General features: G+C 41.9%; 60 protein-coding genes and 2 pseudogenes. 9 read left to right on the forward strand and 53 right to left on the reverse strand.

The window, feature by feature from the left end:
• Nucleotides 1-207 precede the first annotated feature (207 nt).
• The 32 genes from AB5Y61_RS03330 to tgt form a co-directional block, all read right to left on the reverse strand.
• The gene (locus AB5Y61_RS03330; RefSeq protein WP_368403189.1) at nt 208-1,482 is read right to left on the reverse strand and encodes a glutamate-cysteine ligase family protein; all 1,275 of its coding nucleotides are present in this window, start codon (nt 1,480-1,482) and stop codon (nt 208-210) included.
• Between the two features lie 256 nt (nt 1,483-1,738).
• The gene (rplQ, locus tag AB5Y61_RS03335) at nt 1,739-2,125 is read right to left on the reverse strand and encodes a 50S ribosomal protein L17 (protein ID WP_003002399.1); all 387 of its coding nucleotides are present in this window, start codon (nt 2,123-2,125) and stop codon (nt 1,739-1,741) included.
• 11 nt (nt 2,126-2,136) lie between these two features.
• A complete protein-coding gene (locus AB5Y61_RS03340) occupies nt 2,137-3,075 on the reverse strand; it encodes a DNA-directed RNA polymerase subunit alpha (protein WP_003009635.1) in 939 nt (312 codons plus the stop codon).
• A 45-nt stretch (nt 3,076-3,120) separates the two neighbouring features.
• Nucleotides 3,121-3,504 (reverse strand): 30S ribosomal protein S11, encoded by a 384-nt coding sequence (gene rpsK / locus AB5Y61_RS03345; RefSeq protein ID WP_001118385.1) that lies wholly within the window; start codon nt 3,502-3,504, stop codon nt 3,121-3,123.
• An 18-nt stretch (nt 3,505-3,522) separates the two neighbouring features.
• Nucleotides 3,523-3,888 carry a 30S ribosomal protein S13 gene (gene rpsM, locus AB5Y61_RS03350; RefSeq protein ID WP_205011994.1) on the reverse strand — a complete coding sequence of 122 codons (366 nt, stop codon included), beginning with the start codon at nt 3,886-3,888 and terminating at the stop codon, nt 3,523-3,525.
• A 17-nt stretch (nt 3,889-3,905) separates the two neighbouring features.
• A complete protein-coding gene (rpmJ, locus tag AB5Y61_RS03355) occupies nt 3,906-4,022 on the reverse strand; it encodes a 50S ribosomal protein L36 (protein ID WP_001808836.1) in 117 nt (38 codons plus the stop codon).
• Nucleotides 4,023-4,045: 23 nt separating this feature from the next.
• Entirely contained in the window at nt 4,046-4,264 is a 219-nt protein-coding gene (infA, locus tag AB5Y61_RS03360) for a translation initiation factor IF-1 (protein ID WP_001029883.1), read from the reverse strand.
• A 116-nt stretch (nt 4,265-4,380) separates the two neighbouring features.
• Nucleotides 4,381-5,019, reverse strand: a complete 639-nt coding sequence (locus tag AB5Y61_RS03365) for an adenylate kinase (RefSeq protein ID WP_368403190.1) — start codon at nt 5,017-5,019, stop codon at nt 4,381-4,383.
• Nucleotides 5,020-5,115: 96 nt separating this feature from the next.
• Nucleotides 5,116-6,426 (reverse strand): preprotein translocase subunit SecY, encoded by a 1,311-nt coding sequence (gene secY / locus AB5Y61_RS03370; RefSeq protein ID WP_023920186.1) that lies wholly within the window; start codon nt 6,424-6,426, stop codon nt 5,116-5,118.
• 12 nt (nt 6,427-6,438) lie between these two features.
• Nucleotides 6,439-6,879, reverse strand: coding sequence for a 50S ribosomal protein L15 (gene rplO, locus AB5Y61_RS03375; protein ID WP_049483103.1), 441 nt, complete (start codon nt 6,877-6,879; stop codon nt 6,439-6,441).
• Between the two features lie 145 nt (nt 6,880-7,024).
• Nucleotides 7,025-7,207, reverse strand: a complete 183-nt coding sequence (gene rpmD, locus AB5Y61_RS03380; protein WP_002894509.1) for a 50S ribosomal protein L30 — start codon at nt 7,205-7,207, stop codon at nt 7,025-7,027.
• A gap of 14 nt (nt 7,208-7,221) precedes the next feature.
• Entirely contained in the window at nt 7,222-7,716 is a 495-nt protein-coding gene (gene rpsE, locus AB5Y61_RS03385) for a 30S ribosomal protein S5 (RefSeq protein WP_006595182.1), read from the reverse strand.
• A gap of 17 nt (nt 7,717-7,733) precedes the next feature.
• Nucleotides 7,734-8,090 carry a 50S ribosomal protein L18 gene (gene rplR, locus AB5Y61_RS03390; RefSeq protein ID WP_003010871.1) on the reverse strand — a complete coding sequence of 119 codons (357 nt, stop codon included), beginning with the start codon at nt 8,088-8,090 and terminating at the stop codon, nt 7,734-7,736.
• Between the two features lie 83 nt (nt 8,091-8,173).
• Nucleotides 8,174-8,710 carry a 50S ribosomal protein L6 gene (rplF, locus tag AB5Y61_RS03395; RefSeq protein WP_000086640.1) on the reverse strand — a complete coding sequence of 179 codons (537 nt, stop codon included), beginning with the start codon at nt 8,708-8,710 and terminating at the stop codon, nt 8,174-8,176.
• 193 nt (nt 8,711-8,903) lie between these two features.
• A complete protein-coding gene (gene rpsH / locus AB5Y61_RS03400; RefSeq protein ID WP_003010897.1) occupies nt 8,904-9,302 on the reverse strand; it encodes a 30S ribosomal protein S8 in 399 nt (132 codons plus the stop codon).
• A 283-nt stretch (nt 9,303-9,585) separates the two neighbouring features.
• On the reverse strand, nt 9,586-9,771 hold the full coding sequence (locus tag AB5Y61_RS03405; RefSeq protein WP_001085699.1) for a type Z 30S ribosomal protein S14: 186 nt from the start codon (nt 9,769-9,771) through the stop codon (nt 9,586-9,588).
• A gap of 17 nt (nt 9,772-9,788) precedes the next feature.
• Nucleotides 9,789-10,331: a 50S ribosomal protein L5 gene (gene rplE, locus AB5Y61_RS03410; RefSeq protein WP_003009606.1), complete on the reverse strand. Its 543-nt coding sequence runs from the start codon at nt 10,329-10,331 to the stop codon at nt 9,789-9,791.
• Nucleotides 10,332-10,354: 23 nt separating this feature from the next.
• The gene (gene rplX / locus AB5Y61_RS03415) at nt 10,355-10,660 is read right to left on the reverse strand and encodes a 50S ribosomal protein L24 (protein ID WP_003002315.1); all 306 of its coding nucleotides are present in this window, start codon (nt 10,658-10,660) and stop codon (nt 10,355-10,357) included.
• A 74-nt stretch (nt 10,661-10,734) separates the two neighbouring features.
• A complete protein-coding gene (rplN, locus tag AB5Y61_RS03420) occupies nt 10,735-11,103 on the reverse strand; it encodes a 50S ribosomal protein L14 (protein ID WP_003002384.1) in 369 nt (122 codons plus the stop codon).
• Nucleotides 11,104-11,128: 25 nt separating this feature from the next.
• Entirely contained in the window at nt 11,129-11,389 is a 261-nt protein-coding gene (gene rpsQ / locus AB5Y61_RS03425) for a 30S ribosomal protein S17 (RefSeq protein WP_003009600.1), read from the reverse strand.
• 23 nt (nt 11,390-11,412) lie between these two features.
• Complete coding sequence (gene rpmC, locus AB5Y61_RS03430) at nt 11,413-11,619, reverse strand: 50S ribosomal protein L29 (RefSeq protein ID WP_003002350.1); 207 nt, start codon at nt 11,617-11,619, stop codon at nt 11,413-11,415.
• A gap of 9 nt (nt 11,620-11,628) precedes the next feature.
• Nucleotides 11,629-12,042: a 50S ribosomal protein L16 gene (gene rplP / locus AB5Y61_RS03435; protein ID WP_000960947.1), complete on the reverse strand. Its 414-nt coding sequence runs from the start codon at nt 12,040-12,042 to the stop codon at nt 11,629-11,631.
• 3 nt (nt 12,043-12,045) lie between these two features.
• Nucleotides 12,046-12,699 carry a 30S ribosomal protein S3 gene (gene rpsC, locus AB5Y61_RS03440; RefSeq protein WP_003002336.1) on the reverse strand — a complete coding sequence of 218 codons (654 nt, stop codon included), beginning with the start codon at nt 12,697-12,699 and terminating at the stop codon, nt 12,046-12,048.
• Between the two features lie 12 nt (nt 12,700-12,711).
• On the reverse strand, nt 12,712-13,056 hold the full coding sequence (gene rplV, locus AB5Y61_RS03445) for a 50S ribosomal protein L22 (RefSeq protein ID WP_000818139.1): 345 nt from the start codon (nt 13,054-13,056) through the stop codon (nt 12,712-12,714).
• 11 nt (nt 13,057-13,067) lie between these two features.
• Nucleotides 13,068-13,349, reverse strand: a complete 282-nt coding sequence (gene rpsS, locus AB5Y61_RS03450) for a 30S ribosomal protein S19 (RefSeq protein WP_000533766.1) — start codon at nt 13,347-13,349, stop codon at nt 13,068-13,070.
• Nucleotides 13,350-13,445: 96 nt separating this feature from the next.
• On the reverse strand, nt 13,446-14,279 hold the full coding sequence (rplB, locus tag AB5Y61_RS03455) for a 50S ribosomal protein L2 (RefSeq protein WP_000512900.1): 834 nt from the start codon (nt 14,277-14,279) through the stop codon (nt 13,446-13,448).
• Between the two features lie 17 nt (nt 14,280-14,296).
• Nucleotides 14,297-14,593 (reverse strand): 50S ribosomal protein L23, encoded by a 297-nt coding sequence (locus AB5Y61_RS03460; protein ID WP_003009593.1) that lies wholly within the window; start codon nt 14,591-14,593, stop codon nt 14,297-14,299.
• Complete coding sequence (rplD, locus tag AB5Y61_RS03465; RefSeq protein WP_003009591.1) at nt 14,593-15,216, reverse strand: 50S ribosomal protein L4; 624 nt, start codon at nt 15,214-15,216, stop codon at nt 14,593-14,595. Before rplD ends, AB5Y61_RS03460 begins: the two co-directional genes overlap by 1 nt.
• 24 nt (nt 15,217-15,240) lie before the next feature.
• Nucleotides 15,241-15,867 carry a 50S ribosomal protein L3 gene (gene rplC / locus AB5Y61_RS03470; RefSeq protein ID WP_003010846.1) on the reverse strand — a complete coding sequence of 209 codons (627 nt, stop codon included), beginning with the start codon at nt 15,865-15,867 and terminating at the stop codon, nt 15,241-15,243.
• Between the two features lie 82 nt (nt 15,868-15,949).
• Nucleotides 15,950-16,258, reverse strand: a complete 309-nt coding sequence (rpsJ, locus tag AB5Y61_RS03475; RefSeq protein WP_003009585.1) for a 30S ribosomal protein S10 — start codon at nt 16,256-16,258, stop codon at nt 15,950-15,952.
• Between the two features lie 277 nt (nt 16,259-16,535).
• Nucleotides 16,536-17,156 carry a uridine kinase gene (locus AB5Y61_RS03480; protein ID WP_368403191.1) on the reverse strand — a complete coding sequence of 207 codons (621 nt, stop codon included), beginning with the start codon at nt 17,154-17,156 and terminating at the stop codon, nt 16,536-16,538.
• A gap of 1 nt (nt 17,157) precedes the next feature.
• On the reverse strand, nt 17,158-18,300 hold the full coding sequence (tgt, locus tag AB5Y61_RS03485) for a tRNA guanosine(34) transglycosylase Tgt (protein ID WP_003010858.1): 1,143 nt from the start codon (nt 18,298-18,300) through the stop codon (nt 17,158-17,160).
• 150 nt (nt 18,301-18,450) lie between these two features.
• Here tgt and AB5Y61_RS03490 point away from each other — a divergent pair, with 150 nt between their 5' ends.
• On the forward strand, nt 18,451-19,320 hold the full coding sequence (locus tag AB5Y61_RS03490) for a DUF975 family protein (protein ID WP_368403192.1): 870 nt from the start codon (nt 18,451-18,453) through the stop codon (nt 19,318-19,320).
• Between the two features lie 69 nt (nt 19,321-19,389).
• On the opposite strand, the gene AB5Y61_RS03495 is transcribed toward AB5Y61_RS03490, so the two are convergent.
• From AB5Y61_RS03495 to hisS, 16 genes and pseudogenes are all read right to left on the reverse strand, one after another.
• Nucleotides 19,390-19,842, reverse strand: a complete 453-nt coding sequence (locus AB5Y61_RS03495; protein ID WP_368403193.1) for a CoA-binding protein — start codon at nt 19,840-19,842, stop codon at nt 19,390-19,392.
• A 134-nt stretch (nt 19,843-19,976) separates the two neighbouring features.
• Entirely contained in the window at nt 19,977-22,622 is a 2,646-nt protein-coding gene (gene polA / locus AB5Y61_RS03500) for a DNA polymerase I (protein ID WP_368403194.1), read from the reverse strand.
• A 258-nt stretch (nt 22,623-22,880) separates the two neighbouring features.
• On the reverse strand, nt 22,881-24,344 hold the full coding sequence (locus tag AB5Y61_RS03505; protein ID WP_368403195.1) for an alpha-L-fucosidase: 1,464 nt from the start codon (nt 24,342-24,344) through the stop codon (nt 22,881-22,883).
• Between the two features lie 141 nt (nt 24,345-24,485).
• The gene (trpA, locus tag AB5Y61_RS03510) at nt 24,486-25,262 is read right to left on the reverse strand and encodes a tryptophan synthase subunit alpha (protein WP_368403196.1); all 777 of its coding nucleotides are present in this window, start codon (nt 25,260-25,262) and stop codon (nt 24,486-24,488) included.
• Between the two features lies 1 nt (nt 25,263).
• Nucleotides 25,264-26,469, reverse strand: a complete 1,206-nt coding sequence (gene trpB, locus AB5Y61_RS03515) for a tryptophan synthase subunit beta (RefSeq protein WP_195327415.1) — start codon at nt 26,467-26,469, stop codon at nt 25,264-25,266.
• Nucleotides 26,459-27,046 carry a phosphoribosylanthranilate isomerase gene (locus tag AB5Y61_RS03520; RefSeq protein WP_368403197.1) on the reverse strand — a complete coding sequence of 196 codons (588 nt, stop codon included), beginning with the start codon at nt 27,044-27,046 and terminating at the stop codon, nt 26,459-26,461. The genes trpB and AB5Y61_RS03520 overlap by 11 nt, the downstream gene beginning before the upstream one ends.
• Nucleotides 27,033-27,800: an indole-3-glycerol phosphate synthase TrpC gene (gene trpC, locus AB5Y61_RS03525; RefSeq protein ID WP_368403198.1), complete on the reverse strand. Its 768-nt coding sequence runs from the start codon at nt 27,798-27,800 to the stop codon at nt 27,033-27,035. The genes AB5Y61_RS03520 and trpC overlap by 14 nt, the downstream gene beginning before the upstream one ends.
• Nucleotides 27,797-28,801, reverse strand: a complete 1,005-nt coding sequence (trpD, locus tag AB5Y61_RS03530) for an anthranilate phosphoribosyltransferase (RefSeq protein WP_368403248.1) — start codon at nt 28,799-28,801, stop codon at nt 27,797-27,799. Before trpD ends, trpC begins: the two co-directional genes overlap by 4 nt.
• A 9-nt stretch (nt 28,802-28,810) precedes the next feature.
• A pseudogene (locus AB5Y61_RS03535) lies at nt 28,811-29,371 on the reverse strand (aminodeoxychorismate/anthranilate synthase component II); the annotation flags it as partial.
• A complete protein-coding gene (trpE, locus tag AB5Y61_RS03540; protein WP_368403199.1) occupies nt 29,368-30,726 on the reverse strand; it encodes an anthranilate synthase component I in 1,359 nt (452 codons plus the stop codon). The pseudogene AB5Y61_RS03535 and the gene trpE, both read right to left, overlap by 4 nt.
• Nucleotides 30,727-31,298: 572 nt before the next feature.
• Nucleotides 31,299-31,661, reverse strand: coding sequence for a DUF1304 domain-containing protein (locus AB5Y61_RS03545; RefSeq protein ID WP_368403200.1), 363 nt, complete (start codon nt 31,659-31,661; stop codon nt 31,299-31,301).
• 15 nt (nt 31,662-31,676) lie between these two features.
• Nucleotides 31,677-32,105, reverse strand: a complete 429-nt coding sequence (locus tag AB5Y61_RS03550; protein ID WP_368403201.1) for a MarR family winged helix-turn-helix transcriptional regulator — start codon at nt 32,103-32,105, stop codon at nt 31,677-31,679.
• A gap of 267 nt (nt 32,106-32,372) precedes the next feature.
• Nucleotides 32,373-33,002 (reverse strand): HAD-IA family hydrolase, encoded by a 630-nt coding sequence (locus AB5Y61_RS03555; protein ID WP_368403202.1) that lies wholly within the window; start codon nt 33,000-33,002, stop codon nt 32,373-32,375.
• The gene (locus AB5Y61_RS03560; RefSeq protein WP_368403203.1) at nt 32,999-34,276 is read right to left on the reverse strand and encodes an MATE family efflux transporter; all 1,278 of its coding nucleotides are present in this window, start codon (nt 34,274-34,276) and stop codon (nt 32,999-33,001) included. Before AB5Y61_RS03560 ends, AB5Y61_RS03555 begins: the two co-directional genes overlap by 4 nt.
• A gap of 50 nt (nt 34,277-34,326) precedes the next feature.
• A complete protein-coding gene (gene thrC / locus AB5Y61_RS03565; RefSeq protein WP_368403204.1) occupies nt 34,327-35,811 on the reverse strand; it encodes a threonine synthase in 1,485 nt (494 codons plus the stop codon).
• A gap of 180 nt (nt 35,812-35,991) precedes the next feature.
• Entirely contained in the window at nt 35,992-37,275 is a 1,284-nt protein-coding gene (gene hisS / locus AB5Y61_RS03570) for a histidine--tRNA ligase (RefSeq protein WP_368403205.1), read from the reverse strand.
• Between the two features lie 170 nt (nt 37,276-37,445).
• Between hisS and AB5Y61_RS03575 the strand changes: the two genes are divergently transcribed.
• Nucleotides 37,446-37,787, forward strand: coding sequence for a metal-sulfur cluster assembly factor (locus AB5Y61_RS03575; RefSeq protein ID WP_223363937.1), 342 nt, complete (start codon nt 37,446-37,448; stop codon nt 37,785-37,787).
• A 66-nt stretch (nt 37,788-37,853) separates the two neighbouring features.
• Here AB5Y61_RS03575 and AB5Y61_RS03580 read toward each other — a convergent pair.
• Both AB5Y61_RS03580 and ilvD read right to left on the reverse strand, forming a co-directional pair.
• Nucleotides 37,854-38,221 (reverse strand): annotated as a pseudogene (locus AB5Y61_RS03580) (glyoxalase).
• 106 nt (nt 38,222-38,327) lie between these two features.
• Nucleotides 38,328-40,031 (reverse strand): dihydroxy-acid dehydratase, encoded by a 1,704-nt coding sequence (gene ilvD, locus AB5Y61_RS03585; RefSeq protein ID WP_368403206.1) that lies wholly within the window; start codon nt 40,029-40,031, stop codon nt 38,328-38,330.
• A gap of 187 nt (nt 40,032-40,218) precedes the next feature.
• On the opposite strand from ilvD, the gene AB5Y61_RS03590 reads away from it, so the two are divergent.
• The 4 genes from AB5Y61_RS03590 to rpmG all read left to right on the forward strand — a co-directional run bounded on the left by AB5Y61_RS03590 (nt 40,219) and on the right by rpmG (nt 41,942).
• Nucleotides 40,219-41,241 (forward strand): SPFH domain-containing protein, encoded by a 1,023-nt coding sequence (locus AB5Y61_RS03590; protein WP_368403207.1) that lies wholly within the window; start codon nt 40,219-40,221, stop codon nt 41,239-41,241.
• 2 nt (nt 41,242-41,243) lie between these two features.
• Nucleotides 41,244-41,444, forward strand: a complete 201-nt coding sequence (locus AB5Y61_RS03595) for a PTS ascorbate transporter subunit IIC (RefSeq protein ID WP_003011522.1) — start codon at nt 41,244-41,246, stop codon at nt 41,442-41,444.
• Between the two features lie 150 nt (nt 41,445-41,594).
• Nucleotides 41,595-41,777: a 50S ribosomal protein L32 gene (rpmF, locus tag AB5Y61_RS03600; protein WP_003009516.1), complete on the forward strand. Its 183-nt coding sequence runs from the start codon at nt 41,595-41,597 to the stop codon at nt 41,775-41,777.
• Between the two features lie 15 nt (nt 41,778-41,792).
• Complete coding sequence (gene rpmG, locus AB5Y61_RS03605; RefSeq protein WP_001265622.1) at nt 41,793-41,942, forward strand: 50S ribosomal protein L33; 150 nt, start codon at nt 41,793-41,795, stop codon at nt 41,940-41,942.
• 353 nt (nt 41,943-42,295) lie between these two features.
• Here rpmG and AB5Y61_RS03610 read toward each other — a convergent pair whose 3' ends face one another.
• A complete protein-coding gene (locus tag AB5Y61_RS03610) occupies nt 42,296-43,246 on the reverse strand; it encodes a helix-turn-helix transcriptional regulator (protein ID WP_049504175.1) in 951 nt (316 codons plus the stop codon).
• Nucleotides 43,247-43,439: 193 nt separating this feature from the next.
• On the opposite strand from AB5Y61_RS03610, the gene AB5Y61_RS03615 reads away from it, so the two are divergent.
• The 3 genes from AB5Y61_RS03615 (at nt 43,440) to AB5Y61_RS03625 (ending at nt 45,661) form a co-directional block, all read left to right on the forward strand.
• Complete coding sequence (locus AB5Y61_RS03615; RefSeq protein WP_023920119.1) at nt 43,440-44,060, forward strand: 3'-5' exonuclease; 621 nt, start codon at nt 43,440-43,442, stop codon at nt 44,058-44,060.
• 108 nt (nt 44,061-44,168) lie between these two features.
• The gene (locus AB5Y61_RS03620; RefSeq protein ID WP_023920118.1) at nt 44,169-44,858 is read left to right on the forward strand and encodes a hypothetical protein; all 690 of its coding nucleotides are present in this window, start codon (nt 44,169-44,171) and stop codon (nt 44,856-44,858) included.
• Nucleotides 44,855-45,661 (forward strand): hypothetical protein, encoded by an 807-nt coding sequence (locus AB5Y61_RS03625; protein ID WP_368403208.1) that lies wholly within the window; start codon nt 44,855-44,857, stop codon nt 45,659-45,661. The genes AB5Y61_RS03620 and AB5Y61_RS03625 overlap by 4 nt, the downstream gene beginning before the upstream one ends.
• A gap of 167 nt (nt 45,662-45,828) precedes the next feature.
• Here the strand turns inward: AB5Y61_RS03625 and AB5Y61_RS03630 are convergent, their stop codons facing one another.
• Nucleotides 45,829-46,464 (reverse strand): SdpI family protein, encoded by a 636-nt coding sequence (locus tag AB5Y61_RS03630; RefSeq protein ID WP_368403209.1) that lies wholly within the window; start codon nt 46,462-46,464, stop codon nt 45,829-45,831.
• Nucleotides 46,451-46,732, reverse strand: coding sequence for an autorepressor SdpR family transcription factor (locus tag AB5Y61_RS03635; RefSeq protein WP_003009465.1), 282 nt, complete (start codon nt 46,730-46,732; stop codon nt 46,451-46,453). Before AB5Y61_RS03635 ends, AB5Y61_RS03630 begins: the two co-directional genes overlap by 14 nt.
• Nucleotides 46,733-47,386: the final 654 nt, after the last annotated feature.

Consider the following 47,386-nt stretch of genomic DNA (forward strand, 5'->3'; position numbering starts at 1 on the left):
TTTATTGTTCAGTTACTATAACTTTCGTTATAGCGCCCTGCACATTGGTTCGTCTTGTTCAGTTTTCAAAGGTCTTTTTCGCTCTCTCGCGACAACTATATTAGTATATCATGACCTGATCTTGCTGTCAATACTTTTTTTAATTTTTTTTATTTTTTTAAAAGTTTTTTTGGGAATTCAATAGAAAAGCCCTTGATATAGGCTTTTCTATAAGTCTAATTCTTTGTTAATGACTAGGAATTTTTCTTCCCCGAAGTTTCTTTTAATTAATCCTTTTCTTGCTATATCTATAAGATCTCTTGAAATTGATTGGATGATTTCTTTTTCTTCATTACTAAGGACTTTCTTTGAGTATTTTTTTCTAAGTTCTCGATAGTCTGGTTTTTCTTTTTCAAAAAAAGTACAACTCTTTAAATAGTTTTCTAGTTTTTCTAACTGAACAAATAATCCTAGCTCAAATGCTATCGGTGCAAAGGTTGTTTCTAACGATTGGGTACAAACACTTCTTAATTCTACCGTTCCACGGGCAGTTAGATCTTGAAATTGGTAACTTCGATGTTGTTTTAAATCCTCTTTCATAGGTTTAATATTTTTTTCATTCCCATCAGCTGAATAGGCCTTAATTTCTTTTTGTTCGAGATAATCCTTCACTCGAATTGGTTTGAAATAATAGGATTTACCCTCTCTAGTTGCTGTAAATATAGCCGTTTTAACAAGATTATTAAAAAATTCTTCTTCACTTTTGTATTCCTTTGGATAGATACCTACATTTTCCTTAAAATAACCATGTAAAGATTTTTCCCAAAAAATATCTCTGGAAACTTTTGTATCCCATGCAGCTCCTGAGAATTCGGAATTTGAAAATAAATAAGCTTTGACTGCTTCGATTTTATTAAATGCATTGATAATTCGGATATAATTATCACGCTTTACGTCCAACTGAACTTGGTTTCCACATATAAAAGCACCATAAGTAGGAAATGAGTGTGTTTGCATTCCTGTATCTTTCATTGCAAGAAAAGCCATTAACATCTTGTATCTCTCATTTTTTACTGGGCGATTATCATTATGTTTCCACTGGGGATGGATACCGTGGCCTTGAATTTCATGACCTTGCTCTTGTAAAATTGGTTGAATTACCTTTAAATATTCTTCAAACCGTTCAGAAACCTCATTTATAGAATGAGCCCTTTCAAACGCAAATTCGATTGTATTATAACTTAATTCAAATAGAATACGATCTTTCGTATTTCGCTGTATTAATTGGATAGGATTATTGTCATCATCTATTTTTTCAACTTCAAAATCCGATCGCTTTGCTAAGGTCCGAAAAAGATCTTTTGTTACCTCTGTATTTGTTTTATTCCCGTATATTTCAACAATCGGATACTCTAGCTCAATTCCGACAAAGAGCTCAGAATCCTGTTTCATGTTGCTTAAATACTTCTCTTTAAGTAATTGAATTGCTTGTTGTTTTGTCATTGAATCCTTTTTTCTTCTATTGGAGATATGGGTTCTATTATATCATTTTTTGCCATACTCGACTAGCCAAGATAAGTAAAGACAAAACGCCTGCTTACGAAATTGTTTTAAGTTAAAGCAATTTCGTAAACAAGCGTCTACCATTCATCCAATATGATGAGTGTTCCCGCTGGGGATAATCCCCAGCGGTAGACCAGAGCTAGACTAAGAATAACAATGTATTCCATCATCATAACACTCAACAAAATTGATGATATTATACCAATTCGATGATAGCCATTGGCGCAGCATCACCACGACGTGGTTCAGTTTTAAGGATACGAGTATATCCACCATTGCGCTCAGCATAACGAGGTGCCAATTCAGAGAACAATTTTTGAAGTGCTGTTGTTTCTGAGTATTTACCTGTTTCTTCATCAAAGTTTTGTGATGCAACTTCGTTACGTACGAATGCAGCAGCTTGACGACGTGCATGCAAATCACCACGTTTACCCAAAGTAATCATTTTTTCAACTGATTTACGGATTTCTTTCGCACGTGCTTCAGTTGTAACAATTGCTTCATTGATGATAAGATCTGTAGTCAAATCGCGAAGCATTGCTTTACGTTGTGAGCTAGTGCGTCCTAGTTTACGGTAAGCCATGTATTCCTCCTCTATTTATCGTTTTTTAACCCAAGGCCTAAGTCGGCAAGCTTGATTTTAACTTCTTCAAGACTCTTACGTCCTAAGTTACGAACTTTCATCATTTCTGCTTCTGATTTTTCAGTCAAATCATAAACAGTATTAATGCCAGCGCGTTTCAAACAGTTATATGAACGAACTGAAAGATCTAATTCTTCGATCGTACGTTCTAAAATGCGATCATCAGAAGTTGTATCTACTTCCTTCATAACATCTGTCGCAATTGCAATTTCAGTTAAGTTTGTGAATAGATTTAGGTGTTCTGTCAAAATTCGAGCAGATAAACCTAAGGCATCTTCTGGAATAATTGTCCCATTTGTTAAAATTTCAAGGGTTAGCTTGTCAAATCCATCGTTGCTACCAACGCGTGCTGGTTCAACTTGGTAATTGACTTTTGTCACTGGCGTATAGATTGAATCTACAGCAAGTGTTCCCACTGGTGCATCATCTTTTTTGTTTTGATCAGCTGGAACATAGCCACGTCCACTGTTTACAGTAAGCGTTGCTTTCAAAGATGCTCCTTCTCCGATTGTAAATAGATAATGATCAGGGTTTACAATTTCGATGTCACTATCCGTAAGAATGTCTCCAGCAGTTACTTCTGCAGGTCCTTCTACATCAAGTTCAATAATCTTTTCGTCTTGGACGTAAGATTTAACGGCGATTCCTTTAACGTTAAGAATAATTTGCATAACGTCTTCGCGGACTCCTGGAACAGTATCAAATTCGTGGAGTACACCTTCAATGTTGATTGAAGTGACAGCTGCACCTGGAAGTGAAGCTAGAAGTACACGACGAAGTGAGTTTCCAAGCGTTGTACCATAGCCACGTTCAAGTGGTTCTACGACAAATACGCCATAATCTTTGTTTTCATCAATTTTTGTTATATTTGGTTTTTCAAACTCAATCATTTGCTATACTCCCTCTTAAACGAAAAGCTGTGTAATTGTTGATGATTATACACGGCGACGTTTTGGAGGACGAGCACCATTGTGTGGTACAGGAGTTACATCGCGGATTGCAGTTACTTCAAGACCAGCAGCAGCAAGTGCACGAATAGCAGACTCACGACCTGAACCAGGACCTTTAACAGTTACTTCAACAGATTTAAGTCCATGTTCTTGAGCAGATTTAGCAGCAGCTTCTGATGCCATTTGAGCAGCAAATGGTGTAGATTTACGAGAACCTTTGAAACCAAGAGCACCTGCAGATGACCAAGCGATTGCGTTACCATGCACATCAGTAATCATAACAATTGTGTTGTTAAAAGTAGCGTGAATATGAGCAATACCAGATTCGATATTCTTTTTCACACGACGTTTACGTGTTGGTTTAGCCAAGATTTTTACCTCCTTATTTTATTTTTTCTTACCTGCAATCGCAACCGCTTTACCTTTACGAGTGCGAGCATTGTTTTTAGTGTTTTGTCCACGAACTGGAAGTCCACGACGGTGACGGATACCACGGTATGAACCGATTTCCATCAAGCGTTTGATGTTTAAGTTTACTTCACGACGAAGGTCACCTTCAACTTTGATTGCGTCAACTTCACGACGGATAGCATCTTCTTGATCTGGTGTAAGATCACGAACACGAATATCTTCAGAAATTCCTGCAGCAGCAAGGATTTTCTTAGATGTTGGAAGTCCGATACCATACACATAAGTCAATGAAATTACTACACGTTTGTCATTTGGAATGTCAACTCCAGCAATACGAGCCATGTTTTCTCCTTTCTATCTTATCCTTGACGTTGTTTGTGTTTTGGATTTGCTGGGCAAATTACCATAACACGACCATTACGACGAATTACTTTACAGTATTCGCAAATTGGTTTGACCGATGGTCTTACTTTCATTTTTATCCCTCCAAGTTTTTCGACTATTTAAAGCGGTATGTGATACGTCCACGTGTCAAATCGTACGGACTCATCTCCACTGTAACACGATCTCCCGCTAAAATACGAATATAGTTTTTACGAATTTTACCAGAAACTGTTGCTAAAATCTGATGTCCATTTTCAAGTTCAACCGTAAACATAGCATTCGGCATCGTATCGACTACTTTGCCTTCTACTTCAATCACATCGTCTTTTGCCACGCAAAAGTACCTCCATAAATTTCGATTCATTCCTCTGAGCACAGAGGTAACAATTATAAGTCAGACTAACTAATTGTATCACTTGTTGTCAAATATTGCAAGTGACTAAAACGTTTTTATTTTAAATTCTCTAAGACTTTTTGGATATCTTTAAAGACGTCGTTGATATCTTGATTTCCTTCAATATCATGGACCAATCCTTTTGCACGATAATGAGCAAGAATCGGCTCACCTTGAGCAATATTCACATCCAAGCGACGTTTAACCGTTTCTGGTTTATCGTCCTCACGTTGGTAATAGTCTTCTTCTTTGTAATCAGCTGGTGGATTGAATACTTTATGGTAGGTTTCACCTGTTTCACGGTGAATGATACGTCCACTCAAGCGTTCAAGTAGGCAAGATGGATCTACTTCGATGTTGATCACTCCCTCAAGTTCAAGACCAAGGTCGACCAAGATTTGATCCAAAGCATGTGCTTGTTCAATCGTACGAGGGAAACCATCTAAGAGGAATCCTTTTTCCTTAATGTCGTCTTGAGCCAAACGTTCTTTTACAATCCCGTTTGTCACATCATCTGGCACCAATTCACCTTTGTCGATGAATGATTTTGCCAATACACCCATTTCAGTTTGGTTAGCCATTGCTGCGCGGAACATATCTCCAGTTGAGATGTGCGCCACGTGAAACTCTTCAACGATTTTAGCTGCTTGAGTTCCTTTACCTGCTCCAGGCAACCCCATAATTAAAAGATTCATGATGAATCCTCCTTATTTTGTTTTTAAATGGAAGCAGGAGCGAATTCCTATTTCCATTTAAAAACAAAATAGAAGGCTGACAAAGTCAACCTTATTCTATTCTGTTGTTGTGTCCATAAATCCGACATACTTACGTTTTAATAAGTAGCCTTCTAATTGTTTCATTCCTTCAATACCTGTTGAAATAATGATTAACAAACTAGTTCCTCCAAGAGCAACTGCATCTGTCAAACCAAATAAATCTCGGGCTAAGATTGGAATGATGGTAATAAAGCCAAGGAATACTGATCCGACGCTTGCTAAACGACGTAGCAAACGAGACATAAACTCTTCTGTTCCCTTACCAGGGCGAACACCTGGGATATAGGCACCACTCTTTTGAAGGTTTTCTGCTGTTTTTTCAGGATTGATCTGAACAAACGTGTAGAAGAACGTGAAGAGAATGATCAGCAAGGCATACATAGCGACACCAGTTGGTGTGTTTGTAGCCAACATGGCTTGGGCTGTTTTCACCCATCCTGCATTGTAACCCATAGCGCTAATTACTTGGAAAATGGCAGCAGGGGCTGCTGTAATCGAACTAGCGAAGATGACAGGAATAACTCCTGCTGGGTTCACTTTTAAAGGAAGGTAAGAACTTGATGGAGCTCCTTGAGCAATCTTAGTATATTGGATTGGAATCTTGTATTGTGCTTGCTCTACAAAGGTTGTAAAGTAAACAATAACCAAGACAGCAAGGATTAATACCCCAACAAAAATAAGGGAATTAGTCATTTGACCAGAACGTACGTTCACAAATGCATTTTCATAGATTTCTTTAATCATCTCTGGAATTGATGACACAATTCCCGCAAAGATAATCATTGAAACACCATTTCCGTATCCTTTATCTGTGATTTGTTCTCCAAGCCAAGTCACAATCATGGAACCGGTCGTCAGAATTGCACCGATTAACAGATAGGTCTTGGTATTAGGAGTTGCAACTAATTTTGCCTGAGACAAGGTGTGGAAAGTCGCTGTAATCCCAATGGATTGAACAAAAGCTAGAACCAAAGAAATATAGCGTGTTGCTTGGTTGAGCTTTCTTCGACCGACCTCTCCTTGTTTGCCCCATTCAACAAACTTAGGTAACAGATCCATTTGCAAAAGTTGCACGACGATCGAAGCTGTGATGTATGGGCTAACCCCTAATGCGAAAACTGAGAAGTTCCTCATAGCATTCCCAGATACTAAACTGAGCATGTTCAAGAAGGACACATCTTGAAGGTTGTTCAGAATTTTCGCATTTACACCAGGTACTGTAATCGTGGTTCCAATGCGGAAAACAAGAATGATAAAGATGGTAAATAAAATCTTCGATCGAACTTGTTTTACCTTAAATGCATCTTTTAATAATTTAAAAAACATAGGTCACCTCACTTAGATGACTTCAACTGAACCACCTTTAGCAGTGATAGCTTCTTCAGCTGATTTAGAGAACTTAGCTGCTTTGACAGTCAACTTCTTAGTCAATTCTCCATTACCAAGAATTTTGATTCCTGATTTTTCAGATTTTACAATTCCTGATTCAACAAGTACTACTGGAGTTACTTCGGCACCATCATCAAAGGCGTTCAATTGATCAAGATTTACAATAGCATATTCTTTAGCGTTGATGTTTGTAAATCCACGTTTTGGAAGACGACGGAACAATGGAGTTTGTCCCCCTTCAAAACCAAGACGTACACCGCCACCGCTACGAGCTTTTTGACCTTTTTGACCACGGCCAGAAGTTTTACCATTACCAGATGAAGTACCGCGACCAACACGGTTGCGGACTTTACGTGAACCTGTAGCAGGTTGTAATTCATGAAGTTTCATTATTATTTTCTCCTCTTTTGTAAATTGCTAACGCATGTAATCGGGAAAAGGTGTCCCGACTACAAACTCGCCTATACTTATATTTAGTTTTAGGGGATGAGAAACTTCTCATACCCCTGAAAACCTTGTTCTATTTCAAAATAGATTATTTTACTTCTTCAACTGTTACCAAGTGAGATACTGCAGTGATCATACCACGTACTGCTGGGTTATCTTCTTTAATAACAGAGCTGTTTAATTTGCCAAGTCCAAGTGCTACAACAGTTTTACGTTGTGACGGGATGCGTCCGATTGGAGACTTAGTCAAAGTGATTTTAATTTGAGCCATTTGAATCTCCTTTCTTAAGCCAAGTCAGAAACTGAAATACCACGAAGGGCAGCAACTTCTTCAGCGCGTTTCAATTGAGCTAAACCTTCCACTGTTGCACGAACAATGTTGATTGGAGTGTTTGATCCAAGTGATTTAGATGTTACATCTGCAATACCTGCCAATTCGACAACGGCACGAACTGCACCACCTGCAGCAACCCCAGCCCCTTCGATAGCTGGTTTCAACAATACACGAGCTCCACCAAATACTGATGTTACTTCGTGAGGAATTGTTGTTCCAACCATAGGAACTTCAATCAAGTTTTTCTTAGCATCTTCTACTGCTTTACGGATTGCTTCTGGTACTTCTTGAGCTTTACCTGTACCAAAACCAACACGTCCGTTACGGTCACCAACAACTACAAGAGCTGCAAAGCGAAGACGACGTCCACCTTTAACAACTTTTGTAACACGGTTGATGGCAACTACACGTTCTTCAAGTTCAACTGCATTGTCTTTAAATGCCATTTTCTAGTGTCCTCCTATTAGAATTTCAATCCGTTTTCACGAGCTGCATCAGCCAAAGCTTTAACACGTCCGTGATATAGATATCCACCGCGGTCGAACACCACTTCAGAAATACCTTTAGCAACTGCACGTTCAGCAACAAGTTTGCCGACAACAACGGCTTGTTCAGTTTTAGTTCCTTTTGAAACTTCTTTGTCAAGAGTTGAAGCGCTTGCGAGCGTTACACCCGCTACGTCATCAATTACTTGAGCGTAGATGCCTGTATTAGAACGGAATACGTTCAAACGTGGGCGATCAGCAGTTCCAGAGAGTTTTCCGCGAACGCGACGGTGGCGTTTTTGACGGATTTTATTTTTATCTGGTTTCGAAATCACAATTTTCACCTCTTAATTTTAAAATCATGTGCTAAGCACTGAGTTGGTAAGATGAAGATTGGTTGAAAAACAACCAAACCACATTATTTACCTGTTTTACCTTCTTTACGGCGAACGAATTCACCAACGTAACGGATCCCTTTACCTTTGTAAGGTTCTGGTGAACGAAGGCTACGTACGTAAGCAGCTGTTTGACCAACTACTTCTTTTGAAATTCCGCTAACAACAATTGTTGTTGGGTTTGGAAGCTCAAAAGTAATTCCTTCTGGAGCTTCAACTTCGTCTGGATGAGATTTACCAACAGCCAAAACAAGTTTTGATCCTTGAAGTTGTGCACGGTAACCAACCCCGCGCATTTCAAGTTCTTTCTTGAATCCTTCTGATACACCAACAACCATGTTGTTCAAAAGGGCACGAGTAGTTCCGTGGATAGTTTTCATTTCTTTTGAATCGTTTGGACGGTGAAGAGTAACTTCAGTTCCTTCCACACGGATTTCAATATCTTTTGAGAACTCACGAGTAAGTTCTCCTTTAGGTCCTTTTACAGTTACGACGTTGTCATTGTTAGTGAGTTCAACACCAGCAGGCAACACGATAACTTTATTACCAATACGTGACATGTTTTCTATTCTCCTGTTAAATTGTCAGGCCATAAAGGCCAGTTTTCACGGGGTTTAAGATACTTATTTAGTTCAAGAGCTGAACTGAACACGCTCTAAGAACTGTGCAAAATAGATAAGTTGGCTTGTTTGTCAACAAACTGCTCCAACTTCCTTATTTTGCTTTGTTCTTTACGAGCTTTGTATCTTGATTTTACCAAACGTAAGCGATAACTTCCCCACCAACATTCTTTTGGCGTGCTTCTTTATCAGTAAGCAAACCTTCAGAAGTTGAAAGGATAGCAATTCCAAGTCCGTTAAGAACTTTTGGAAGATCTTCACGTTTTTTGTAAACACGCAAACCTGGTTTAGATACACGTTTCAAGTTTGTGATAACTTTTTCACCGTTTTGTCCGTATTTCAAGAATACACGGATGATGCCTTGTTTGTCATCTTCGATGAATTCAACGTTTTTTACAAAACCTTCGCGTTTAAGGATTTCAGCAATCCCTTTTTTGATGTTTGATGCAGGTACTTCAAGTACTTCGTGTTTTGCTTGGTTAGCGTTACGAATACGTGTAAGGAAGTCTGCGATTGGGTCAGTCATAACCATTATAATTTCTCCTCTTACTAGTAGTTTGCAAGTTGCACTTGCTAGTTAATACATGATACAGTGAGCGTAACAGCGAGAGCAAAAATAGGCAATTTGATGCAGGAGCGATGCTCCAAAGAAAATTGGTCTTTTTTGCCAAAGCTGTAGCTCGTGTTCAAATTGGCAAGCCCAACTGAACCCGGGCTAAACTCTGTGTGAAAAAGATAAACTTTCCTAGAAACTAAAGTTTCTTCGTCAAGTTTCCTATTTTCACTTGGAGTTTTAACGCCCTTGATATCTTAAATTACCAAGATGCTTTTGTGACACCTGGGATTTGACCTTTGTATGCCAATTCACGGAAGCAAACACGGCAAAGTTTAAACTTGCGGTAAACTGAGTGTGGACGTCCACAACGTTCACAGCGAGTGTATGCTTGAGTAGAGAACTTCGCTGGGCGTTTGTTCTTAGCAATCATAGATTTTTTAGCCATTAGTTTTACCTCCTATATTATTTTGCAAACGGCATACCGAGGCCAGTAAGCAATGCACGTGATTCTTCGTCTGTGTTCGCTGTAGTTACGATTACGATATCCAAACCACGAGTTTTATCAACATCATCAAAGTTGATTTCTGGGAAGATCAATTGTTCTTTCACACCAAGTGTGTAGTTTCCGCGTCCATCAAATGATTTTGTTGGAACACCATGGAAGTCACGTACACGTGGAAGTGAAACTGTTACCAATTTATCTAAGAATTCGTACATACGTTCACCACGAAGGGTAACTTTTGCACCGATCGCAACACCTTCACGAAGACGGAAGCCGGCGATTGATTTTTTAGCCTTAGTGATCAATGGTTTTTGACCTGAGATCAAAGCAAGCTCTTCAGCAGCTTTTTCAAGGTTTTTAGCATTTGATACTGCATCACCAACACCCATGTTCAAAACGATTTTATCAACTTTTGGCACAGCCATAACTGATGAATAGTTGAACTGTTCAGTCAATGATGGTACTACTTCATTAAGGTATTTTTCTTTTAAACGATTAGCCATTATACTTCTCCTTTCCTTCGTGATTAGTCAAGCACTTCGCCTGATTTTTTGTTGTAGCGAACTTTTTTGCCGTCTACAAATTTGTAGCCAACACGTCCAGCAACACCGTTTTTGTCCAAAACTTGAACGTTAGAAGCATGGATTGGAGCTTCTTTTTCAACGATTGCACCTTGAGGGTTTTCGTTATTTGGACGTTGGTGTTTCTTGATGATGTTTACACCTTCTACAACAACTTTATTTACTTTTGGAAGAGCAGTAAGAACAACAGCTTCTACGCCTTTGTCTTTACCAGCGATAACGCGAACTTTGTCGCCTTTTTTTACAAACATTTTATTCTCCTTTTATTCTTACGCCCGACGGGCACCCTGGCTGAGCCAGGGGACTGTGTTTGTTTTTTTATTGATTAAAGTACTTCTGGAGCAAGTGATACGATCTTCATGAAACCACCGTCACGCAATTCACGTGCAACTGGGCCAAAGATACGAGTTCCGCGAGGAGTTTTGTCATCACGGATGATCACTGCTGCATTTTCGTCGAACTTGATGTATGAACCATCTTTACGACGAGCACCTGATTTAGTACGAACGATAACAGCTTTTACAACGTCACCTTTCTTAACCGCACCACCAGGAGTAGCTTGTTTTACAGATGCAACGATTACATCACCGATGCTCGCGAATTTACGTTTTGAACCACCAAGAACTTTGATTGTCAAGATTTCGCGTGCGCCACTGTTGTCAGCGACTTTCAAACGAGTTTCTGTTTGAATCATTTACGTTTTCTCCTTTCAGGTATGATTAGATGATGACCGCTTTTTCAACGACTTCTACAAGACGGAAGCGTTTTGTAGCTGAAAGCGGACGAGTTTCCATGATACGAACGATATCGCCTTCTTTAGCAACATTGTTTTCATCATGAGCTTTGTATTTTTTAGAATAGTTGATACGTTTACCATAGACTGGGTGGTTACGTTTAGTTTCAACTACAACTGTGATTGTTTTGTCCATTTTGTCAGACACAACGCGTCCAACAAGAACTTTACGATTATTGCGTTCCATTGAAATTCTCCTTCCCTAGTCTATTATTTAGCTTCTGATTGAACAGTTTTGATACGAGCGATTTGTTTTTTCACTTCTTTCAAACGTCCAGTTTGTTCCAATTGACCAGCAGCTGCTTGGAAACGAAGTTCAAACAATTCTTTCTTCAATTCATTTTCACGCTTCGCGAGTTCTTCTTGAGAAAGACCACGAAGTTCTTTAACAAATTCTTTTACTTCTGTAAGTTTCATGACCTCTCCTTATTCTGCTTCACGTTTCACAAATTTAGTTTTAACTGGCAATTTGTGGCTAGCAAGACGAAGTGCTTCGCGTGCGATCTCTTCAGATACACCAGCGATTTCGAACATCACTTTACCACGTTTAACTGGTGCTACCCAACCTTCAGGAGCCCCTTTACCAGATCCCATACGTACCCCGATAGCTTTAGCGGTGTATGATTTGTGTGGGAAAATCTTAATCCAAACTTTACCACCACGTTTCATGTAACGAGTCATGGCGATACGAGCAGCTTCGATTTGACGGTTTGTGATCCAGTGGCTAGTTGTAGCTTGAAGACCGTATTCACCGAATGCTACTTCTTTTCCACCTTTTGCTTCACCGCGCATTTTACCACGGAATTCGCGACGGTGTTTTACACGTTTAGGTACTAACATTGGTTATTTACCTCCTTTAGCGTCTTTACGAGCTGGAAGAACTTCACCACGGTAGATCCATACTTTAACACCAAGTTTACCGTAAGTAGTGTCTGCTTCTTCCCAAGCGTAATCGATATCAGCGCGAAGTGTGTGAAGTGGAACAGTTCCTTCAGAGTATCCTTCTGCACGGGCAATATCTGCACCGTTCAAACGACCTGATACTTGAGTTTTGATTCCTTTAGCTCCAGCACGCATAGCACGTTGGATCGCTTGTTTTTGTGCACGACGGAAAGCAACACGTTGTTCCAATTGACGAGCGATTCCTTCACCAACAAGGTGAGCATCCAAGTCAGGACGTTTGATCTCAATGATGTTGATGTGTACTTGTTTACCAGTCAATTTGTTAAGAGCTGCACGAAGTGCATCAACGTTTGCTCCACCTTTACCGATAACCATACCTGGTTTAGCAGTGTGAAGAGAAACGTTAACTTTGTTTACTGCGCGTTCGATTTCAATAGTTGAAACGGCTGCGTCAGCCAATTCTTTTTGAATGAATTTACGGATTGCAAGATCTTCATGAAGGTAATCCGCGTATTCTTTTTCAGCATACCATTTGGCATCCCAATCACGGATGATACCAACACGCATACCAATTGGATGTACTTTTTGACCCACGAGTTTACCTCCTTATTTTTCTGCAACAGCTACTGTGATGTGAGCTGTACGTTTGTTGATTGGTGAAGCTGAACCTTTCGCACGTGGACGGAAACGTTTCATTGTTGGTCCTTCGTTTGCGAATGCTTCAGATACTACCAAGTTAGCTTTTTCCAAACCAAAGTTGTTTTCAGCGTTTGCTACTGCTGAGTTCAACACTTTAAGGATGATCCCTGCAGCTTTGTTTGGTGTGAATGTCAAAATAGCGATGGCATCGGCTACGCTTTTACCACGGATGTTGTCAAGAACAAGACGTGATTTACGAGGTGAAACACGCACTGTACGAGCCATTGCTTTAGCTGAAGTAATTTCTGCCATTTATGTTCTCCTTATTTTCTACGTGTCTTCTTGTCGTCTGCCGCGTGACCTTTGTAAGTACGAGTTGGTGCAAATTCACCAAGCTTGTGACCTACCATGTCTTCTTGGATGTAAACAGGTACATGTTTACGCCCATCATAAACTGCGATAGTGTATCCGATGAAACTTGGGAAGATCGTTGAACGACGTGACCAAGTTTTAATTACTTTTTTCTTTTCGTCGTTTGCTTGAGCTTCAACTTTTTTCATCAAATGCTCATCGACGAAAGGTCCTTTTTTAAGACTACGTCCCATTTTGTAATTTTCTCCTTTAAAATTTAGTACCACAGCGGCTTGCGCTGCTATGCAGCGCTACCGAGCTGGCGGAAAGTGTAAGCTAGTTGCTTATGATTATTTTTGGTTGCGACGACGAACGATAAGTTTGTCAGATTTCGCTTTCTTGTTACGAGTTTTAAGACCAAGCGCAGGTTTACCCCAAGGAGTAGATGGCGCTTTACGTCCAACTGGTGCTTTACCTTCACCACCACCGTGTGGGTGATCATTCGGGTTCATTACAGAACCACGAACTGTAGGGCGAACACCTTTCCAGCGGTTACGTCCCGCTTTACCAAGATTAACAAGTCCATGTTGTTCGTTTCCGACAACACCAACTGTAGCACGGCAAGTTCCAAGAATCATACGAACTTCGCCTGATTGAAGACGAACAAGTACATATTTACCTTCAGAACCCAATACTTGAGCAGAAGCTCCAGCAGCACGTACCAATTCTCCACCTTTACCAGGTTTCAATTCGATGTTGTGGATCAAAGTACCAACTGGGATGTTAGCAAGTGGAAGAGCATTTCCAACTTTGATATCTGCTTCTGGTCCTGATACGATGCGTTGACCTACTTCAAGACCTTTAGGGGCAATGATGTAAGCTTTCACACCGTCAGTGTAGTGTACAAGCGCGATGTTAGCTGAGCGGTTTGGATCGTATTCGATCGTTTTAACGACTGCTTCAACTCCATCTTTGTTACGTTTGAAATCGATCAAACGGTAATGACGTTTGTGTCCACCACCTTGGTGACGAACAGTGATACGACCGTTGTTGTTACGACCTGCTTTGTTTTTAAGAGAAACAAGCAAAGTTTTCTCAGGTGTGTTTGTTGTGATTTCAGCGAAATCCAAAGAAGTCATATTACGGCGACCGTTTGTTGTTGGTTTATAAACACGAATTCCCACGATATTTCCTCCTTAGATTATTCAGCTTCAGTAGCAAACAACTCGATTGCTTTAGAATCAGCTGCAAGCGTGATGATAGCTTTTTTAGTTTTTGAAGTAAAACCAGTGTAACGTCCAACGCGTTTTGCTTTAGGTTTTACGTTTACAGTGTTCACATTCGCAACTTTTACACCTTCAAACGCAGCTTCAACAGCTTGTTTGATCAAAAGTTTGTGAGCGCGAGTGTCAACTTCGAATACATATTTGCCTGCTTCAAGTTGAGCCATTGACTTTTCAGTGATAACAGGTTTTTTGATAACATCATACAAATTCATTATGCAAGAACCTCCTCGATTTTAGAGATAGCTGCTTGAGTAACAAGAAGTTTGTCACTATTTGCGATGTCAAGAACACTTGCAGTTGTAGCAGTCGCAACTTTCACGTTTGGAAGGTTACGAGCTGAAAGAGCTGCGAATTCGTTTCCTTCTTCAAGAATAACAAGGACTTTAGAATCGATGCTCAAAGCTGCAAGAACTTTTGCAAATTCAGCAGTTTTTGGAGCTGTAAATTCAAGAGAATCAACGGCTACAAATTTGTTTTCAGCAACTTTTTCTGAGTAAACAGATTTAAGTGCAAGGCGACGAACTTTTTGAGGAAGTTTGTACGCATAGCTACGTGGAGTTGGTCCGAAGACGATTCCACCACCACGCCATTGTGGAGAGCGGATAGAACCTTGACGAGCACGTCCAGTTCCTTTTTGACGCCATGGTTTGCGTCCGCCACCTGAAACGGCTGAGCGGTTTTTAACTGCGTGAGTTCCTTGACGAAGGCTAGCACGTTGGCTGATGATCACATCAAATACAACTGCTTGGTTTGGTTCGATACCAAAGATCGCATCGTTAAGAACAACTTCGCCCGCTTGTTTACCAGTTTGGTCGAATAATGTTACATTTGCCATTTTGACTGTATTCCCCTTTCCTTATTATTTACCAGCTTTAACTGCTGACTTGATAGTGATAAGAGATTTCTTAGCACCTGGTACGTTACCTTTGATAAGGATAACGTTCTTTTCTGGAACAACTTGTACAACTTCAAGGTTTTGAATCGTTACGCGATCGCCACCCATGCGTCCTGCAAGGTTTTTACCTTTGAATACGCGGTTAGGCGCAACAGGTCCCATAGAACCTGGACGACGGTGGTAACGAGAACCGTGAGCCATAGGTCCACGTGATTGTCCGTGGCGTTTGATAACACCTTGGAAACCTTTACCTTTAGAAGTACCAGTTACATCAACAATGTCTCCAGCTTCGAAAGTGTCAACTGTGATTTCAGCACCAACTTCCAAGCCTTCAACGTTTTTGAATTCACGAATGAAGCGCTTAGGAGCCGTGTTAGCTTTTGCTACATGTCCTTTAGCAGGTTTGTTGCTCAATACTTCGCGTTTGTCATCGAAACCAACTTGGATAGCGTTGTAACCATCTGTTTCAACAGTTTTAACTTGAAGAACAACGTTTGGAGTTGCTTCGATAACTGTTACAGGGATCAATTCGCCAGCTTCAGTGAAGATTTGAGTCATTCCCACTTTTTTCCCTAAGATTCCTTTTGTCATGAGAAAATAGTTCCTTTTCTATAGTTTTTTTATTCAAAAAGTTTTTAACGAGCGTTTTTCATGCTCTTGATCAAGCTTTAGATTAAAGTTTGATTTCTACGTTTACACCACTTGGAAGATCCAATTTCATCAAAGCGTCAACTGTTTTTTGAGTTGGGTTGATGATGTCGATCAAACGTTTGTGTGTACGCATTTCGAATTGTTCGCGAGAATCTTTATATTTGTGAGTCGCACGAATGATTGTGTAGAGGCTACGCTCAGTTGGAAGTGGGATTGGACCCGCAACTTGTGCACCTGTACGAGTAGCTGATTCTACGATTTTTGCAGCCGCTGTGTCAAGTGTACGGTGTTCGTACGCTTTCAAACGGATGCGGATTTTTTTGTTTGCCATCTTTTTCTCCTTTTCGTCTATTTAAGATAATAGGCTAGCTCCACAAGAAAACCGACGCGCGTTGCGTGGCAATGCAACCGAGCGTGTCGCAACCTCTTGCATCAAAGCTAATAGCTGTTTTTCACAGCACCATAGTAGTTTAACACAAACAAAGGCCCAATGCAAGGGATTTGAGAAGATTTTTTTCGTTTTTTTAATGAAAGTGTTTTCGAAAAATATTGAATGCTAAAAATGTTACCATTATATAGAAAAAAGTTCTACTTTTCTGTAGAACTTTTTATTCTTTTTCAATACAAAATTGATCTTGTGATGTATTGACCAGGATATCTGCCTCATCTTCCATCGGTTGATAATACTGATGGTATTGTTCTCGTCTGATTTTGTGAATTCGATAGATGAAGTCCATTTCTCGATTTCGTTGGGCGACGTCTCTGCTTAATCGTCTTTCTAGCTCCGTATGATCATCTGTGTAAAAACAAATGGTTTGATCAAACAAAGACTTGGGTAAAAAAGCCACTGACATCCCTTCTACGATGAGAATAGACTTGTTCCCAGATAATATGTGGCTTAGAGACCATGGCTGATCAATCGTTCGTATATCCATTCCCGCTTGAAGGGCTTGAATATCTCGTTCTAGACTAGCCAATTCGTGAGCACTCGACAGACATGCGGTCACTTTTTGACCTGGGGAGTCTTTTGGTACAACCAATCCTCTTGGACTTCCAATAACATAGGGATCCGTCTCTAAAAGATTAACTTTCATGAGGTCCAATCGCTCACAGAGTGCTTTTGCAAAGGTTGTTTTTCCTGAACCACCATGACCATAGATCCCAATGGTCTGCCATTCTTTTGTCTGGATCTTTTTTACCAAGGAGTCTAATAGTCTTTCGCGATCCATCCTAGAAATTCCGTCCTGATTTGTTATAGCCATATTTTTCGACGAAATGCTCACGGAATTCTAAAAGATTGTCATCCATGATGGCTTGACGGACCTGCTTCATGAGGTTAATCAAGAAATAGAGGTTGTGGTAGCTGGTCAAGCGAATACCGAAGGTCTCATCTGCCTTGAGGAGGTGGCGGAGATAAGCTCGGGTATAGTTTTTACAAGTGTAGCAATCACATTCAGGATCCAGCGGTGTAAAATCTTCTGCAAATTGCGCATTTTTCACCACCAGACGTCCCTGACTGGTCATGCAGGTACCGTTTCGAGCGATCCGCGTCGGCAAGACACAGTCAAACATATCCACTCCACGAATCACCCCATCGATCAGACTGTCTGGAGCTCCTACTCCCATAAGATAGCGAGGCTTGTTCTCTGGTAAGAGCGGAGTTGTGAAATCAAGTACTGCATTCATCTCTTCATGGCTTTCCCCAACAGCTAACCCACCAATAGAATAACCTGGAAAGTCCATGCTGACCAGATCCTGGGCGGACTGACGGCGCAAGTCTTCAAATCCAGCCCCTTGGACAATCCCGAACAGTCCTTGATCATGAGGACGACGGTGAGCTTTTAGCCCACGTTCTGCCCAACGACTGGTCCGTTCGATTGATTTTTTCACATAATCATAAGGCTGATAGAACTGAGGACATTCATCAAAGGACATCATGATGTCACTCCCTAGATTGTTTTGGATCGAGATGGCCTTTTCTGGAGAAAGGAACATCTTCGAGCCGTTGAGGTGGTTTTTAAAGGTTACCCCTTCTTCGGTGATATTTCGGGTATCCGCTAGTGAATAGACCTGGAAGCCTCCACTATCTGTCAAAATTGGCTGGTCCCAGTTCATGAACTGGTGCAGTCCTCCTGCTTTTGCGACCAAGTCATCCCCTGGACGAAGCCAGAGATGGTAAGTATTGGCCAAGATAATGCCCGAGCCCATCTCTTTAAGTTCTTCTGGCGATTGGGTCTTAACAGTTGCCTGAGTCCCTACAGGCATAAACATTGGGGTTGGGAAGGTCCCGTGAGGGGTGATAATTTCTCCCAGACGAGCACCTGTATGCTTTTCTTTTTTGATTAATCGATATTGAATCGGTGAATCTGTCATGGTTACCTCCGTACTGGGAAAGACAGTCCCAGCCTTCTTATTCCTGTCACAGTTTTCCTGTGAGCACCTGTACGATTGTACCAAATTTTACCGGCTCTGTCACGGACTTATGTTATAATAAAAAGTACTACTATGAAGAGAGTGTCACCTATGAACCTTAAATTGATTCGCCTCCGGGCACGTACCATGCAAGTCCAGCAACCGGGCTTAGCTATCCTTTTTGCCTTGCCGGTCCTGTTGACCATTCTTGCTAACTTTCTCTTAAGTGGGCAAGATCTGATCGATCTACTACCGGATATGACCTTGCAGCAAGCAAGTGTCTACATGATCCAGCGGCAGCTCTTTCCTTCTGTTGTCTCCTTTGTCATCTCCATTTTAGTGGTCGGTGCAACTTTTAGCTATTTAGATACGATCAATCCCAAAATGGAACACCGAACACGCGTGTTAGATATCTTTAAACAAGATCGCTTTACCTCTGTATTTGCCACCTTGATCTTGAAGCAAGCTGTCCTCTTTTTATGGGGACTTATCCTCTATGTGGGGAGTCTCATCAGCACCTACGCCAGCATTCGATTTTTGGCGATCTACGACAAGGTAAGCAACCCTAGTACTTTGAGTGCTTCCAGTCCTGAATTTCAATCTCTCATGCAACAAATGCCTCTGATGACGGCCGGTATCGTACTGGGCCTACTCGGCCTCTTCTTTTACCTGCCACAATACTACAGTCTCAGTCTGGTCGAATTGATCCTCTACGAACAACTACGAGACGGCGACTACAAGGGAGCCTTTGGAGTGCTTCGCCAAAGTCGTGAAACCATGAAAGGGTTCCGCAGCAATCGCTTGGTGCTCGATCTAACCTTGATTGGTTGGTACTTCTTGAATTACTTCACGCGCGATGTCATCGGCTTTTATACCATGCCATACTTTATCAACTGCCAAATTGCATTTTACGATCAAATCAAGCAGATCAAACAAGGGCCACGCCATTTCACAGGCCATCCAAACCATGAAACTGAATAAGAGTAAGAAGAAAACCCCAGTTTCCTGCTGGGGTTTTCTTCTATAATTTTACTGTCAATTTCTTATCATTTATAAACCGTATAGTGATTCCCCGAGGATTAGTCGGGTGTGTTCCCGTTTGATACAGCGGTTCATGACAATATCTTCTCGTCCAGCTCCACGAAGGATTTCTTCTGCTTCTTGATTTTCCAGCTCCAATTGTGCCCAGAAAATTTTCGCATCTGTCTCAATAAAATCACGCGCCACATCTGGCAAAAATTCACTGCGACGGTATACATCGACGATATCTACTGGGAAAGGGATCTCCTGTAGGCTAGCGTACACTGTCTCCCCAAGGATTTGCCCTCCAGCTGCGCGGGGGTTGACAGGAATAATCCGATAGCCCCGCTCTTGCATCTCCTTGCTGACACGATGACTGGTTGTGTCTTCACGATCAGATAATCCAACTACAGCAATGATTTTACTGGTTTCTAGGTAATGTTTGATAATGCCATCACTAGGATTACGAAATGAATAGGCCATATGAATCTCCTTTTGTATGCGTTTCCTTTCTTTAAATAGTATAACAATCCAGAGGGCATTGCAAGTGTTTGTCGTTAAAAGCGGTAGGAAACTAAAAAGTCTCCTACCGCTTTCTATTTTGAATAAACTCAATCTTATTTTGCTTCATACCATGTTTTGCCTGCATTCTCATCTGCTTCCAGTGGTACCGCAAGCTCAATAGCGGATTCCATGGTCTCTTTGACGAGTTCTTTGATCGCTGCCAGTTCATCACTTGGTACTTGCAGAACGATTTCATCGTGGACCTGAAGGAGCATCTTGGTCTTGTATGCGCCTGCTTCTAAGGCTTGGTCCAAGTGGATCATGGCAATTTTCAAAATATCTGCCGCCGATCCTTGGATCGGTGAGTTGATAGCCGTCCGCTCCGCAAAGCCTCGAACATTGAAGTTGCGAGAGTTGATATCTGGAATCTCCCGACGACGCTTGAAGAAGGTTTCTACATAGCCTTTGTCACGCGCTTCCCGCACCACTCTCTCCATATAGTCCTTGATGCCAGGGTAGCGTTCGAAGTAAGTCTCAATGTAGGCCTTGGCTTCTTTTCGACTGATCCCTAGGTTGTTAGACAGTCCAAAGTCGGAAATTCCATAAACCACACCGAAGTTTACTGCTTTTGCATTGCGGCGGTCATTCGGCGTCACATCTTCTGGTTTTTCAATATTGAAGACCCGCATAGCAGTGGATGTATGGATATCTGCCCCATGCTGAAAAGCATCAATCAAATGCTCATCTCCCGAAATATGGGCCAAGACGCGCAGTTCGATCTGTGAATAGTCCGAACTCAGCAAGACACTGTTTTCCTCTTCTGGGACAAAGGCCTTGCGAATGAGACGACCTTGCTCCAAACGGACAGGAATATTTTGTAGGTTGGGATCCACGCTGGACAAGCGTCCAGTCTGCGTCAAATCCTGTACATAGCGGGTATGGATCTTCCCATCTTCCAAAATCCAATCTTGAAGACCGATGACATAGGTCGACTGGATCTTAGCAATTTGGCGGTATTCAAGAATCTTAGACACGATCGGTGCGATTGGAGCCAGGCGTTCCAAGACATCAACAGCTGTTGAATAGCCGGTTTTGGTCTTCTTAGTATATTCAAGAGGGAGTTCCAATTTTTCAAAGAGGATGACACCCAATTGTTTTGGAGAATTGATGTTAAATTCTTCTCCTGCCAACTCGTAGATTTCTTGGGTCAAGCGTTCCAAGACCACTTCGTTTTCCACCTGCATATCTTGTAGGGTCTGGCGTTCCACCTTAATCCCTGCGATTTCCATCTTGGCCAAAACAGCTGCTAAGGGTTGCTCCATATCATAGAGCAGATCTAGTTGGTCGTGAGCTTTGAGTTGCTCCGTCATAGGCTCTTCAGTGTCTAGTAAAACAGCGACTTTTCTTGCCAAATGCTCTAATAGGACCGCCTTTTCTGGAATGGCTTTTTTGGCTCCCTTGCCATAAACAACTTCGTCAAGCGGCAGTGCAATCTGGCTATAGAGACTCGCAATGGTTGAAATTTCATTGTCCTCTACGGTCGACAAGAGATACTTGGCCAATCGACTGTCAAACGCGGGATTTTGAAGGGTAATACCCAAGTGGCTGAGCAAGACTTTGGCCCGTTTGAAGTCATAGACCTTGAGGGGCGTTTTTTCGAGAAATTCTTTGAAAATTGGTGTTTGTAAAAGACCAGTATCTGTACTCGCGTAGAGCTGACTTTTGGTCCCCCATGCGAAACCGATGATGGGTTCCGTATGGTAATTGTCCCCAAACATCTCAAAATGGAAGAAACTATCTTCCGTGAGCATATCTGAAGTGACTTGCTCGACTTCTGTATAGTCAAGGGCTACAGGAGCTGCTTCTTCTCCACTGAGATCCAAGGCCTGACGGAGTTGCTTAAAGCCCATCTCCTCATAAAACTTGGCGAGATTTTCTAGATGAGGACCCGTATAGGTGATATCGTCCAGCCCGATCTCAATGGGCGCATTGGTATCGATGGTCGCGAGAGTCTTGGACAGATAGGCCTGCTCCTTGTCGTTGATGAGGTTTTCCTTCATCTTAGAAGCCTTCATCTCATCGACATGCTCGTAAATACCATCGAGAGAGCCATACTCTAGGAGTAGTTTGATTCCTGTCTTTTCTCCGATTTTGGTGACACCTGGGATATTATCCGACTTATCTCCCATCAAGGCCTTGAGGTCGATAAATTGCTCTGGTGTCAGTCCCATCTTCTCTTTCAGATAGGCTGGAGTGAATTCTTCAAACTCCGCTACCCCTTTTTTTGAGATTTCAACCACCGTGTTGTCATCTGTCAGCTGGATCAAATCTTTATCCCCAGAAACGATAGTCACATCAAAAGGAACAGAAGTTGATTCTGCCAACTTGTCTAGCGTTCCAATAATATCATCTGCTTCATACTGGGCCAGCTCATAGTGGCGAATTCCCAAATGATCCAGTTGCTCACGAATGAAAGGAAACTGCTCGCGGAACTCATCTGGTGTTTTTGCACGGCCCCCTTTGTAGTCGGCATACATCTCCGTCCGAAAAGTGGTCTTTCCTGCATCGAAAGCAACAAGAACATGGGTCGGTTGGATGCGCTCCAAGAGATGGCTCAACATAAGGTTAAAGCCATAGACCGCATTGGTATGCAGACCATTGGCATTTTTGAAGCGATCGATTTGATTATAAAGTGCGAAAAAGGCACGAAATGCGACGGAAGACCCGTCGATGAGTAGTAATGTATTCTTTTTTTCCATAGGCCTATTATACCACGAATCACAAGGTCTCTGGTACATAAAAACTCTACCCTTTCGGGGTAGAGCCTTCTTTAGGAGTTTCTTATGAAAAATGAAAAGAAGTGTTTATTCGCCGTAACAAGAACCTTGTTGTGGCAATTTCTTAAAGCGTTTTGGATAATTGACTGAGATTTTCATTTTCTGTACCTCATTTCTTATTGGATGAGTACAGTATACAAGAGAAAACTAAACCATTCCTTATAGAAAGCTTCAAGAAAACTAAAAACTGAGACGTAAAATACGCGGTTGTTTTTGGCTACAAGCTGGTAATTGAAGATGGAGGCCTGCCTCATCTTGACTCCAAGAAAGGAGCTGGCTTTCTCCAAGGAGCTCTACCTGCCGAATACGCGCATGAAGGATTCTCGGTTGCTTGAGATCATAGGCGAGAGACGGCAAGGTCAGCTCTTCTGTCCGTCCACTTGGTTCTAGCTGGATAGCATAAAGCAGACCTTCACGCGTAGTATAGCGGAAATCTTGGCTGGTATAGAGTGGCGCTTGCCCATCTGAGAAGGAACCTTCCTGGGCCTCGGTCGGTCCGTCCGATGACACCCGCCAAGGCCGGCTCTGATAAATGGCTTCTCCGTTTACCGCCAGCCACTCCCCGATCTCTGTAAGGATGTCTTGATCTTGCTCAGGGATGGTGCCATCTGCCTTGGGTCCAATATTGAGCAGAAGGTTGCCATTTTTGGCCACAACATCAACTAAATTTTGCAACAATTCCTTGCTGGTCTTGTAGGCTAGATCCAGGGTATAGCACCAAGAATTACGGGCAATCGCAGTATCCATTTGCCACGGAAAGGCTTGCGTCTCCCCGTAACCTCCCCGCTCCATCTCGACGATTCCTGAACCGAAAGGGAGGGTATCCTGTTTGTAACAAACAGCCACCTTGCGATCCTCTTGTGCTGCTAGATTGTAATAATACGCCAAAAAGCGCATCAAGTAGGGACGGAAACTCTCATGCTGGATCCACCAGTCGAAATAAAGGAGCTCTGGCTGATAATCCCGCACCAGTTCACAGGTTCGCAAAAGCCAATCTTCCAAGAATTCTTTGCTGGGATAGGGCTTGGAGGTGAGATCAAAATGATCCTTCGGTTCTGGCTCTGCTGGCCAATAGAGGCTGTCTCTTGGGACTTCTTGCAGAATATCACTAGCAAACTCCTTGCCATGTGAAAAGAAAAACTGGTGCTCTGCCCGGTGAGAAGATGTACAGAAGTGTAGACCACGTTTTTCTGTTTCCACCCTCAGTTCTCCTAAAACATCTCGTCTTGGCCCCATTTCTAAGCTATTATAAGGCGAGAGAGTAGAGGCATACATCTGAAAACCATCGTGGTGCTCCGCAACTGGGAAAAGATACTGAGCGCCTGCTTTTTGAAAGAGATCCAGCCAAGATGCCGGATCAAATCGGTCCGCTGTAAAGAGTGGAATGAGATCCTTGTAGCCCAAGCTAGCCTGATCTCCAAAATACTCTCGATGGTAGTCATAGCAAGGATTCCCTTGGATATACATATTTCGTGAATACCACTCCGATCCAAAGGCAGGTACACTGTAGACGCCCCAGTGGATAAATATTCCAAATTTGGCATCTCGATACCAGTCTGGACAAACATGATGGCTAAGAGAGTCCCAGGTTGGTTCAAAATGACCTGACTGGACGACTTGATCAATCTCTTCAAGGCTTATCATTCTCTTCTCCTCTTTTCTTGTTACTATCTCTATTGTAACGAGAAATCCTTGTTTGTAAAGACAAACGAGGGGAATGTTTAAAATAGTAGACAAAGAGCTTGATCTAGGAGAATCGAGCCAATTACAAATAGAATAGACCTGCTAGCCCTTCACTGCTTGAGAAATAAAATGAGCGATGGCTTCTGTCTCCCCTTGGTGGAGAGCCTTAACGATTTTAGATCCCACAATAACGCCATCTGAGACCTCGTTGAAGCGGTGGATATCCTCCATGCTGGAAACTCCAAAACCTGTTAAAACAGGGATCGAAGCTATTTCGTGTAATTGGACCAAGTGGTGGTCCAGATCTTCTCGATAGCTACCAGCTTTCCCCGTCACTCCATTAACCGCTACAGCATAGATAAAACCTTCTGCATCTTGGATCAATTTCTTCTGGCGCTCGATTCCTGTGGTTAAGCTCACTAGTGGCACCAAAGCGATGTCTTTATCCGCTAACAGAGGCTCTACCAGATCCGCATGCTCATGAGGAAGATCTGGAATAATCACCCCTTTAACAGCTGTTCCTTCTAGATCTCTAAAGAAGTTTTCGAGCCCATATTGGAACAAGGGATTGAAATAGGTCATGATGACCAAAGGAACAGTTGTCTCCAGACGCTGGATCGTTTGCACCAGACCCTCTGTCGTCGTCCCATGGCCTAAACTTCGCAGTCCTGCCTCTTCAATCACAGGGCCATCTGCCACCGGATCCGAAAAAGGAATACCAACTTCAATGGCTGAGACACCAAGATCTTCCAAAAATTGGATGGTTTCCTGCAAACCCGCTAAGCCTTTTTCATGATCTCCTGCCATGATATACGGAACAAAGATCCCTTGCTGCCGGTCTTTCAGCTCTTGTAAATGCTCTGTTAAGGTCTTTCCCATCTTACTCTCCTCTCTCTTGTTCTAGGCGGTCTTTGACTTGTACCACATCTTTGTCCCCACGACCTGACAAGCAAACGATCATGGATTTTTCAGGTCCCATCTCCTTGGCCAATTTCACCGCATAGGCGATAGCATGGCTCGATTCCAGAGCTGGAATGATTCCTTCTACTTTCGAAAGCAATTGAAAGGCTTCTAGGGCTTCTTGGTCTGTCACAGGCACATAGGTTGCCCGCTTGATTTCATGGAAATAAGAATGCTCTGGCCCAATTCCTGGATAATCGAGGCCTGCTGAAATCGAGAAGGCTTCTAAAATCTGTCCATGGGCATCCTGTAAAACATCCATCAAGGCGCCGTGAAGGACTCCCGGACGCCCCTTGGTCAAGGTTGCTGCATGCTGGTCTGTATCTACCCCAAGTCCAGCAGCTTCCGCACCATACATGGCAACAGAGGTATCCTCTACAAAAGGATAGAAGAGACCAATGGCGTTCGATCCGCCTCCTACACAGGCTAGGACGGCATCTGGCAGAGCCCCATCATTTTGCTCTGCAAATTGGCGTTTAGCTTCCCTGCCAATGACACTTTGAAAATCACGGACAATCTCTGGGAATGGATGAGGTCCTAGAGCAGATCCCATGATATAGTGGGTATCTTCCACGTTTGCTACCCAGGCTCTAAGGGCAGCATTGACTGCATCCTTGAGAACACGCGATCCATCTGTTACCGATTGAACCTTGGCGCCCAACAACTCCATCCGAAAGACATTGAGAGCTTGGCGTTTGACATCTTCTTCCCCCATGTAGATGGTACATTCCATATCAAATAAAGCAGCGGCTGTTGCCGTTGCAACACCGTGCTGTCCGGCCCCTGTTTCTGCGATGATCTTCTTTTTACCCATTCGGTGTGCCAGCAAAACCTGTCCTAGAGCATTATTAATTTTATGAGCCCCTGTGTGGTTGAGATCTTCTCTTTTAAGAAAAATCTTGGCTCCGCCGACATACTTGGTTAGATTCTTAGCGTAATAGAGCGGTGTTTCCCGACCGACATATTGTTTCAGAAGCTGATCCAATTCTTCTTGAAAAGAAGGATCTGCTTGACTTTCTCTGTAGGCTTCTTCTAATTCTAAAACTGCTGTCATCAAGGTTTCAGGGACAAATCGTCCCCCGAACCGCCCGTAAAATCCGTTTTGATCTGGTTGTTTATATGCCATGCTTGACCCTTTCTATAAATCGTTTTATCTTTTCTTGATCTTTTTTTCCATTTGTCTCGACCCCACTGGATACATCCACCGCATAAGGATGAAAGAAGCGAATGGCATCTGCTACATTGTCTACCGTCAAGCCTCCTGCAATAAAGAAGGGCTTTTTGAAATTTTGGGTTTCGAGTTCTTGCCAGTTAAAAGTCTCTCCACTTCCTGCTACTGGAGCATCAAAGAGCAGATAATCGGCACTGGTCTCAGGGAGTGCTGCATCTTTCCACACTTGAACAGCGCGAATCGTTTGTTGGGGAAACTCTTGCAAGATGGCATCATCCATCGGTCCATGCACTTGTATCAGGTCCAAGCCCACAACTTGGCAAGCTTTCTCCACTTCTTCTTTCTGTGGTGATACAAAAACTCCGACTTTTTGAACTCCCTCTGGAATCCCTGTAGCCAACTGCCTAGCTTGCTCCAGCGTGACTTGCCGTTTGCTTGGTGCAAAGACAAAACCAATGTAATCCGCACCTGCCTCAACAGCTGTCTGGACAGCTTCTGGGGTGGATAATCCGCAAATTTTAACCTTTATCAATCTGCAACTCCTTTACTTTTTCAGCCACATTATCTGCCTTCATGAGGGCTGTCCCAACGAGAATGCCATTAAAATAAGGAGCGAGCATGCACGCATCTGCTGCTGTAAAAATAGCAGACTCCGAGATGTAAACCGGTTCTTGTTCAAAATTGGCCGCCAATTCAAGGCTAGTATGGAGATCTGTCTCAAAGGTCACCAAGTTGCGATTATTGACCCCTATGATCTGAGCCCCAATCCGGTGAGCTACCTCTAGTTCTGTCAGATTATGGGTCTCCACCAAAACCTCCAGGCCAAGATGGGTCGCAAACTCATAGAGTTCCTTCAGACGAGCCTCTGATAAGGCTGCAACAATCAACAAGATCACGGTCGCCCCTGCGTTTCGCGCCCGAATTATTTGCTTTTCATCCACAATAAAATCTTTATTGAGGGTGGGGATACATACTTGACTAGATATTTCCCGGAGATACTCGATACTGCCCTTGAAAAACACTTCATCGGTCAAGACAGAAATCATCACGGCTCCGTTTTCTTCGTAAGTCTTAGCCTGCGCGACGATATCCACATCGACATGAATATCTCCCAGACTCGGGCTAGCCTTTTTCACCTCTGCGATGACCTGAAGCTTATCTGGATGACTCTTTAGGTAATCATACAAGCGGTAGGTCTCACGCAAAGGTTGGAACTCCTCTTCTTTCATCACAGCCACTTCACGCGCCTTTTCCTTTAGAATCTTTGGTAAGAATTCTTGACTCATTTTTGATACTCCTGTAATAATCTCAATTTCTCAAGGGCAGCCCCACTGGCAATCACTTCCCGTGCCAAGGCAATCCCCTCCTTGATAGAATCTACCTTGCCGTTGGCATAAAAACCAAGGCCAGCATTTAAGACCGTCACCTCTAAAAAGGGACTCGCTTCATTCTTCAAGACACTGAGCAAAATTTCTGCATTGCGTTTAGCGTCTCCACCACGTACTTGATCAATTCCGATGCGCTCCATTCCTATATCTTCTGGTTGAAAGCTGGATAAGGTAACCTGTCCATTTTCCAACATAGCGAGCTGGGTTTCTCCATCAAGGCCTGCCTCATCCAAACCTTGTGGGCCACTCACTACCACTGCGCGTTTTCGACCCAAATTCTTTAGAATCTCTGCCGTACTTTCCAGCATATCCGGACGACTGGTTCCCAATAGCTGGGTTTCTAGAGGAATCGGATTAATGAGAGGACCGGTCAAATTCATCACCGTTGGAACTCCTAGCGCCAAGCGAGCTGGCATAATATAGCGCATGCCAGGATGCAGATTTTTGGCAAATAGAAAGACAATGCCCGCTTTTTCAAACACTCGTCCCAAATCTTCTGGACCCAAATCAAGGTTAATCCCTAGAGCTTCTAGCACATCAGCAGAACCGGATTTAGAAGAGATCGAGCGATTCCCGTGTTTCGCCATCTTGACACCACCACCAGCGAGAACAAAGGCAGCTGTTGTTGAAATATTGAAACTATAAGAACGATCGCCCCCCGTTCCACAATTGTCCATTGCTCCTTGAACCTCTGTAGGAATAACAACTGCGTAGGCCTGCATCACTTTTGCAATAGCCGTCCGCTCTTCAACCGTTTCCCCCTTCATTTTGAGGCCTAGAAGTAGGGCCGTCACCTGCGCTTCTGAAGCACGACCAGCGACAACTTCCTCCATAGCAGCTTCTAACTCTGCACTGGTGAGATCCATTCCTTCCGCTACTTTTGCAAGCACTTGTTTCATCTTCCGCTCCTTGACTAGTTTGACAAAATTTTCGATGGTCTTCAGCCCATCTGGCGTCCCGATACTTTCTGGATGGTATTGAAAGCCATAAATCGGTAAGCTGCGGTGTTGGATCCCCATAATTGCTCCATCATCCGTCGTCCGAGAGGTAATGACAAACTCCTCTGGCATGTCTTCAATCGTCAGCGAATGGTAGCGCATGACTGGAACTTCTTTTGCGACACCCGCATATAGCGGAGAGGGAGCTTCTAGCTGGATTTGGCTTTGTTTGCCATGCATGACCTGAGGGGCCAATCCTAAGCGTCCTCCAAAAACTTCCGCAATCGCTTGATGTCCCAAACAAATCCCCAAGATTGGTTTGACCCCTGCGAAATCTCGGATCATCTCCTCCATCTTGCCCGCATCCTTTGGCCAACCTGGACCTGGAGAAAAGACCAAGGCATCTGCTTCTTGGGCAACTTGGTACAGATCCGGATCATCATTTCGAAGCACCTGGACCTCATCAAATTTCCCGATATACTGTGCTAAATTGTAGGTAAATGAATCGTAATTATCAACTAATAAAATCATCCTTCTTCTCCAATCCTTGTCATCGATTTTGCCTTATTGACGGTTTCTTGGTATTCATTTTCAGCAATCGAATCATAAACAATTCCTGCTCCGGCCTGCACATAAGCCTTCTTATTTTTGAGAATCATAGTTCGAATCGCAATAGCAAAATCGAGATCCCCCGTCACAGAGAGATAGCCAATAGCTCCCGCATAGACGCCTCGTTTCTCTTTCTCTGCTTCATAGATCCGCTTCATGGCTCGGATTTTCGGAGCACCCGAAACAGTCCCAGCTGGAAGAGTTGCCTTCAGAGCCTCAATGGAGGCTAGTCCCGGAAGTAATTGCCCCTTGACCACACTCGTCAGGTGCATGACATAACGGAAGAATTCCACTTCCATATATTTGGTTACTTCAACTGATCCATTTTGAGCTATACGACCAATATCATTTCGTCCTAGATCCACCAACATCCGGTGTTCTGCAACTTCTTTTGGATCCCCTGTCAACTCAGCCGCCAATTGCCGATCTGCCTCTTCATCGATCCCTCTGGGACGTGTACCAGCAATGGGATTAGTTGTCACCACTCGATCCTTGACCGACACCAGACTTTCTGGACTAGCACCGATAATTTGGTACTCCCCAAAATCATAAAAATAGAGATAATTCGAAGGATTAGTCACGCGCAAATTGCGGTAATAATCTAGCGGTTTTCCTGAAAAATCAGCTGAAAAACGTTGACTGAGAACGCATTGGAACATGTCTCCTTTTCGAATATAATCCCTAGCCAGGGCCACCATTTCCTCAAACTCTTTTTGCTCCAAATGATTGTGGAAATGAAGCGCATGCAGATCCTTGTCCTGAAACTCTTCCTTTGCAGGTGTCGCCAATTGTGCTAACACTTGCTCCAGACTCGACGCTTGCTCTGCTTCACTTCGCCCACTATAGAGGTTCTCTTCCACCACATAGACCTTTTCCTTTTTGTGATCAAAAATCACATAGCTTTCATATAAGAAAAAGTGAAGATCTGGAGTGCCGATCGTATCCTCAGGAATGGATCCAATGTTCTCATAGAGGCCAATCAAGTCATAGCCGACAAATCCAATCGCTCCTCCGTTAAAAGGAAGTTCTTCTGAAGTTTTCGTTTTGACCGTGATGCGATTCAAAAACTCCAAAGGATCCTCTTCAACGATTTGATCATTGTAATAGAGAATGCCATGTTCAAACTTGACTTCACTGATTGGCCGATAGGCTACAATTGAAAAACGCGCATTCTCTTTTTCACGAGGGATCGACTCCAAGATCATTTTATGGGGTGCATCCAAACGCATATAAGCCAAAATTGGACTCAACACATCAGCAGATAAAACTTTTTTCATATCAGAAACCTCTCTTTTAGAACTCTTTTTCTAATGAATCGTAACGTCGCTTGCTAAGGCTATCAAGGTTATCCCACGCTCTGTTTTCGCTTTGGGATCAATGTGCCTAAGCTCGCTTCGCTTGCTAAGGCTATCAAGGATATCCCACACTCTGTTTTCGCTTTGGGATCAATGTGCCTAAGCTCGCTTCGCTTGCTAAGGCACATAGAAAAGCCCTCACACAAAAACTGTGTGAGGGCGTAGTGTCCGCGGTGCCACCTCTTTTATAGGGAAAAATAGCTGGTCTTTCCCTACATCTCGATCTCCTCTATCAAGGAGTTGCACGGTAAGGGGTGCCAACCGAATTCACATGGGTTAGAATTCATTGATCATAACAGTCCAATTTTCATCAGTCGCTATTGCTTGTTCACAATTCCCACAAGCTCCCTGAAAATAGCTGACTCATTACTTTTCTGTTGCTACCATTATAACCCTTTTTCTTAGAAAGTCAATAAAATTTTTAGTCTTTTTTTATACTTTTTCTACACTAATTTAATAAAATCAGCTTAACAATCCTTAGTGGTTCGTCCTTTTTATCCCAAAAATAGGATACTCAACAATGCTAAAATTGCAGGACTGCCTTGGGTCAAGATAATCTTTTTATTAGCTGTCATCGCACCGTAGGCGGCAGCTCCAATAATAAAGAGCACAAAAATCGTAACGACTTCAATATTTTTGGACACAAACAATCCATACAAGAGGAAGACACCGATCAAGGCATTGTAGATTCCTTGATTCTTAAATAAAGAGGTCACAGATGGGCGAGCGAGCTCGTCTTTATCCATGTTGAAAACCCAACTGGTGGTATCAGATGTGGTTCGGATGCTCTCCAAATAAAATATGTATAAATGCTCCAGTGCAGCAAGACTCGCTAAAATAATCGTCAGTAATGACATCGTAGATTTTCCTTTTTATTCAATCGTTATTTGTTCAATACCAGATACTAATTTGTCCAGCAGGTAAGAAAATTGCTCTTGTTCTTGAGCAGTCAAAATCCGACTCATCTGTTCTTTCACCGCCACATGATGGCGAGGGGGATGTTTGACCAAGCGATTATAGGCCATATCCGTCAAATGAATTAAGATTTCCCGCTGGTTTTTTGGATTTCGACTCCGATGGACAAACCCTTCCTTTTCCAATATTTTGAAATGTCGGGTTAAAGCCGCTGGATCAATCTGCAAGCGTTCCTGAACCGCGATCTGATTGCAAGGCGCTTGTTCTAATAAATCCTGCAAAATTTGATAACGTGTTAAGCTAATCCCTAGGCGCTTTTCAAAAAGTTGCGTAGTTGATTGATCCGCCAAGCGTAGTTGGTAGAGCAAATCATTCATTTCTTCCATATTCCTTCCTCTATTCATTTTTGATAAATCAACAATTGACTAATCAATTATAAAGTATTTCATACCCTCTTGCAAGGAAAAGAGCTTGCACTGTTTTTCGCACAAAAAAAGTCGCCTGATTTGGCGACTCTTAGGGAGATTATTATGAAAAAGAAAAGTTTTAGGATTTTTCTAAACAAAGTTAGGAGGTCTTTGTTTATGGTTCTATTATAGCGGACATTTCTTAAAGAAAGCTTACGACTTTATTTCAAAATGAAAACAAATTCTTTACAGATTCTTTTCAACGTTTAAAATAGCTGGAATATCTAATAAATTTTCCATCTGATGATTACCTTCATAATCAGACATCAAGAAATTGATACTCTGAATCTGGCTATTTCTTGCAAAGTCAATATCCAGGCTCCTATCCCCTATATAGTAGGTATTTTCTGGCTCCAACCTGTACTTATCCATCAGATACATGGCAGCTTCCGGGTCAGGCTTGCGAGCAAAACCACTTTGACTGGTCAAAATTTCTGTAAAAAAAGCTTCCAAACCCAAGTCCCGCAGGATGACAAAGGCATTCTCTCCCTTATGGGTATAGACAAACTGCTCGATCCCAGCATCCTTCCCCCAGGACAGGACATCACGCGCCCCCTCCATCAGAAGGACCTGGGCATTTTTCTCTGCTAGACTTTCTGCTCGGCGATGATTTAAGTCCGTCACATCCAGATGATACTCCTCCGCCACGGCTACTAAAAGATCTTGAACCGAATGCTTCAAGATGTAATCTTTAATGCTAGCTCGGTCAAACGGAAGCTGATAAGTTGCATAGATCTCCTCAAGACCTGCCAAAATAGCATCATAGGAATCCAGCAAGGTCCCATCCAAATCCCAAATAAAGGCTCGTTTTGTCATGTTCTCTCTCCTACTTTTCGTCTATAAAGTTGACTCAAAAACAGCCAACGGAAACCATTGTCCAGCAAGGTCCCAGTCCAGACTCCTGGAAGGCCAAAGCCAAGAGTTACTCCAAGCAGATAACCGGCTCCAATTCGAATGACCCACATGCCAATGGTCGTTGCATAAAATGGAAGCTTCCCATTTCCCAAGCCTTGCCAAACAGCTGTATAGATGACCGTTCCTGCTGTAAACGGCGTTCCTAACAAAGAAAAGAGGACAACCGAAAGGCTAGCTTCTACTGCTTTTGTATCTTGTGTGTAGAAATGGGTCAGAAGGGTGCCCCCAAAAAAGATTCCCAGAGCAATAGGTAACATTAACACGAAGGACAACCAGTAAGACTGCTTTCGAAGGCGATCAATCTGCTCAAGATCACCTTCACCCAGGCTCCGTGCTACGAGCATGACCGTCGCTGTGGCCACTCCAAATACAGGCATATAGTTAAACTGGGTCAAGGTCTCTCCGATGGCATTTCCTGCGACTGCCTCAGTCCCAAACGCAACCACAATCGCAATAATCACCACATCTCCAGCCCGCATCATCAGCCGCTCTCCGGCCGCTGGAAGTGCTAAGTTCAAGAGCTTACGATCCAATCCCCAACGAAGGGGGGCAAAGGGTAGCCGGACCTTTTGCCACAAGAGGACAACCCCAACCAGACGAGCTAGCACAGTCCCCAAAGCTGCTCCGACAATCCCCCAACCAAAAAGGAAAATAGCCACAGAGGAGAATAGAGCATTTAAAACATTGGTCAACAAGCTGACATACATGGGAAGCCGTGGATTGTTGGCTACCCGAACCAGCGAGCCCAGGGTCGTCATCAAGCCTAAGAGAACAATGGTCCCGCCGACCAAGGAAAGGTAAATCCCCCCACTTTCGGCTACTGCAGCTTCGGTCCCCAACATCGAAATCATCTGGCGTCCAAATAACAGCGATGCCCCTCCTAAGAGAGCACTCAACAACAAGGTCACCTTCAGCGACTCTGTCGCATGGTAGGCAATGGTGTCTTGATTTTTTTCGCCCAAGCTTTTGGACATGACACTGGCAACTGCCGCACCCAGTGCCAAAAAGATGGCTTGATAAATGGTGATGATATTCCCTGCGACGGAAACACCCGAGATAGCAATCAAGCCCAGGTGAGCCACTAAATAAGAGTCCACCATGCCCATCAGCATTTGTAAGAAATTTTCACCCATGGCAGGAAGGGCGATGTTTAAGATTTTTTTGTATGAATTCATGCGTATATAAAAGAGCCAAACGGCTCTTTTGATCTTTCTAATAGGGAGAATTACAGTCCCAAGTAGTCTTCTACGGCTGCTTGCATGTCTTGGGTTGCAACGCTTGTGCGATGGCGAACCGGTGCAGTTTCAAGACCGTCTACAGCAGGTGGTACAGGGACTCCTGAGAGGGTGTGTAATTTGGCCAAGGCTTCGAAATCACTTAGGCCTGTCTCACCTGTTACGGCTTCTACCGCTACAACTGGGAACTTATAAGGACTAGCTGTAGAGGCAATGACTGTTTTAGCAGCATCCCCTGTTTGGGTCCGGTATTTTTGATAAACGGCTGATGCTACGGCTGTATGAGGGTCTTCGATGTAATCAGACGTTTCATAGACCCGCTTGATCTCTGCGGCAGTTTCTGCTTCATCTGCGTATGCAGCCGCAAACAAATCTAAGATGTCTGCATCAAAGTTGGACAATTGGTACCGACCTGTTGCAACAAGGCTTTCCATCAATTCTTTGGTCTTTGTGGCATCATTGCCAACCAAGTGGAAAATCAAGCGTTCCAAGTTTGAAGACACTAAGATATCCATCGATGGACTAGTGGTCACCTTGAAGCTGCGTTTCTTATCATAGACACGTGTTTTGAAGAAGTCTGTCAAGACATTGTTCTCGTTTGATGCACAGATCAATTTCCCAACTGGAAGACCGATTTGTTTGGCATAGAAAGCTGCCAAGATATTTCCAAAGTTTCCTGTTGGAACAGTGAAATTGACTTTTTCTCCCGCTGTGATTTGACCTGTCTTCACCAATTGCGCGTAGGCGTATACGTAATAGACAACCTGAGGTACCAAACGACCGATATTCATCGAGTTGGCTGATGAGAATTGCATCTTGTTGGCTTCTAATTTTTCACGGAGGGCCACATCGTTGAACATATGTTTGACATTCGTTTGAGCATCGTCAAAGTTTCCATCAATGGCGATCACATGGGTATTATCCCCCGTTTGAGTCGTCATTTGCAACTCTTGCACCTTGCTGACACCATCTTTTGGATAAAAGACAATAATCTCAGTACCTGGAACATCGGCAAATCCAGCCATGGCAGCCTTACCTGTGTCTCCAGAAGTCGCGGTTAAGATAACAATCTTGTTTTCCAAACCGTGCTTTTTAGCTGCTGTTGTCATAAAGTAAGGCAAGATCGACAAAGCCATATCTTTAAAGGCAATGGTTGAACCGTGGAAAAGTTCCAAGTTGTATTGGCCATCTAGTTTGACAAGAGGCGCAATGGCTGGTGTATCAAACTTGCTATCATAGGCGTTGGTAATACAGTAGTCCAACTCTTCTGCTGTAAAGTCGTCCAAAAAGGCTGACAAAACAAGCTTGGCCACTTCTTGGTAAGAAGCGTCTTTGAGGGTATCAAAATCCAGCTCTACTTGAGGATAAGAGACTGGAGTAAACAAACCGCCATCTGTCGCCAATCCTTGAAGGATAGCTTGACTAGCTGTTACAGTATTTTTTTCATCTCGTGTTGATTGGTAAACTAATGTCATGACTGATTCATTCCTTTACTAGTAGTCTTCTCATTATATCATAAATGTCAGAAAATTTAACGGCTTTTCGCCAAATCTTGGCAAAGGTCGGCAAACAGAATCAAGATAAAAGAGAGCAGGAGCAACCATTTTGCCCCTACTCCCAGATAAATCTTGTCTTCCCTTGTCTTTCCCATTCGATCAAGCCAATCCCAACTCTGCTAGAACAGATGGGAAGTCTTTCTTCAAGCTTTCAAGAGCTACCGTTACTTCTTGACGAGTTTGGTTGTTTTTCACAGTGACTTGACCACTTTCAACCTCACTGCTTCCTAAGGTAATCAAGGTTTTGGCCGCAAAGACATCTGCTGACTTAAATTGTGCCTTGAGCTTACGCCCAAGATAGTCGCGTTCTGCCTTGAAACCTTGGATTCGAAGGGCTTGAACCAAGCTAAGCGCTGCTTCATTGGCCTCATCTCCTAGGACGGCAACATAGGCATCTAGGCCTGTTTCGATCGGTAATTCAATGCCTTTCTTTTCAAGAACGAGAAGGATTCGTTCCACACCGATACCAAATCCAAAACCAGCTGTCGCAGGGCCACCGAAGTATTCAACCAAACCATCATAGCGACCACCTGCACAGACTGTCAATTCATTGCCTTCAATTTCTGTAATGAACTCAAAAATCGTGTGGTTGTAGTAATCCAAGCCACGCACCATATTGGTATCGATGACATAGGCCACCCCCAAGTCTTCTAACATCCGACGAACCGCATCAAAATGCGCTTGGCTTTCTTCATCTAGATAGTCTAGAATGGAAGGAGCTTGTTCAACAGCCACCTTGTCTTCTTTTTCTTTTGAATCCAAGACACGAAGAGGATTTTCTTCTAAACGGCGTTGGCTGTCCTTCGACAATTGATCCTTCATTGGCAAGAGGTAGTCGATCAAGGCTTGACGATATGCCTGACGACTGGCTGGACTTCCCAAAGTGTTCAAGTGCAAGGTTACATTGTCAATTCCTAGTTCTTTCAGGAATTGCGCTGCCATGGCAATAGTTTCGACATCCGTTGCAGGATTGCTCGATCCAAAGCATTCTACCCCAATTTGGTGGAATTGACGCAAACGACCTGCTTGAGGACGTTCGTAGCGGAACATTGGGCCTATGTAATAGAACTTACTTGGTTTTTGTACCTCAGGCGCAAAGAGTTTATTTTCTACATACGAGCGGACAACAGGAGCTGTTCCTTCTGGACGAAGCGTGATATGACGGTCTCCCTTGTCATAGAAGTCATACATTTCTTTGGTCACGATATCCGTCGTATCCCCTACTGAACGGCTGATGACTTCATAATGTTCGAAGATCGGTGTGCGGATTTCATCATAATTGTATCGCGCAAATACCTTGCGTGCAAAGCCTTCTACATATTGCCATTTCGCTGAATCGCCAGGAAGGATATCCTGGGTTCCCTTTGGTTTTTGTAATTTCATATCCTTCATCCTTTGTCTTACTTTTCCCTCTATTTTACCATAAATTCGAAGAGAAATGGAGGCTAGACTTTTTTTCGTTCGGCCAAATCTACCAAATGACAGATCTATTCTTGCTTTATGATCGGAATTGTGAGAAAATGGAAACCATATTAGACTGAAAGGATCTTGCAATGAGAGAAGATATCAAAATCAATGATCGTGCCCTCGCACTGGAGAAGCAGTTAATCGAAAAATTGGAGCTTGTATTTGATACAGATGTTGAGTTAGATGTCTATAACTTAGGACTTATCTACGAGATCCATCTAGATGAGACCGGTACTTGCAAGGTAGTCATGACCTTTACCGATACCGCATGCGACTGTGCGGAGAGTTTGCCTATCGAAATCGTCGCTCGCCTAAAAGAAATCGATGGGATCGAAGATGTCAAGGTCGAAGTGACCTGGTCACCTGCTTGGAAAATTACACGAATCAGCCGGTATGGGCGCATCGCCCTTGGGCTTCCACCACGATAAAAAAGTTCTCTGTTCATGAACAGAGAACTTTTTTGTTGAATGTTAAAAAATCGCCATTAAATCAAATTAGACACTTTTGACTGCAAAATAATGACCGCTTGGATTTGCAAAGTTGAAGTTTGGAAATGGCTCTGTCTGGATCGGACTGACAGTGTCAGTTACTGCTGCGACTTTTTCATGCAAGACCTGAATATTAGCCGTTTCAAATAAAACGCTTGTCTTCATGTCTAAAACATCAGGGGAAACATGTCTGATAAAATCTTCTGCATAAACAGTAAAAGTCAATGTGCTGTCCACATGTGGTTTCATCTCAAAGGTTTCAAAGCCCATGATCTCGGACTGATTAACAATCTAAAACCAATTGCAGACTAAAAATCTCGCTCAGCAGCTACATCTTTTACGTAGAGTATAATTCCTGTATTTTTTGAAAATATTTTTTCTTCTCCATTTTATAAACAATATCATGTATTTGTTGAAAAGAACAACGGTATTCGATGACAAAAAACGAGCAGTGTCTTGTCTGCTCGTTTCTCGTTTTAGTTATTGTTTACCAGACTGTTCCATATTCCAGAAGTCGGTCACGGCACCACGTGAGGCTGAAGATACGATGTGGGCGTATTTACCGAGAACCCCACGGCTATATAGTGGTGGCAAGGTTGTTTCTGCCTTCCGTTTGGCCAACTCTTCGTCTGAGACGTGCATAGTAATTTCTTTAGTATCTTGGTCAACTGTTACCAAATCCCCTGTATGGAGATAGGCGATTGGACCGCCGACCTGAGCTTCAGGCGCGATATGTCCAACAACAAGACCATACGTACCACCAGAGAAGCGTCCGTCTGTCAAGAGGGCCACCTTATCTCCTTGGCCTTTACCAACGATCATGGATGACAAGGACAGCATTTCCGGCATACCAGGACCACCCTTCGGACCTACGAAACGGACAACGACAACATCGCCATCCACGATTTCATCTGAAAGAACGGCTTCAATGGCAGCCTCTTCTGAGTCAAAGACCTTAGCAGGACCCGTGATGTTACGAACTTTCACACCTGATACTTTGGCAACCGCCCCTTCTGGAGCCAAGTTCCCTTTCAAGATGATCAATGGACCATCCGCACGTTTTGGATTTTCAAGTGGCATGATAACTTTTTGACCTGGTGTCAAATCAGCAAAGTCTTCCAAGTTCTCAGCTACTGTTTTACCAGTACATGTGATGCGATCCCCGTGAAGGAAACCATTCTTAAGAAGGTATTTCATGACAGCTGGCACACCACCGACATTGTAAAGGTCTTGGAAGACATATTTCCCTGAAGGTTTCAAGTCCGCCAAGTGGGGCACACGCTCTTGGAAATCGTTGAAGTCTTCCAGCGTCAAGTCCACATTGGCCGCATGAGCGATCGCAAGCAAGTGAAGGGTCGCATTAGTAGAACCACCAAGCGCCATGGTCACTGTAATCGCATCTTCAAAGGCTTCACGTGTCAAGATATCTGACGGTTTAAGACCTAGTTCAAGCATCTTGACAACAGCACGACCCGCTTCTTCGATATCGGCTTTTTTATCCGCTGATTCAGCAGGGTGAGAAGAGGAACCTGGTAAGCTCAACCCAAGGACCTCAATCGCTGTCGCCATGGTGTTGGCCGTATACATCCCACCACAGCCACCAGGGCCAGGGCAGGCGTTACATTCCAATTGTTTCACTTCTTCAGCGGTCATATCACCGTGATTCCATTTACCAATTCCTTCGAAAACAGAAACCAAGTCGATATCCTTGCCGTTCAGATTACCTGGGGCAATGGTACCACCATAGGCAAAGATCGCAGGGATATCCATATTGGCAATGGCGATCATAGAACCAGGCATGTTCTTATCACAGCCACCGATGGCTACAAAGGCATCCACATTGTGACCGCCCATAGCAGCTTCGATAGAGTCTGCAATGATATCACGAGACGTCAAGGAGAAGCGCATCCCAGGCGTTCCCATAGCAATCCCATCCGCAACCGTAATGGTTCCGAATTGGACTGGCCAAGCTCCCGCATCTTTTACACCTTCTTTGGCCAATTTCCCAAAATCATGGAGGTGCATGTTACAAGGCGTGTTTTCAGCCCAAGTAGAGATTACTCCTACGATTGGTTTTTCAAAGTTTTCATCTGTCATCCCAGTTGCCCGAAGCATGGCCCGGTTAGGGGATTTGACCATGCTATCGTAGATGCTACTGCGATGGCGTGTATCTAATTCTGTCATCTGATTCCCTCTCATCGTTTTTCTATTATTATAGCACAATTTACGGCCCAACGACAGAAGAAAATTCTTGAATTTTCAGACAATTTAACTCAATCGCTTGCTTGCTAAAATAGTTTACAGTTATATCTTGACTTTTTAAAACAAAGTGATATCATTTAGATATCATAAAGAAAGAAGGGCTCGTCCCATGGAAGAAAAAATTTTAACCCAAAAGAAAAACGGCTTAGCTGTCCTTGTAGGATTGCTAGTTGGAGATCTTGTTTTAGTTTTTGCCTTTATTAGTGCGATTGCTAGTTTACCAGAAGGTTTCCCGCTTGCAATTGGAGTTATTACCTGTATTTTTCTCTTTATTGCTAGTCTGGTGTGCTATGCAGGGATCAAAATTATTAAACCGCAAGAGGCCTTGGTCTTGACCTTGTTTGGGAACTATATTGGAACCATTCGAGAAGCGGGTATTTACTTTGTCAATCCCTTCTGTGTCGCTGTCAATCCTGCCAATAACACCCGCTTGGGCCAAAGTGGTGATGTCACCACCAAGTCACCCATGTCTGTCAGTAAAACAGCAGAAGGTAACAATATTTCTATCGAGACAGGTAAAAAGAGTATTTCCTTAAAAGTGATGACCTTGAACAACTCTCGTCAGAAGATTAATGACTGTTTGGGAAATCCTGTAGAAATCGGTATTGCAGTTACTTGGCGCGTAGTGGATACGGCTAAAGCAGTCTTCAATGTGGATAACTACAAAGAATATCTCTCATTGCAGTGTGATAGTGCCCTTCGTAATATTGTCCGCATCTATCCTTATGATGTAGCTCCTAATGTCGATACGACAGGGGACGGCCAAGCAGATGAGGGTAGCCTCCGAGGCTCTAGTGAAATCGTGGCCAGTCGCATTCGAGAAGAGATTCAAGCACGTGTTAAAGATGCTGGGCTCGAAATTCTAGAGGCTCGCATTACTTACTTGGCCTATGCTCCAGAAATCGCAGCTGTGATGCTTCAACGCCAACAAGCGTCTGCCATTATCGATGCGCGGAAGATGATTGTCGATGGAGCAGTTGGGATGGTTGAAATGGCTCTCGAACGCTTGAGCGAAGGAGAGATTGTAGAGCTAGATGAAGAACGGAAGGCTGCCATGGTATCGAACCTTCTAGTCGTTCTCTGTGGCAATCATGATGCACAACCAATTGTTAATACGGGAAGTCTCTATTAAGAATGGCTGACCAAAAGAAAAAACAGATTCCACTTAGATTGTCAGCCAAGTTATATGCTGCTATCGCATCATGGGCAGAAGATGACTTTCGATCGGTCAATGGGCAGATCGAGTACTTGCTGACAGAATGTGTCAAACAACGAAAAAAGGATGGCAAATACGTTTCGGAAACGATTGATGAGCCATTTGAAATAGACCTTTAAGGAGAACTCCTGTCCCATTTGATGGGGTGGGAGATTTTTTTAACAATTTTTTGTCAAGTAACTTTACTTTACAAAAAAGTTTTGTTATACTGTTAAAGTTGATGAAAATCAAACCTAATTGAATTTATATCTTAAAAGGAGAAAAACGAAATGGCAGTACCTGCACGTCGCACATCAAAAGCGAAGAAAAACAAACGTCGTACGCACTACAAAGTAACAGCTCCATCTGTAAACTTTGACGAAGCAACTGGAGATTACTCACGTTCACACCGTGTATCACTTAAAGGATACTACAAAGGACGTAAGATCGCTAAAGCTGCATCAGCTGAATAATAGAAGGGAGATACCATGCGCGTAAATATTACACTTGAACACAAAGAATCTGGTGAACGCTTGTACCTTACTTCTAAAAACAAACGTAACACTCCAGACCGTCTTCAATTGAAGAAATACTCACCAAAACTTCGCAAACACGTTGTGTTTACAGAAGTTAAATAATTGAGTTTAAAAAGCCTTTGAAATCAACGTTTCAAAGGCTTTTTTCTTTTTTCCAAATGCAGTATATTTCAGCTCAATCACTACCTTTTTCTCTACCTTTTTTGGAAAAGTTTCAATGAAAATACTAGCTACATTATGGAAAGAACATGGAGACCTATGACTTTCCGAAAATAAATCTTTCCCTGAAAATTTGGAATTTGAAACGATGAACATGCAAAAACAACCGGAAAAGAAACAGTTCCCAACTAGTTCTTCTCTGGTTGTTTTTTATAAATCATACATAAAATAAACTTTCCTAAAAAGAGAACCGGATGACTCTTTTAAAAATCTAATATATATTAATGATTAGTTCACTATCTATACTGATCTAACATATTGTTGATTGTTTGCTTTAAATCATCTACTAATTTTTGAGGTTTAGTGATCACCAAACTATCTCCCTGACTTAGTAACCACCTTTTCAGACCTGGAGTATATTGGGTTTCAATCTCCATAACTGTCTGATTTTCTTCTTGGCTTAAAATTCTTGTATTGGGAAATTGATCGAGAACAATAGATGGATCATTATTAAACTTGAGCCTGATTTTTATGAGAGATCCTGAAAATGCATCAACTTTTATGTTTCTCACATCTCCATCACGAAACTTATTGCGATGGGGTATGTTTGGTTTCTTACTATCGCTTAATTTCCATCTTTTGATACGATCAATTTTAAACGTTGTATATGTCTCATGCTTAAGGTGATATGCAACTAAATAGAAATAGTGAAAATCATAATACATTGAGACTGGGAAAACGATGTGCTTTTTTACAACATCCGTATAGGGACTTTTATATTCTAATTCAATTACTTGTTCATAAATAATCTTTTCTGAGAGCTCCCATGTTTTAAGTATACGATCTTGCTTGTCAGAGATCGGCTCGTAATTTAATTTTTCGCTAGCTATAACTGATTCGATTAATTTTTTATCATCTATTGAGAGTGTGTTTAATAAACTATTTATCACTCTATTAAATTCATTTTTATTTAATGCTCTGTTTTCCAACAATATTTTAGATATAAACAGTACTTCTTGCTTTTCTATAGTTGATGGTCGATCTATTGAATATTTTTTTATATCTCTATTGTAAACAAGATTACCTAAAATACTTGAATGAACAGACACAAAATATCTCAAAAATGATAAATCTCTTTGTATTGTTCGTTCATTAACTTCAAATTCATCTGCTAGAGATTTCTTTTGTAATTTCTCTCCAAAAAACAAACGTAAAAATATATTAAGAATTCTTCCTTGATCATTCATATTGATTACCCCACATATTAAAAATTATAACATACTAACAAACCTTACAAAATTTGTTTTTTACAATCTTGACAATTAAAAAGGACAAATATTGTCTATCTGATCTGATATAATTAACACATAGTGAGTTTCTCACTAATGCTTTTAGAAAAAATTTAATTAATATTTTACCTTTACTTAAGGAGTTTGGATCATGGAAGAAATGCAAATTGTTTATCAAGGACAACATCAATCTTTTGAATCTTTATCATATATTGTATTCGATATAGAAACAACCGGATTAAATGCCACTAAAGATGAACTTATTCAAATTAGCGCCGTAAAAATTGAAAAGGGAGAGAAAATTGATAGTTTCAATGAGTATATTACTCCTTCTCAACCTCTCAGTGATTTTATAAAAAAAATTACCAATATTACAGATGAAGATATAATGAATTCAAAATCATTACCAGAAGTACTACAAGACTTTTTAGATTTTGTTCAAGATAGTGTACTTATTGCTCACAATATAACTTTTGAAATGAAGTTTCTTCAAGAAAAACTAAAAAATTTTCATTACCTGCCATTAGAAAATACGTATATCGATTCTCTGGAACTCGCTCACCGTATTTATCCAGATAGAAAAAGGTATGGGCTTGTGTCACTGATCCGAGATTTTTTGAACAGTGAAGACTATAGTGGCCAAGGTTGTTTGGCAGGTGTAAACGCGCTTTGCAAACTGTTTCCTATCATGTTAAACGAAACCCTAGCCAAATATAATTTTAAAGAAATTGAACAACTAAATGATTTACCCGTAAAAAATCTATCTATATAAAAAATGTAATTCTAGAGTTTTTTATCTTTTGTCTTTGAAAAATTCCCTACATTGACAATACTTGCACTAGGTAAATTATAGATTTTATTTAGGAGAAAATAGATTATTATGAAAAAACAAACTATTGTTTATTGTTATAGGATGACCCATGATTATGGTATAAACCCTTGTGTTTTTACTGAAAATTATGATAAAACACCTCAGCTTCTAAGTGAAGGTGGTTGTATGCAGCAGTTAAGAAGAAACATTAAGAAGAACTGGGCCGATAAAATTAATAATAATGAAGTGGATGCATACATAATGGCGATAGCTGGCCATTCGAAAGATGGTCAACAGTGGAAAGATGACCAAGGCACCTTTATTACCCCCAAATACAATCATTTAATTTTTGTGGCTAAAATTAGTGAAATTATGACTATGGGAGAATATTTAAGATCTCCAAAGTCAGAAAATCGGCGGGATTCGTATACTTATCAATGGATGATTGAGCATGATGGATTGCATAATACTCATTTTATGAATGAGGTGGTTATTCTCGCAGACCGTTTTAGCTATTTTGGAAAATCTCCTCTTGAAATACCTAAGGAAATCCTTTCCTTTTTTCCTATGGGAAGCCGAGCTAGACTAAATGGCAAACCATTTCCGCGATGGAATGCAAAAAATGGTTTTTATAATTCAAATGATCGATTTATGGATACTCTAGAGTTAGCAAATTTTGCTGAGAATTTACTAGGATCACAAAACAAAATTATTGATTTACCATACCATCCATTCTACATAAAAGGAAATAAACTATGAAAATTATTTTATCTAGAAAAGGGTTTGATTCATCTAATGGAGGAATTCCAAGCCCAATCTTACCTGACGGAACCTTATTATCATTACCAATACCTGGGAAGTTTGATAACTTATCTTTTGATGACTTAAACTATAACGGGGTTAGTTTCTCAAATATTTTAAAACAATTGAGAGGAACTGAAGATAAGACTAATCATTATAACTGCCATCTTGACCCTGATATAAGAGAAGGTCTGAGAAATGTGCCTGTCTCTGACTGGAAACCTGCATTTGGACAGATTAATAGTTCGCAAGGTTTACTACGAAACCAAAATGTTGCGGTTGGGGATCTTTTCCTATTTTTTGGTTGGTTTAGACAAACCGAAGGAGATATTCAGAATGGAACACTACATTTTAAAAAAGGTTCACCTGATTTAAATATTATTTATGGTTATTTGCAAATTGGTGATCTAACAAATAATCAAGATATATTGAAAAAAAGTTATTCTTTTCATCCTCACTCTAACAATCATCTGATCAATGCTAAATCAAATATGTTGTATATGCCCAGTGATAAATTAGCATTTTCATCTAATTATAAAGGTTATGGAACATTTGATTTTGATGAGAAGAGGGTATTAACCATGAGAGGAAAAAGCCGGAGTGTTTGGAAAGAAATCCCTGCATTAAGGCCTGAAAATCTATGTGGTAATCATAGAAATTCTGCTAAAAACGAGGGAATACAATATTCTGGAATATGGCAGGAAAAAGTATTAGTGGAGAACAAAATCTCAACTAATTGGGCAAAAAGTCTATTTTCGTAATTGGAAGGCAAATTAATGCATATTCTAGACATTCCAGCAAGAGGAAACATCTACCAAACTGTTGACCTGAATTGCTATCGGCATAAGAGCGTATTCTTATGAAAACAAGCAAAAACAACCGGAAAAGAAACAGTTCACGACTACTTCTTCTCTGGTTGTTTTTCATACTAACGATTTCTCCGACTTAACTGATAAGAGTACATCACAGGGATAAGGACAATGGCGAGGATGACCAGCACCAACACATAAGAAAGCGCGAATTGAAGGCCTGCTTCAAGAAGGAGGATCAAAGCTCCGAGGACCCACAATTTCCCTGCCAAGCGATGGGTTTTGTGCCAGTTATCTTCACTCTGCAAGGTCCAAGGCAGACGGATCCCAACCGTGTGATTCACTTTCAACTTAGGCATGTAATTGCCCATGATCACAAAGATAAGACCCAGCAAAACTGAAACAAAAACTGATGGATTGGTAGTAGATCCTAGCGCCTTGCTATAGATGAGATAGGAGATACTTAAGGAAACGATTGGAGTCAACCAGTGGTTTACTTTGACCATTTTTTCATTCATCGTGCGATTCTTAGGATCACGTCTGATCATAAAGATCACAAACAGATGCACCAAGAGAAGGAGGATAGGAAGGCCAAACACAACCAGGGGTTTTGATTGGAAGTTATTGGCCTGACCAGCAACATTAAAGTGAATCGGGATTTGGTTAGGCAATTGTGGCCAAATGATCAATCCCCAAAGTATGGGGAAAAGTATCACCATAGAAGTTAATATCAATAGTTTTTTATTCGTTTTCATCAGTAGAGTCTCCTTTCAAATCAACGAGCCAGACCATTAAATCCTCCAAGACAGAAGTATTGAGTTCATAGTAGATAAAATTCTTCTCTTTTTCCTCTCGAATTAAATCTGCCTGCTTGAGGAGGCTTAAATGATGGGAAATGGTCGCTCCTGCCACATCAAAGTGACCAGCGATATCGCCAGCAGATAATTTCCCCGCCTTTAGCAGTTCTAAGATACTTCTTCTTATCGGATTCGATAAAGCTTTAAATGTTTGCGCAAAGTTCATTCTCTATCTCCTCTAATCTATTTAGATATCTTTCTAAATAGAAAGTAAACCTTTCATATGATTTTGTCAACTCTATTTAGAAAAAAATCTAAATAGTTTCTGTTGTAAAAAATTATCAGACCTAAGACCGATTCTTATAAACAGCGTCTTTTCTTAAGTTTTCTTTAAGAAATCAGCCTTATAATAAAACCATCAAATGAAGACCTCCTAACTTTGTTTGATAGAAAATCCTAAACTTTTTCATAATAATCTCCCTATAAGAGCCACCAAAACCGGTGGCTTTTTCTACGTACCTTTACGAACATCAGCGAGTTTAGGTACGTTGACGCAGTTTGAGCGAAGCGAAAACTACGTTCCTTATTACCTTAGCGAACATTAGTGAACTTAGGTACATTGATGCAGTTTAAGCAGAGCGGAAACTACATCCTTTAAAAAGAAAAAGTTATTATAAATAAAAACACAGCTTATTTGTGATGCTAGCTAATACATTTTATCAGCCTTAAGACCGATTCTCATACACAGCGCCTTTTCTTAAGTTTTCTTTAAGCAAACCGCCTTATAATAAAACCATCAAATAAAGACCTCCTAACTTTGTTTGATAGAAAATCCTAAACTTTTTCATAATAATCTCCCTATAAGAGCCACCAAAACCGG

Origin of the sequence: Streptococcus parasanguinis, from assembly GCF_040908565.1 — a bacterium.
Lineage (GTDB): Bacteria > Bacillota > Bacilli > Lactobacillales > Streptococcaceae > Streptococcus > Streptococcus parasanguinis_AC.

Bases quoted from the DNA above. Each gene is read 5' to 3' on its own strand.
- rplD (WP_003009591.1), bottom strand. From the start codon at position 15,216: ATGGCAAATGTAACATTATTCGACCAAACTGGTAAACAAGCGGGCGAA.
- rpmJ (WP_001808836.1), bottom strand. From the start codon at position 4,022: ATGAAAGTAAGACCATCGGTCAAACCAATTTGCGAATACTGTAAAGTA.
- rplV (WP_000818139.1), bottom strand. From the start codon at position 13,056: ATGGCAGAAATTACTTCAGCTAAAGCAATGGCTCGTACAGTGCGTGTT.
- rplE (WP_003009606.1), bottom strand. From the start codon at position 10,331: ATGGCTAATCGTTTAAAAGAAAAATACCTTAATGAAGTAGTACCATCA.
- trpC (WP_368403198.1), bottom strand. From the start codon at position 27,800: ATGAGTCAAGAATTCTTACCAAAGATTCTAAAGGAAAAGGCGCGTGAA.
- rplF (WP_000086640.1), bottom strand. From the start codon at position 8,710: ATGTCACGTATTGGTAATAAAGTTATCGTGTTGCCTGCTGGTGTTGAA.
- AB5Y61_RS03460 (WP_003009593.1), bottom strand. From the start codon at position 14,593: ATGAATTTGTATGATGTTATCAAAAAACCTGTTATCACTGAAAAGTCA.
- rpsQ (WP_003009600.1), bottom strand. From the start codon at position 11,389: ATGGAACGCAATAATCGTAAAGTTCTTGTTGGACGCGTTGTGTCTGAC.
- trpA (WP_368403196.1), bottom strand. From the start codon at position 25,262: ATGGGAAAGACCTTAACAGAGCATTTACAAGAGCTGAAAGACCGGCAG.
- AB5Y61_RS03550 (WP_368403201.1), bottom strand. From the start codon at position 32,105: ATGGAAGAAATGAATGATTTGCTCTACCAACTACGCTTGGCGGATCAA.
- rplX (WP_003002315.1), bottom strand. From the start codon at position 10,660: ATGTTTGTAAAAAAAGGCGACAAAGTTCGCGTTATCGCTGGTAAAGAC.
- rpmD (WP_002894509.1), bottom strand. From the start codon at position 7,207: ATGGCTCAAATTAAAATCACTTTGACTAAGTCTCCAATCGGACGCATC.
- rpmG (WP_001265622.1), top strand. From the start codon at position 41,793: ATGCGCGTAAATATTACACTTGAACACAAAGAATCTGGTGAACGCTTG.
- AB5Y61_RS03610 (WP_049504175.1), bottom strand. From the start codon at position 43,246: ATGAATGATCAAGGAAGAATTCTTAATATATTTTTACGTTTGTTTTTT.
- rplQ (WP_003002399.1), bottom strand. From the start codon at position 2,125: ATGGCTTACCGTAAACTAGGACGCACTAGCTCACAACGTAAAGCAATG.
- rplC (WP_003010846.1), bottom strand. From the start codon at position 15,867: ATGACAAAAGGAATCTTAGGGAAAAAAGTGGGAATGACTCAAATCTTC.
- hisS (WP_368403205.1), bottom strand. From the start codon at position 37,275: ATGAAATTACAAAAACCAAAGGGAACCCAGGATATCCTTCCTGGCGAT.
- polA (WP_368403194.1), bottom strand. From the start codon at position 22,622: ATGGAAAAAAAGAATACATTACTACTCATCGACGGGTCTTCCGTCGCA.
- trpE (WP_368403199.1), bottom strand. From the start codon at position 30,726: ATGAAAAAAGTTTTATCTGCTGATGTGTTGAGTCCAATTTTGGCTTAT.
- AB5Y61_RS03615 (WP_023920119.1), top strand. From the start codon at position 43,440: ATGGAAGAAATGCAAATTGTTTATCAAGGACAACATCAATCTTTTGAA.
- AB5Y61_RS03340 (WP_003009635.1), bottom strand. From the start codon at position 3,075: ATGATTGAGTTTGAAAAACCAAATATAACAAAAATTGATGAAAACAAA.
- rpsE (WP_006595182.1), bottom strand. From the start codon at position 7,716: ATGGCATTTAAAGACAATGCAGTTGAACTTGAAGAACGTGTAGTTGCC.
- rpsH (WP_003010897.1), bottom strand. From the start codon at position 9,302: ATGGTTATGACTGACCCAATCGCAGACTTCCTTACACGTATTCGTAAC.
- AB5Y61_RS03480 (WP_368403191.1), bottom strand. From the start codon at position 17,156: ATGGATCGCGAAAGACTATTAGACTCCTTGGTAAAAAAGATCCAGACA.
- AB5Y61_RS03330 (WP_368403189.1), bottom strand. From the start codon at position 1,482: ATGACAAAACAACAAGCAATTCAATTACTTAAAGAGAAGTATTTAAGC.
- rpsM (WP_205011994.1), bottom strand. From the start codon at position 3,888: ATGGCTCGTATTGCTGGAGTTGACATTCCAAATGACAAACGTGTAGTA.
- rplO (WP_049483103.1), bottom strand. From the start codon at position 6,879: ATGAAACTTCATGAATTACAACCTGCTACAGGTTCACGTAAAGTCCGC.
- AB5Y61_RS03590 (WP_368403207.1), top strand. From the start codon at position 40,219: ATGGAAGAAAAAATTTTAACCCAAAAGAAAAACGGCTTAGCTGTCCTT.
- AB5Y61_RS03575 (WP_223363937.1), top strand. From the start codon at position 37,446: ATGAGAGAAGATATCAAAATCAATGATCGTGCCCTCGCACTGGAGAAG.
- AB5Y61_RS03505 (WP_368403195.1), bottom strand. From the start codon at position 24,344: ATGATAAGCCTTGAAGAGATTGATCAAGTCGTCCAGTCAGGTCATTTT.
- tgt (WP_003010858.1), bottom strand. From the start codon at position 18,300: ATGACAGATTCACCGATTCAATATCGATTAATCAAAAAAGAAAAGCAT.
- rpsS (WP_000533766.1), bottom strand. From the start codon at position 13,349: ATGGGACGTAGTCTTAAAAAAGGACCTTTCGTCGATGAGCATTTGATG.
- rpmC (WP_003002350.1), bottom strand. From the start codon at position 11,619: ATGAAACTTACAGAAGTAAAAGAATTTGTTAAAGAACTTCGTGGTCTT.
- rplP (WP_000960947.1), bottom strand. From the start codon at position 12,042: ATGTTAGTACCTAAACGTGTAAAACACCGTCGCGAATTCCGTGGTAAA.
- rpmF (WP_003009516.1), top strand. From the start codon at position 41,595: ATGGCAGTACCTGCACGTCGCACATCAAAAGCGAAGAAAAACAAACGT.
- AB5Y61_RS03625 (WP_368403208.1), top strand. From the start codon at position 44,855: ATGAAAATTATTTTATCTAGAAAAGGGTTTGATTCATCTAATGGAGGA.
- rpsJ (WP_003009585.1), bottom strand. From the start codon at position 16,258: ATGGCAAACAAAAAAATCCGCATCCGTTTGAAAGCGTACGAACACCGT.
- trpD (WP_368403248.1), bottom strand. From the start codon at position 28,801: ATGAAACAAGTGCTTGCAAAAGTAGCGGAAGGAATGGATCTCACCAGT.
- AB5Y61_RS03405 (WP_001085699.1), bottom strand. From the start codon at position 9,771: ATGGCTAAAAAATCTATGATTGCTAAGAACAAACGCCCAGCGAAGTTC.
- AB5Y61_RS03635 (WP_003009465.1), bottom strand. From the start codon at position 46,732: ATGAACTTTGCGCAAACATTTAAAGCTTTATCGAATCCGATAAGAAGA.
- AB5Y61_RS03545 (WP_368403200.1), bottom strand. From the start codon at position 31,661: ATGTCATTACTGACGATTATTTTAGCGAGTCTTGCTGCACTGGAGCAT.
- AB5Y61_RS03595 (WP_003011522.1), top strand. From the start codon at position 41,244: ATGGCTGACCAAAAGAAAAAACAGATTCCACTTAGATTGTCAGCCAAG.
- rplN (WP_003002384.1), bottom strand. From the start codon at position 11,103: ATGATTCAAACAGAAACTCGTTTGAAAGTCGCTGACAACAGTGGCGCA.
- AB5Y61_RS03490 (WP_368403192.1), top strand. From the start codon at position 18,451: ATGAACCTTAAATTGATTCGCCTCCGGGCACGTACCATGCAAGTCCAG.
- thrC (WP_368403204.1), bottom strand. From the start codon at position 35,811: ATGACATTAGTTTACCAATCAACACGAGATGAAAAAAATACTGTAACA.
- AB5Y61_RS03620 (WP_023920118.1), top strand. From the start codon at position 44,169: ATGAAAAAACAAACTATTGTTTATTGTTATAGGATGACCCATGATTAT.
- AB5Y61_RS03495 (WP_368403193.1), bottom strand. From the start codon at position 19,842: ATGGCCTATTCATTTCGTAATCCTAGTGATGGCATTATCAAACATTAC.
- AB5Y61_RS03365 (WP_368403190.1), bottom strand. From the start codon at position 5,019: ATGAATCTTTTAATTATGGGGTTGCCTGGAGCAGGTAAAGGAACTCAA.
- trpB (WP_195327415.1), bottom strand. From the start codon at position 26,469: ATGGCATATAAACAACCAGATCAAAACGGATTTTACGGGCGGTTCGGG.
- AB5Y61_RS03630 (WP_368403209.1), bottom strand. From the start codon at position 46,464: ATGAAAACGAATAAAAAACTATTGATATTAACTTCTATGGTGATACTT.
- ilvD (WP_368403206.1), bottom strand. From the start codon at position 40,031: ATGACAGAATTAGATACACGCCATCGCAGTAGCATCTACGATAGCATG.
- AB5Y61_RS03560 (WP_368403203.1), bottom strand. From the start codon at position 34,276: ATGAATTCATACAAAAAAATCTTAAACATCGCCCTTCCTGCCATGGGT.
- secY (WP_023920186.1), bottom strand. From the start codon at position 6,426: ATGTTTTTTAAATTATTAAAAGATGCATTTAAGGTAAAACAAGTTCGA.
- AB5Y61_RS03555 (WP_368403202.1), bottom strand. From the start codon at position 33,002: ATGACAAAACGAGCCTTTATTTGGGATTTGGATGGGACCTTGCTGGAT.